The organism is Gordonia sp. CPCC 205333 (assembly GCF_048537885.1).
GTDB lineage: Bacteria > Actinomycetota > Actinomycetes > Mycobacteriales > Mycobacteriaceae > Gordonia.
Genome location: NZ_JBCLVI010000001.1, coordinates 1 through 57187 on the forward strand (window position 1 = coordinate 1; position 57187 = coordinate 57187).

A 57187-nucleotide genomic window follows, 5' to 3' on the forward strand; every position below is an offset into this window, starting at 1 on the left:
GCACACCCGCGAACACCGTCGCCGCAACACCCAACACGATCAGCAGAACTATCTGCACACGCTTTAGAACACCAAGAGGCGGCATCGCGGGTTTGTCCTCCTTCGGTGAGTAGTTGGCTGCGGGCGTTCTGTGCGACAACTGTTCCAGCTGTCGGCGACCGTCTGGGGCAAGATGAACTGAGTTCAGTAAGAAGTTAGTTGACTGGGCGCCACATTGCCAAGCGAGGGGGTCTGCACGGAGAAGGGCGCAGAGCGCATCGGACCGGCTCAGTACCCAACGGCGCCGTCGATCCGTTGGCGGATAATGTCGGCGTGCCCGAGATGTCGGGCGTACTCCTCGATGAGGTGAGTGAGTACCCAGCGGAGATTGACAGGCTGGCCGTGGCGTTTGCCGGGTAGTGCGGAATCCAGATCGGTGATCGCGGCTAGGCGGACCACTGCCGCATCCGCTTCGACGCTCCACCTCATCACATCAGCCAAGGCCGTCTCAGCGGTCGCACCGTTGATGTCTGCGTCGGGATCAGTCGGATCGGCATACGGCAACGGCGTGGACCGATCACCCAAGGCAACCCGGATTGACCAGGACGCCTCGACCTGGGCGAGGTGCCGGGCCAGGCCGGCGAGGCTGAGCGTCGACGGAGCCGATGACCGCGTAACCAGATCGTCTGCTGTGAGGCCACCGACTTTCACAGCGAATGTCTTGCGGTAGAACGCGAGCCAGCCGTCGAGGGACTCGCGGTCGGTCGCGAGCATCGGCAGCCGCGGACGGTCTTCAGCGGAGAACTCGGGGGTGCGCACGTGCCTAACTCTAGGGGAGTGATGGCGTCATGACAGTGCGTGACAGCACGCGACAGCCCTGTGAAAGCCGCTCTCCCTAGCGTCTAGCTCAAGTTCGACTACCGCTAGGAGAGACCCTATGACTACCACCTCAGCCGAGGCGTCGGCACCCTCACGCACCTATACCTCCCTCGCCGCCGCGTGGATTCCGCTCGCGGCCCTATGCCTCGCGTTCTTCGTCGAGATGGTCGACAACACGCTGTTGTCGATCGCGTTGCCGACGATCGGCCGCGACTTAGGCGGCGGCACAACCGCTTTGCAGTGGGTGACCGGAATCTACTCACTGACTTTCGGCGGTCTGCTCTTGACGGCGGGATCGATTGCCGACAGATTCGGACGCCGTCGAGTCCTGATGGTGGGGCTCACCGCGTTCGGCGCATTGAGCCTGCTCGTGATCGCCGTGAACAGCACCGGTGAACTCATCGCCTTGCGCGCCGCGCTCGGTATTGCTGCCGCGGCGATGGCCCCGATCACGAACTCGCTGGTATTCCGTCTCTTCGACGACGAGAAGCTTCGGATGCGCGCGATGACCATCATGATCATCGTCGGCATGGCCGGGTTCGTCCTCGGGCCACTGCTCGGCGGCACCGCGCTGGCTCACGTGCGCTGGGAATGGCTGTTGGTCATTAACGCGCCAATCGCGTTGATCGCCGGCATTGGTGTCTGGCTGGGCGTCGACGCCGACCGTTCCGACGGATTGACGAAAGACGCACTCGACGTCCCCGGCGCTCTGCTCAGCATCGTCACCATCGGTCTCGCATGCTGGTCGCTGACTAGCGGAGTCGAACACGGCTGGTTGTCCGCTGCCACTATCGCCGCCATCGTCGGCGCTATCGCCGCCGGCATCGCATTCGTCTGGCACGAACGTCGAAGTGCCGCACCGATGCTCGATATTCGCCTGTTCTCCAACGGCACGGTTCGTGGCGCGGCAATCGCCCAGATGGGCACGGCGATCGCGATGGCGAGCGTGATGTTCGGGCTCATCCTGCACTTCCAGTACGCCTACGGCTGGAGCCCGGTCAAAGCCGGACTCGCCAACCTGCCGATCATTGTCACGATGCTCGCGGCAACTCCGCTCTCGGAATGGCTTGCGGCGCGGTTCGGTCATCGCATCGCCTGCCTGATCGGCGCACTTTGCCTAACCGGTTCGCTTGGTGGCCTCGCCTGGGGTGTCGAACACGGGTACCTCGCCATCGCGATATCGATGGTCGTGATGACGATCGGACTCCGCACGGTGATGACCATCTGTGCCATCGCACTGGTCGGCGCGATGCCTGCGAATCGCACCTCGATCGGCGCGGCACTCAACGACACCGCACAAGAAGTCGGCACCAGCGTCGGCACCGCGATCGTCGGGACGCTTATCGCGGTCCTGGTTACCACCCAACTGCCAACCGGTGTCTGGAGCAGTGCGTTAGTCGAGTCGTTCTTCCATGGCGAACGGATCACCTACGGTGTGCTGGCGGTAGTCGTCGGTCTGATCGCCGCGGTCGGCGCACTCACTCTGACCGATTCGCGTTCCACGCAGGAGTAGCACGGCCATTCGCTGACGAGATAGCCTGGGAGCCATGCACTTTCGTGCCCGCATTCCGACGACGGCTGACACCGCGGAGTTCTACGACCGCTACGGTGCCTGGGCGATCGTCACTCCCGACGACGTGCGGGCGATCCTCGACGGCTTCGACGCACCGTGGTGGATCGCCGGCGGTTGGGCGATCGATGCCTTTACCGGATCGAGCCGGGGCCATGACGACATCGACGTGTGCATCTTCCGCGATAACACCGACGACTTCCGCCGAGCCTTAGATGATCGTTATCACCTCTGGTCGGTAGGTCCGTTGGGTCTACGGCCACTGACCGACGAGACTCCACTTCACCCCGACGCCGATCAGATCTGGATACGTGAGAACGCGCGATCGCCCTGGCTCCTCGACATCTTGGTCACCCGTGAAAGAGACGGTCGCGGCACCCGATGGACCGCCGCCGACGGCCTGCGCTATCTCGCGCCCGAATACGTCCTCTCTTTCAAGGCAAAGTACCTCCGGGACAAAGATATTGACGACTTCGATCGCGCATGGCCGTTGCTCGCCCCCGATGCCCGGCGGGTGTTACACGACTACCTCTCGGCGAATCATCCCGGCCACGACTGGCTTTCGCGTCAAATGACTGACGGCAGCTGACTAGTCAACCGTTCGACGGCGGCTTCGTCCCGGCGGTAATGCGACCACTGTCCGATCTTGGTGCAATGCACCAGACCCGCTCGCTGCAACACTGCCAGGTACTGCGAGACGGTGGACTGCGACGCACCCAACCGGGCCTGAATGTGCTTGAGGCACACGCCAACTTCTTCAGCGGGACGCAACTGCGGCGGAAATGACTCGGGTTCACGGAGCCAACCGAGGATCGTCAACCGCTGTGGATGGGCAACGGCCTTGAGCGCGGCCACCAGCCAGTCGTCGTCAGTCACGAAACCAGACTATCGCATCATCGCAATTATGTGATAAACAGATTCATCGTAAAATCACGATCTATAGATGGGTAGGGTCATGAACGCGAATAGGGCAGCTTTGGTCGTGGGAGCACGTGGGGTCATCGGGAGCAATCTCGTCGACTATCTGGCGGCCACCGGCGAGTGGGAGGTCGTCGGGCTGTCCAGGCGAGGGGGCGCTGACGAGCCGAGGGTGAGGCACCTCAAAGCTGACCTATTCGACGTCGAGTCCACCCGCTCGGCGGTGGCCCGGGCATCGACCGCGACCCACGTGTTCTATGCCGCCTACCAGGACCGCCCGACGTGGTCTGAACTCGTCGAACCCAATATGACCATGCTGCGCAGCATCCTCGATTCACTCGATCTGCTGCCCGGCCTTCGGCATGTGAGCCTCATGCAGGGCTACAAGGTTTACGGCGCACATCTGGGGCCGTTCTCGACGCCGGCGAAGGAAAGCGACCCACCGCATATGCCGCCCGAATTCAATGTCGATCAGCAGCAATTGCTTGAACAACGTCAGTCCGGCCAGGCGTGGACGTGGTCGGCACTACGACCGTCGGTGGTCGCCGGCATCGGCTTGGGCAATCCGATGAACCTCGCGATGGTATTGGCCATCTACGCGTCGATCAGCAAAGAACTCGGTGTGCCACTCAGGTTTCCGGGTAGTCGCGGCGCGTACACAAGCCTGATTGAGATGACCGACGCCACACTCCTGGCGCAAGCGACCGAGTGGGCTGCCACGACACCCGACGCCGCTAACCAGGCATACAACATCACCAACGGTGACATGTTCCGGTGGAGTCGTATGTGGGCATCGGTCGCCGCGTACTTCGACCTTCCGGTTGCCGACCCGCTGCCGATGTCACTCACCGATGTTATGGCCGACAAGGCGCCTGTGTGGGATGCGATGGTCGCTAAGTACGGGTTGAAGCCAACGCCATACGAGGACGTCTCGTCCTGGCTATTCGGCGACTTCGTCTTCTCGTGGGACTACGACGTTATCGCCGATACGTCAAAATCGCGTCGCGCAGGCTTCCATAGCTACGTGGATACCGAGGGGATGTTCACCAGAATCTTCCAAGATCTGCGAGATCAACGGCTGATTCCATAAGGAAACCCGCATGTCAGCGAGGTGAGTCACTTCACACTAACAATAATGAAAACCATTACCAATAACTGTTACGCTCTCCGCTGTGTCATCGACCCCGCGCTCCTGCCTCAAGCCTCTCGCCGCAGTTCTTGTCGTCGCGTTTGCGATCGCGGGGTGTGGGTCCGCGCAGCGATCAGGCACTCCCGATCGATTCGTCGTGATCGACGCCGAAGAGCTCGGTGGGCTCAATCCTCTTATGGGACATGGTGATAGCGGCGAGTCGAAGATCTACGAGAGCCTGTATCGCGTAACCGAGGGACAAGACGATCGCATCCCTGACGCCACCCCTGTTTTAGCGCAAGGGCCACCGGTTCCGGTCAACGGCGACCTCTCGCACTGGCGGGTGAAAACTCGTCCGGGCATCCACTTTTCCGACGGCACACCATTCGGTCCGAGAGACGTTGCCGCCACCTACAACGCCGTTATCGACAAGCGGTTCGCAGCACCGATCGCCGCGAATTTCGACTTCATCAAATCTGCGGAAGTCATCGGGCCCAATACCGTCGACTTTCATCTGACCGGTGCTTATGGTGATGTCGCGCACCGCCTATTCCTGTCGATCGCGCCGGCGGCGTCGCTCGCCAAGGCTGAGCCAGCTGACCAATCGCGGCTCAATGATCATCCCATCGGAACCGGGCCGTACGCGCTCACCGAACTGCGCCCGGATCAGATGGTGCTGACCGCCAGGCCCGGCTACTGGGGTAGTGCACCCGGCATTCGGACTTTCGTCGTGCGACGCACCGACGATGACAAAGCGCGCGCCGCGCAATTGGTCGGCAATGCCGATGGAACTCGCTTACCACCGGAGCTCGCGAAAGCGGTCGCCAAAGATGGATACCGGGTGATCACCGCTAAGACCGACGATTGGCTCGGCGTCACGCTGCCGCAGGCAGATCCGGTGGCAGGGGATCTCGCGATCCGACGCGCGCTGAACCTCGGCGTGGATCGCGACGCGATGGTGCGCGACATCCTCAAAGGTGAAGGGCAGCCGGTGTCCACGCTGGTCACCGCCCAATACGGAGACGCATACGACTCGGCGCAGGATTTCTCGAACCTGCCCGAGCAAGCCAACCGTGAACTTGACTCGGCCGGTTGGCAATTGGGCCCCGACGGCATTCGTGCCAAGGATGGCCGACGGGCACGATTCGATCTCGCCTACTACCCGACAGACCTGTTACGCCGGGATATCGCGATGGCCACGGTCGCCGATGCGAAACGGCTCGGAATCGAGATCAATCCGGTCGCCGTGGAGAAGTCCACCATGACCGAGGACTACATCACCAAGACCGCCTTCCTACTTGGCGGCGGAGGTCAGCCCTACACATTGGATACGCAGCTGTACCCGAAATTCCATTCCAAGTACGCACCCGCGGGTGTCGGATCCAAGTGGGACAACGCATCTCGCTACGTCAATCACACTATGGACCGAATTCTCGACGAGGCCCGCACCGAGACGGATGTGCGCGAACGTGATGCGCTATACCGGGAATTCCAGGCTGAATACCACCGCAACCCGCCAATGTTGGCTCTAGTCAATGAGAATCATGTCTACGTCATGCGGGACAACGGCTGGCGGCCGGGACCGACCGCGCTGGAACCGCATACACATGGGGTGGCTTGGGGGCCGTGGTACTCACTGCCACGGTGGACTCGGTGAGTCATCGCGCCCGACAACTCGTCGCGATGAGTGGTCGGCGCGCGGTCTTCGGAGCGGTGTTGGTCGTTGTCGTGTCGCTGGGTACCTTCGCCTTGGCCGGAATGAGTCCGTTCGACCCGCTCGACGCGTATCTCGGCAATTCCGGCGACGGCTATTCCGAGGCGCAGCGCGCCGACCTTCGGCAGACCCTTGGGTTAGATCAGGGCTGGTTCTCCGCGTGGACGCACTGGTTGTCCGGCGCATTCACCGGTGACCTCGGCTTCTCCCGTGCCTATCACCAATCGGTCGCCGATGTACTAGCCGACAGGTTCGGCTGGACCCTGCTGCTCGGCGTTTCAGGCGCTCTCGTCGCCGTGATAGTCGGAGCAAGTCTCGGTGTCGTCGCGGGCCTGCGTCCGGCTAGCGTCGCTGATCGCCTGGTCACGATATTCGCCTCAGTGCTGCAAGCGGTTCCACCGTTCATCGTCGCGCTGGGCAGCGTCCTGGTGTTCGCGGTGACTCTGCGGATTGTCCCGACGTCGGGTTTGACAGATCCGGGCGGCGCGATCACCGCTGAGTCGACTCTGCGCCATCTCGTACTCCCCGCCCTCGTGTTGGGTATCTCCCAAACACCTTGGCTCGCGTTGGGTTTGCGGCAGGCGATTGTGGTGGCGGGGGGTTCCGACGCGATCCGCGGTGCCCGGTCCAGAGGCATTCCTGAGCGGATGATCGACCTGCGTCACATCGTGCCAATGGGCCTCGCGCCCTTCTTCGCGCTCGTTGGGGCCCGGCTGCCCGAGCTGGTGGTCGGGGCGGCAGTGGTGGAAACCGTGTTCAGCTGGCCAGGCCTTGGCGAAGCAACCGTGACCGCCGTACGCGCGCAAGACTTTCCGCTGCTGGCTGTCATTACCGTGCTCACGGTCGCGGTAGTCGTCGTCGGCAATCTGGCAGCCGACGTTGGTGCCGCGATTATCGATCCGAGAATCGAGGCCGACGGATGACCGCACGCGTGGCGTCGCTCGCTACGCTCGCCCTGCTGTTGTGCTACGCCGCTTTCGGTCCGTTGTTGGCGCCCTCGTCCGCAGCAGATGTCGACTTCTCCGCGACCGGAATTGGTCCCGGCGCAGCGCACTGGTTCGGCACGGATTCGTCGGGGCGTGACCTATTCGCGATGGTGGCCCAGGGCATGCGAGTCTCATTGGCCATCGCCTTCGCGACGGCACTGCTGTCGACGGCGTTCGGTCTCGCGGTCGGACTCGCGGCGGGCACGCTCGGCGGTTGGTGGGACCGGATCGGAATGCGTGTCGCCGACGTGATGACCGCGATTCCGAGTTTGCTGCTGTCGCTGCTGATCGTCGCGATGTTCCGGGGCTCGGTCGTCGCGATAGTGGTGTCGTTGGTATTGACGCATTGGACGACGGTCGCCAGGGTCGTTCGTAGCGACGTCTTGCCTCTGCGGAATGCCGAATACGTTGAGGCTGCACGACTTTCCGGGTTGCCCCGGCGACGCGTTATCAGCATCCACCTCTTGCCGCCGGCAACTGCGCAGGCAGCGATCGGCGGTGCGCTGTTGGTGGCGCACGCCATCTGGCACGAGTCGACGCTGTCTTTCCTCGGCGTCGGGTTGCCGCCGCATGAGGCATCGCTGGGAACCCTGCTCTCCGATGCCCAGGAATCGTTGCTGCTTGGTCAATGGTGGCTCCTGGTGTTCCCGGCAGGTGCGATCGTCGCCTGCACTCTCGCACTCACTGTGATCGCGCATTCCGTTGGGAGGCAACGGCGATGACCTTGTCAGTCCGTGATCTTTCCGTTCAGATCCCACTCCCCAATGGCGGCGTGGTGGACGCTGTCACGCGGGTATCCCTTGTGGCACAACCTAGTCGGATCCACTACCTCGTCGGTGGATCCGGATCGGGCAAATCAACCCTGCTCGACGCGATCACCGGACTGCTGCCCGCCGACGCGATTATCTCCGGGCAGATCGCAACCGACGAGACTGGGTGCGGGCTCGGTCACACCATCGGCGTTGTGCCACAGTCGCCGGCCACCAGCTTCACTCCGGTCCGACGGCTCGGGTCTCAATTGTCCGAGGCGGTGAAATGCTTGGGCGGCAAGCGAACTCCGGAGGAGCTTCTGGCGATGGTCGATCTGGACGCCCACGCGCTGCGACGCTATCCGCACGAGTTGTCGGGGGGAATGGCTCAGCGGGCCGCGATCGCCGCCGCTCTGGCCGGTAACCCGCCGATCCTCCTGGCTGACGAACCAACGGCATCGCTAGACGCCCAGCGCTCACTCGAGGTGCTGACGATGTTGACGACACTCGCGGCAACGGGACGCGTTGTCGTAGTGGCAACGCATGATATCGCCGCGGTACGCGCGGCGACCGTTGGCGGCAACGCCGACGTATCGGTGATGTTCGCCTCCCGGGTGGTGGAGAGCGGGCCGATGCGGCGGGTGCTCACGACGCCTGAGCACTCGTACACCGGGGAGCTATTGGCGGCGAGCGAGTACCGATTCGGAGCGGCGCGATGATCGCTGCGCGCGACCTCAGCGTCTCGGTCGACGGCCGGAAACTTCTGAGCGGCGTTGATCTCTCGGTTGCGCCCGGCGAGATGGTCGGATTGATCGGCCCGTCGGGATCGGGGAAGACCACCCTCGGTCGCGTTCTGGTCGGCCTGGGCCTGCCTGACGCCGGGACCGTTGAAATCGATGGTGCACCGTTGCCGCACCGCCCGGACGGTCGCATCACGATGCTGTTTCAGTCGCCACGCCGATCCTTCGACCCTCGGCTGCGGATACGAGCCGCTGTGCAGGTGTGTGCGAATAAGACTCTCGCAGAATCTGATTGGGATCGTCTGTGCGATCTCGCCGATCTTCCTGTCGAACTGTTGGACCGGCTTCCAGGGCAGGTATCACAAGGGCAGTTGCAACGTGCGTCGCTTGCCCGCGCATTGGCGTCGAATCCGAATTACCTGGTCTGCGACGAGCCGACTTCGGCGCTAGACCCGCTGGCCGCCTCCGCGGTGATGATTGCTCTACGCCGCACAGCTGACCGGGGCACCGGAGTACTCGTCGCCGCGCACGACGTCCCCCTACTCGTCGCCACCTGCGACCGTGTTCTCGAAATCCACAATGGCACCCTAGTGAAGAAAGAGGCATCCACATCGTGACCCGCCCCGGACCACGTCTGCACATTCTCGCTCGACGCGACCTCGACGACTTGGAGCTAAGTCCGTCCGAGGCCATCGGCCTCGTGGAGGATGGCTACCTCGCGTATGCGCAGGGGAAGTCAGCCAATCCGCCCAAACTCATGGTTCCAATGCCTGCTCGCGATTCGGTCGCGTATTCGATGCTCGGCTATGACGGCTCACTTCAGCAAGCGGCATTCAAAACCAGCTACCGGCAAGGCAGCACCTCATCGGAGCGGTACTACACAACGATCACCCTCTACGACGACGCGACTGGGATGCCACATGTCCTGATGGATTGCCAACGCGTAGGTGCCACTCGAACTCCCGCGAGTAGCGCCCTGCTCGCACGCACCTGTGCCCGGCCCGGGGCGCGCACGGCGTTGATGGTCGGCACCGGAATCCAAGGGGTTCGGACCCTGCCGTATCTACTCGCCGCGGTGCCGACCATTGAGCGGCTTCGCCTGTTTGGAACTCACCCCGGCGGAATCGCCGACTCAATTGCCTTGGTGAGTAAGAACTTTCCAGGCTGCGAGGTCGAATTGGTTGATGACGTCGAGCGAGCGGCGGCCGACGCCGACATCGTCGTCGCGGCGTCCGGGCGTGCCGCCCACCCCAAGATTCGCCTCGGCTGGCTACCTTTGGGTGGGTTACTGATCTCAGTCGCGAGCAAAGGGGTCGCCGAGGGCACCCTCGCGGATGCTGACTACACGGTCGCGACCAATGCCGCGCAGGTAGAAGTCACCGGGCAACGAATGGCCGGCCCCGATGGCGCATTCCGAATCGATGCCGAACTGCCAGATATCCTGTTGGGCAGATCGGTTGGTCGTCGCGCCGAGGATGACCGGGTCTTTGCTTTCAGTAGCGGAATGATCATCACCGACATTCCGGTCGCGCACGCCCTGGCTACTCGTGCGATTGCTGCGGGCCGCGGGTCGGAGGTGGCGCTGTGGTCATGACATTGCCTGCCGTCGAACGGGATTGGGCTCGAGCGGCTCGTGACTCATCGGCTCTGCTCGACGTCGCACGGGCAGTGGGCGGTGGACCGTTTCACGTGATTCATCCGCCGACCTTCGCCGAGAACCTGAATCGACTCATGGCTGCACTCGACGCTGAAAACGTAAACGGCACAATCTATTACGGTAAGAAGGCCAACAAGGCGGCTGCTTGGGTATCCGAATGTGCCCGTCCGGCAGCGGGAGTCGATGTCGCCAGCGTGCCCGAACTCGTCGCCGCATTGGCGGGCGGCGTGCGCGGGGTCGACATCGGCGTGACCGGCGCGGCCAAATCCGACGACCTGCTATGGCTGTCGGCACGTCACGACTGTCTTATCGCCCTCGACGAGTACACCGAGTTGTACCGGCTCAACGATATTGCCGAGCGAGGTGACCTGAGTCCGCGAGTGCTGTTGCGTATACGCCCGCCGTCGGCCCCGGCCAGCCGCTTCGGATTCGACCCCGCTAGCGTCGGCGACGTCGTCGCCAAGTGTGTCGATCTTCGAGTTAACTTGTGCGGCTTCTCCTTTCACCTGGACGGCTACGAACCGGGACCGCGCGCGGCGCTGGCTGCCGAGCTCATCAATCGGTGCCTGCATGCTCGGACGCTTGGTCATCGCGCCGATCGGATCAGTATCGGCGGCGGAATCGCCTGTGCCTACGTCGAAGAATCCGACTGGGTAAGTTTCGACGAAGCACGCACCGATTCCTGGTTCCACGGCGGACGCAATCCCGAGCGCACCTATCCGTATTTCCAGGCGCCGACCGGCGCGAATATGGTCACCAGAATCTTGCGGCACGAGACCTCCGGAATCCCCCTCGCGGCGAGGCTACGTGACGCCGCAGTGGCGCTATTGATCGAACCTGGTCGGGCGTTGGTCGACGGGGCCGGCTTCAGTGTCTTCCCAGTGCTCGGCTGTAAAGACAGCCCAACCGTCGGAACCACTCCGGCCCATCTGATCACCACGGTCGCGGGCCTGTCGATGAGTATGTCCGAGCAGTGGAAGGGCAGCGAATTCCTGCCCGATCCGATTCTCGTGACCTCGGGTGATACAAACGGTCGTGCCGACGGGCCGGTATACACCGCCATCGGCGGATCGAGCTGCATGGAATACGACGTTCTCACCTGGCGCACGGTTCCGATGCCTACTAGGCCCCGGTACGGAGATCTCCTGATCTACTCCAATACCGCTGGCTATCAGATGGATAAGAACGAGAGCGAATTCCATCAACTGCCCTTGCCGCCCAAGATCGTGTGGACCGGTACGTCCTGGCATTTCGACGGTGGGTCTCTGCGATGACCATCGTCAGCCGCACCTCCGATCTGATCGGCGATACCCCGCTTTACGAATTGGCTCGAACGGGTACTGGGACGAGGCTGTTGCTCAAACTTGACCACCTCAATCCCACCGGCTCGTGCAAAGTACGAATGGCCCGTCAGATCATCGACGAAGCCGAACAAGCGGGTCACCTAAAGGCGGGCGGTGAAATCATCGAGCCGACGTCGGGCAACACCGGTTGCGGCCTCGCGCTGATCGCTCTGGAGCGTGGGTACCGGTTTACCGCTGTTGTCGATCATCATGCGGCACAAGATAAATTACGAATGCTCGCGGCTCTGGGTGCGGAGTTGGTCTTCGTCGACTCGCCACCGGGTGGCGGTGTCGCATCGGTGCGCAGGCGGGCGGTGGCGAGTCGACTGGCAACCGAGCGCGACGCCTTTCACCCGGATCAGCACAATCACAGCGGCAACGGAAACGGGTACTCGAGCCTCGCCGGGGAATTGCTCGATGAACTAGGTGGCGTCGATGTCCTCGTCGCAGCCATCGGGACCGGCGGTTCGCTATGCGGAACCGTCAGAGCGCTTCGTGCGCACGGCGCCCGGACCAGATCGGTTGCCGTGGAACCCGCGGGTTCAATCATCTTCGACGGTGCCCCCGACGTCTACCACCAAACCGGGGCCGGGAGCCCAGCGGGATTTCCGGTGGGCCGCAACGTCGTTCACGAACTGATCGACGAGTCTCATCAAGTCGCCGACGCGGACGCCTTCGCGTGCGCACGGGTACTTGCTCGCCGCAACGGCATGCTCGTCGGGGGAACGACAGGTGGGGCGGTACACGTCGCCCTGCGTCGACTGCTCGACTATCCGTCGGGCAGCACGGTTGTGGTGTTATGCAACGACACTGGCGAGAAATACCTCGAGTCTGTGTTCAACGTCGACTGGTTACGTGCTCGCGACGTATACGACGAACCGGCCCACCGCCGCGTCGACCGCTGGTTGTCGGCGTATGCCGATTCGGTTCAGGTCGCCCAACGAGATCTTCGGCGGCGGGCGAGCGCATGAGCATCACATCTCGACGAGTCGACGTCGGCGGCTACCGAGAACTGACGTTGCTGGCGGGACCGATCGCCGGCGTTCAGCTCGCTCAAGTAGCACTGACGACGGTCGACCTAGCGATGCTTGGACTACTGGGCGTCACCGCGGTCGCTGCCGGCGGCCTGGCGATCCTGCTGTACAACCAGGTGCGGACGATGTGCGTCGGCATGGTTACCGGCGTGGGCAATCTCGTCGCGGCGGCCGCGGGGCGCGGCGAACAACGCACGGGCAGTACGGATCTCGATGTGGATGCGCAACAGGAGATCCGGTCGCTACTTCGGTCAGCGCTGCTCGTGGCGACGCTCACCGCCACCGCGGGTGCGACGCTATTAGTCGGTATCGCCCTGCTGCTGCCGCTGCTCGGCCAGCGCGCCGAGGTGGTTTCGCTCGCGCGCGCGATGCTGTTCGCCCTCGCGGGCGGACTGTTCCCGATGGTGTGGCTTAACGTGTTGCGCCAGTTCGCCGTTGGCCTGCGCCGACCCGGCTCGCTGCTGACGGTTACGTTGGTCTCGATCGGAGTCAATGCAGCACTCAACGCCGCGTTTATTTACGGATGGTTTGCGATACCCCGCCTCGGGGTGGCCGGGGTGGGGTTGGCGACCTCGCTGGTTCAGGTCTTCACTCTCGCGGCATTCGTGTCGACGCTCCGGCATGATCGGGTCCTCCGATCACTGGTGTCGCTCGCTGCCTGGCGGGCCGATCCAAAGGTGGTGCGCCACATCATCAGACACGGCACACCCATTTGCCTCACCTACGGTTCAGAGGCCGCGATCACGTCCATTGCCACGTTGATGATGGGCGGCTTCGGACCGGCGATGCTTGCTGCGTCGAATGTCGTGAACCAACTGGCGTACATCGTCTATCAGTGCAATATCGGGTTGTCGCAAGGAGCTTCGATCTTGCTTAGCCGCGCACTCGCTCGCGGTGAGAAGGATGCGCCGCCGATGATCGCGCGGCGGGTAGTGATTCTGTCGTGGACTCTGATGACGGCCGTGTCGACCTTCTACCTGGTGGCCCCGGCGCTGGCACTCTGGCCGTTTCTCGGCGCCCACGCCGACGCCGCGGTGATTGCCATGGCGTCGAGCCTGCTCATTTTTGCTGTCGCTCAGCAATTCTGTAAGGGCACTCAAAATATCTTTGTCGGGCTGCTTCGCGGCCTCGGCGATACCAAGTCCGGGCTCCGCGGCACCCTGATCGGCTATTGGGGTATCGGAATACCGCTGATGGCATTGTGCGCCTATGGATTTGGCTGGGAGGGTTGGGGTGTGTGGGCCGGATTATGTGCGGGATTCGGTACGACTGCCGTGATTCTCGGTCGTAAGTTCTTCCGTAGCTGGAATAGCGAGGGCGATGGCGCCGGCAACTAGATAGCCCGCTGCCAATGCCCATGATCCGGGCTGCGACGAACTCGTCTGCGTGCTGTAGAAGACGCAGAATATGCCCGCGCAATTGTTGAGAGCGTGCAGAGCGATCGCCGTACTCGGGCGGTAGGACGACATCTCCATTGCCTTCCACACCAGCAGGGAGAACCCGACGGCGAATCCGGCGAACGCCAGGATGGGGATATGTGTCTGGACGCTGCCCGGAGTCCAGAACAGCGGCAGGTGCCACGCGAACCACGCGATCCCCGCGATGACCGATCCTGACCAGCGGCCGAGCCGGCTAACCAGCCACGGCTGCAGGACGCCCCGCCACCCGACTTCCTCCTGACCGCCGCCGATTATCAGCATGAGCAGTAGATAGGGCACGACTAGCCACAGACTTGGTGCGGCTGACACCTCTTCGTTCGTACCTTGTTGTACGACTGCGGCAAGTGCGACGATCAGTAGCACGATCCCGCTGAACCCCAGCAATGCCAACTTCTGCCGCGGTAGCCGGATGGCGGAGCGCAGGATCATCGCGATCTTTCGCGCGCCTACACGATGGGCGACCAGGGCTAGAATCACCGCGACGAATGGTCCGATATCGCCGAGAACGCCGAATAGGGCGGGGAGTGTCTCATCGCCGAAGTGTTCGCTGACGACTATCGCCGATATCCACCAGAGCCAACTCCACGAGAAGGCAAGCACGACGTACCGAATGACGAAGCCACGAGTCTGAGGGATCTCCACGCGTCGAAGTATTTCCGTGGCGTCGGCGCATTGACATCACCCCGGAGTACTGAACCTGTGCGGATTAGTCACCCCGTGGTCGGGGTGTCTTCTCGCCTCGACCCCGGCTGACTCGAGCGGTGTGCGTGCGCAGGATATCGGTGGTAACACGCTGAAAGGTGGTGATAGCCGCGAGTTCGGAAGCGGAGAAGGTGGCCATAAGTTCAGCCATATCGTCGCCCAGTGGACCGAAAATGGCAGCCAGGTGCCGGTTCAGATCGGGATCATCGACTAGTGAGACAAGTACGCGACGTCGGTCATTCGGATCGGGGGAGCGTTCGGCATAACCACGTTCGGCAAGTCGGTCAACGAGTCCGGTCACCGCTCCCGAGGTCAGTCCGGTCTGTCGACTGATCTCCGACGCGGGTGCCGGTCCAGTGCGGCGCAGTATGTCGATGGTCTTGCGCTCCACCGCGCTGAGCCCAAGCGATCGCCCGACCGCATCGTGGAAAACCACGATGGCCGTGATGAACTCACGGCCGAGGAGCTCGCCGTCGCTTGGCGTCTGTTCTGTCATTCTCTGAGAATACTTCCTATTCATTAACTTAGTCTCTAAGATACTTTGATGCTGAATAAACTGAAATCGGCGCCGGTAGCACTCTTCCTGCTCGCTCCGCTGGTTGGCGAATTCTTTCTGGGCGACTTCCCGGTCGTGCTAATGCCGCTGATCCTCGTACTCGCACCGTGGTATGGAGCAGGCGCGTTGTTGATTCGCGAGATCGCTCGACGGCGGGGCGGCGGGTGGCCCGCGATCGTATTGCTGGCGCTGGCTTGGGCGATTGCGGGGGAGGGGCTATTGGGCCAATCGCTGTTCAACCCGGACTACGCAGATCAGAACTTGCTGAGCAAGGCCTATATCGCACAGTTCGGCATGGGAGCGGTGTGGACCGCTTTTGTGCTCGGAATCCACGTGGTGTGGAGTATCTGCCTGCCGATCGCAATCGTCGAGTTGGGTATGACGCGACCGCATCGCGCGATGCTTGGGCGACGATCGGCCGCCCTTTGCGTACTCCTGCTTGTCGTCGGGGCCGTCATCACCTGGAACACGGCGTATCGCGCCTGGGGGGAGTTCGCCGCGTCGACATATCAACTCTTTGGTGCCGGAGTCGCCGTCCTAGTCCTGGTGGCGGTCGCGCTGGTATTGCCAAGGCGACGACGCGATCGAGTTGCCAAGGCGCCATCGGAGCGACTTGTCCTCAGCCTTGCACTGGTGGGTGGCGGAGCATTCGTGGCCGCGGTGTGGCTTCCGTCCGAGTTGTCACTGATCATCATGTCAATCGCCGCAATCGGCGCGCTCGGTCTCGCGACCGTATGGTCACGTGCCGTCTGGACCGGTAGGCAGACGTTGGCATTGATCGCCGCTCTATTGCTGACTTATGGCTGGACCGCACCGATTCGGATGTGGGGAACCCAGACGGTCGATCATCTGCTGGCCACCGTGAGTGCGGTGCTGTATCTCGGTGCCGAACTTTTGCTAGTGCGAGCCCTTGGGCGCCGAGTGCGGTCGCGGTCAATGTCAGCCGAAGAGACCGCGGTGGTCGCGCGCCCAGTCTCGATAGCTGCGCGCGGGTCTGCCGAGGACGGTCTCGACGGTGAGCGTTAATTCGACGCCGTACTCCATCGCGAACTCGAATGAGCGCAGCAGTGAATCGATAGCCGCCGCCGGTATGCCGACATCGGCCATCCTCGTGCGGACGTCGTCGGCGGGTAGCTCACGAACGGTGAGGTCGACGTCAAGCAGTCGTGCTAGGACCTGGAGTTGCTGGCGAGGTGAGACATGTTGGGGCCCAGTCAAATTCAGCGTATCCGAGGTTAGCTCGCTGCCAGTCAGAAGTGCGGTGGCCACATCGGCGACATCGCGTTCGTCAATGGGTGCGGTAGGCGCGTCGAGATAGGGCCCCTCGGCGACGCGGTCGGTTTTGATCGTGGGAGCCCACCAATGAGCGGTGTTCAATGCGAACGGCACAGGTCGCAGAATGTAGCGGCGACCCGAGAAGTCGACAGTCCCGTCCTCTAACGCTCGGTGGTAAGCGCCGGTCGGGCTGAGTGTGTCAGCCGCTGACGCGGTCGACACCTGTACGAGACGCTCGATACCCGCGGTGCGTGCCTTGGCCATGAGTTCGGCCAGCCGGACGATCGGGGAGTTTCCGAGCGCTGGCGCCACGAGAAGAATCGAGCGACAGCCGGAGAGCAACTGATCAGCCGGCGCGGCGGAATCTACTACCTCGACCTCATCGGGAAGCCCGGCGTCGGCGGGCGTTCTACTGGTGGCGCGAACAGTCCTACCTGCGCCGAGCAACTGATCGACAACGCGGCGCCCCACCGCTCCGGTCGCGCCGGTGACTAAGAACATGTCGCCATTGTGCCGCAACCGGCCCAAGTCCTGTCGGATACGAGGCCGCACCTCGTGTTCCCGCACGCGTGGTGGGTATTGGCAGTCGTCGCCGCTGTTGGGGCGATCGCGGCTCTCGGAATGTCCCCGAAGCAGGAGGGGCCTTCGTCGGCGGAGCAGGAATCGGATAAAAGCGGCGCGACCACGGGATAAATCAGCGGTCATTGGCACCCGCTACTGTGATCGCGTGACCGATATCGCGCCGGTACTCGTCCCCGGCGACACATGCTGGCGGATCGCGCCCGCTGCGCGGATGGCCGTGATCGTCGATGCCGCTGACTACTTTGCCCACGCCAAATCCGCACTGCGCCAAGCCGAGCGTCGCGCGATGCTAATCGGTTGGGACTTCGACCGTCGTATCCATTTGGACCCACGCGAGCCCGAGGATGGTGTCCCAGATGAACTGGGCGCGTTCATCGGCTGGTTGCGGCGGGAGAAACCCGACCTTGAGATCTATATCCTCAAGTGGAGTGTCGAGGCACTCGCGGGCATCACCAGGGGGTCGCTGCCCTATTTCGTGCAGAACATCTTGAGCGGCAAGCGAATTCATCTGCACGCCGACGACGCTCACCCGCTGGGGTCGGCCCATCATCAGAAGATCGTCGTCATCGACGACGAATTCGCCTTCTGTGGCGGAATCGACATGACTCTGAACCGATGGGACACCTCAGACCATCTGCCCGACAATGACTTTCGCACCGGACCGGATGGCGAGCAGCACGATCCGTGGCATGACGTCACCGTAGCGCTCGACAGCGAAGCCGCTCACATAGTCGCCGACGTGGCGCGCGCCCGATGGGAGTCCGCGACCGGTGAGCGGCTGGAACCGTTGTCGGGCAACAGAGCCGCGATTTGGCCGGTCGGCCTCACGCCTACGTTCACCGGTCCTGACGTCGGAATTGCCCGCACCATTCCCGAATACGGCGAACGGGCGGAGATCTACGAGATCCGAAATTTACATCTGGCCGCAATCGCGGCGGCACAACGCACCCTATACATCGAGAGTCAGTATCTGGCATCGCAACATATGGCCGACGCTCTCGCGACACGTCTCGCCGAACCCGACGGACCGGAAATAGTTGTCGTGTTGCCGAGGCACGCCGACAGCGACGTCGAGCGCAAGGTGATGGACGGCGCCCGTCAGTCGTTGCTCAGCAAGCTATGGGAATCGGACCGCCACAACAGATTCCGCGCCTATTACCCGGTGACGGCGGTCGGCGGGCCGATCTACGTTCACGCCAAGGTACTCATCGTCGACGACACGCTCCTGCGGATCGGGTCGTCGAATCTGAATAACCGATCGATGGGCTTCGACAGCGAATGCGATGTCGCGGTTGAGGCAGATCCGAATTCGGTTGCTGATCAAGAGCTTCGACGGACCATAACGTCGGTCCGGACGCGCCTGCTGGCCGAACACCTGGATATCGACCCCGACGTCCTCGACGAGACCATCGCGTCGTCCTCGATGATCGCGGCGATAGATTCGTTGTTGACCGATGCCAAGTCGCTACGGGTGTTCACTCCGGAAACCGTCGCAGACGAAGGCTCGGCGTTGGCGCACTCCGAACTCTTCGACCCGACCGATGCCCGAGCCACCCGGTTGGAGCGGATCATGCGGGGATTCCTACGGCGTTGACGGACTGGCTTACCCCAGTGGCTCTACCCGCGCCGACGCCCGCACGTCGTCGCCGACGACGAACCACGCATCAAGCCCGCCCTCGCTGGCAGTTGATGCCAGCGTGAGGTGGTCGGCTAGCACCAGTGGCTTCGCGTATTCGACGATGGTCCGGTACGGGACGACCTGTTCGCCCATCAACTCTTCCACCGCGCCCAGATACGCCGCGTTATTGACATGACCGAGCCAGTCCAAATCAATTGTCCGCAAAGGATAATCGCGTACTTCGACCTCGTCGGCCGCGGTTTTTGCCAATGCGGGCTTCCACCGCAGGCGATGTTCGGTAGTGGTCGCGAGCATCGGTTCGAGAAAGGCGTCGCTCATGCGTGACGGCAGTCCGGACTCCACGTCGAAGTGGATGAGAAATGCTTCAGTCTCGATCAGCCCGCCATCACTGCCTTCGATGCGCACCCGCATGTTGCACCACCGATTCGACGTTGCCGCGCACCATCTTTGCAGCACCACGTCGGCGCCGAACTCGATTGGGGCGATCACGTCGATCACATTGCGGCGCACCACCCAACCCTGATGGACATCACCGCCCGGGGTGTGGCCGAGATGTTCGTAGCCGATGTCCTGAATATAACGGGCGACGGCATCGAGCCGCAGTCGGCGATGCTGATCGGTGTCGGCGAGTCGAACCGGCCACGACGCGCGGTACGGTCCGTACCCCCGCTCGACGCTGAGCTCGGTCGGCTCGGGGATATCCGGCAGCGGGGTGGCAATGACCATGGACCCCATCGTGCCCTACCTCCCTGTCCACCCAGCGGCCAGCACATGAGAAGCTACTTGACGTTGTTGCACCGGCAATCCGCCAACGATAAGGACACTTGATGCGTTCACGTCACACGTTTAGCCGCCACCTGAGCGCCGGAGTACTGGCTGCCCTCGCCGTCGGCGGGCTCACCGTAGCAGCGCAGCCGGCGTCGGCAACACCGGGCGTGATCAGTGTCGACTCGGCTGTCTATGCCACTCCCGGCGGTCACGGAAACTTCCGCTGGCGCTACGCCGCTGGTGCCGGCCACGAATGCCGTATCACGCCGACCGGCCGCTCGCTCGCGGTGGAATGCGATGCCCGGCCCAGCGCCGTTCGCCTCTTCGGTCGCCATGTCACCGCAACCACCTACGACAATCCGTGGGCCTCGGCGAAACGCATCAAACCCAATCACCAGATCTCCGTCGAGGGCGTCACCTGCGTCGTCGGTTACCGCGCGAGCGTCACCTGCAACACACGCTCGGCCAAGTTCACCATCGTGGACGGCGTCGTCAAACACTGACCGCCTACGCTGGGATCTATGTCGATAAGTCCAACGGTTCCAGTTGTCGCAGCAGGCCTCGTCGGAGGATATGCCGCCGCGCGTTATACCGGCCGACGCGAACTCGGCGGTGTCATCCTCGCCGCGGCCGGTGCCTACAACACGCGCGAATGGGTCAAACAGGGGCCGGGCGTCGCAGCCGGACTCCTCGCCGGGTATCTCGGTGCGTTTGGTCTGTCGCATCCGCTCGCCAAGAAGATCGGTGCGTGGCCGTCGGTTGCCGTGGTGACCGCGACCGCGTCGGCTGCGACCTTTGCCGTCACCTCGCAGAACATCAATCGCCCGCCGAACGCCTGATCCAAGGAGAATCGTGACCGTCCCAGCTGACTTCCCCGCGCTAATCGCCACCGAGAACGACGGCACCATTGATCTCGCGCTCGGCCGACTGGCAGCGACTGATCTGCCTGACGGCGATATCACCATCGCCGTGGAGTTCTCGGGCGTCAATTACAAAGATGCACTTGCGATTACGCCACGCGGGGGAGTGGTTCGCAAATACCCAATCGTTCCCGGAATCGATATCGCGGGCACCGTCGTCGAGTCACGCGACCCAGCCTTTGCCGCAGGTGACCGGGTCGTAGCACACGGCGGTCCCGTTGGCACTGCCGCGCACGGCGGCTATGCGGCAGTCGCGCGCGTACCAGCCGGGCAGGTGGTGAAGCTTGAAGCCCTGACCACGCGCGAGGCGGCAGCCATCGGCACCGCGGGATTCACCTCGGCGATGAGCGTCGCGGCACTTCTCGACCACGGTCTAAGTGCCGACGACGGCCCGATTGTCGTCACCGGCGCCACCGGAGGAGTCGGCAGCGTCGCTGTCGACCTTCTCGCCGGTCTCGGCTTCGACGTCCACGCCTCGACCGGAAAGTCCGACGCCGCAACACTTCTCACCGATCTCGGAGCCGCGACCATCATCGGACGCCTTCCTGAGGATCCCGATGCCAAGCCTCGTCCGCTCGGCAAATCGAAGTGGGCCGCCGCGGTGGACTGTGTCGGCGGCGCAACCCTCGCCGACGTCATCAGCACCATCAACTACGGCGGAGCAGTCGCCGCGAGTGGGTTGACCGGTGGGCCGCAACTGAATACGACAGTTCTCCCGTTCATCCTGCGGGGGGTGTCGTTGCTTGGCATCGACTCGGTATCGATCAAAGCTGAAGTCCGCCGAGCCATCTGGGCACGGCTGGAATCCGATCTGCGTCCCAAGCGGCTGGAGAAGCTCATCGTTGATGTCGACGTCAAAGATGTTGCCGATTCACTGGCGTCAATTGGCAAGGGCGGCAACACCGGCCGCACGGTAGTGCGAGTCGACGGAGGCTTCGAGTAACAGCTACTCGGCTGGGATTTCTTCCGGGCGATAGTTCGGTAGCCTGCTTGCCGGGAATATTGCGGTCGCACTGATCGCGCCGAGGATCAAGAGGCCGAGCTTCAGGGTGCGCAAGCGGACGTCCTCGTTCACCTCGACGGCGGCATTGATCTGCGCGGGCGTCGCGTCGGTCTGTTCTTCGAGCGTGGTCCGCAGATTGTCATTGCTGACGAAGTTCACGTTGTCCAGATTCACTTGCGCGACAAGAGAATCGGGCAACTCGGGATGAGCGACGACGGACGAGGCGACGGTGAAGCCGAGAATCGTCACCAACATAGCGCCGGCCACTGCGGTGCCGACGGCTGATGCCAGGTTCTGCGTCGTACCGCGTACCGATCCGACGTCGCCGGCCAGCTTCTTCGGTGCCGAGGTCACCAGGACGTTGAACACGAGCGTGACTAGCGCACCCTGCCCGAGGCCGAAGACAATGAGGCCGCCAACGGTCGCTGTCGTCTCCCAGTTGTTGTTGACCACGAACGAAAGCCACACCAGCGCGACGGTTGTCAGGACGAATGAGAACACCCCGATTGCCCGCGGGCTGTACCGCTTGTAGAACTTCACCACCAGCATCGCGGTCACGAATACGGTGAGGTTGAACGGAATCATGGCCAGTGAGGTGTCAAAGGCCGACCGTCCCTGAACGATCTGAATATAGAGCGGCACAGTGAAATTCAGCGCGGCCTCCAATGAGACCACGATGAACATGGCGTAGACGGCGGCACGCTCCCGGGAACTGCCCAGGACGGACAGGTCCACCAGCGGCACCTGCCCGGCCTTCATCCGTCGTCGAGTCCAGATGAAAAAGGACTGGCCGAGCATTACACCGATGAGGATCATCACCGGAGCGGGGGAGATGCCCTGAATATCGAACGGGGCGTTCGGATCTGCGAAGAACACACCCCATCCGTTGAGATTGTTGAAGCCGAGGGTGAGCAGTACGACACCGGCACCGATCAGAATCGCGGCCACGACGTCGATTTCGATATCGGGATTGCCCTTGTCTGATCGCAGGGTGAAGCTGAACGCGAAAACAATGATCGCAATCGCCAACACGATGCCGAACACCGGGCGCCAGCCGACCGCAGTACCCAAGGCGCCGCCTACGAAGAACGCAGTCATCCCGGAGACGGCACGGGCCGAGCCAAGCGATCCGACCGCCGTCGCCTGCTGTTCGCCCGAATAGTTCTCTGCGATCAGCGCGACCAGCGCCGGCACGATGATGGCTGCCGACGCACCGGCCAAGCCCTGGCCCGCGATCGCCCAGCCGACCGAGGGCGACACGATCATCAGCACTGACGAACACGCGAAGGTGACTACGACGAAGCGGAAGATGGTTACCCACCCGATCCGTTGTCCGAGTTTGCCGCCGAGCATCACCAGCGCGGCGACGGCGAGGCCGTACATGACGATGGTCGTGCTGACGGTGGTTGGTGCGACGCCGAAGTCGTCGACCATGCCGCCGATCGAAACCGGAAGTGCCGCAACGTTGAACGACATCAGGATTTGCCCGAAGAACAGGCAGACCATCGGGAGCCAGGAGCGTCGATCGGTGTGCGCAGCAGCGGAAGCCGTCATTGTGCACACCCTAGCGGTCTAGATCGGTCGGCGCGCTCGATCGCTCGGCAGAATCAACCAGGCCGCCACACTCGCGGCGACTAGAAACGCCGCACCGACGGCGAGTCCCATCCGATAGCCGTCGGCGGCGACGGTGTAGTGCGCGGCAATCGTGACCAGGACGGCCAGGCCAATGGTGCCGCCCAGCTGGCGCGAACTGTTGAGGACTCCCGACGCCACACCGGCGTCGGCAGGCGAGACTCCGGCGGTCCCGACTGTGCCGACCAGGACCATTGAACCGCCGATACCCGTTGCGGCAAGGAGTGAGGGCAACAGAATGCCCGTCCAGAACGAGAACTCGTCGGGTAGTCGGGCGAATAACGCGAGGCCGGCCGCTCCTAGCAGGCCCAGCATGGCGATCGTGTTGCGCGACCCCAGTTTTGGTGCCAGTTTCGACGACAGAATGATTCCGGCGAAGACGAAGGCGCAGAACGGTAGGAAGAGGACGCCGGTCAGTCGGGGGCTGACATTCCACACCGTCTGGATGTACAGCGAGCAGAAGTAGAAGGCGGCCAATTGGCCAGCAGCGAGCATGAAGCCAAAGACGTTGGCGCCCAGGATACTTCGAGTAGCGAGAACGCGAATGGGCATCAGCGGATGTTGGCCGGTGCGTTCGGCGACGACGAAACCCGCGAGTAGGGCCACGGCGACCGCGATTCCGGTGATGGTCCGCCACGACCCCCAGCCGTATTCACCGGTTGCGGTCACCGCGAATACCAGCGCCGCCACTCCGACGGTGACCAGTACGCCGCCGAGCAGGTCGACGCGTGCGGACGACCGGTGCCGGTCGGTGTTGATGCCACGCAGCGAGGCGGCCAGCGCGCCGAGGACGATCGGAACATTGACGAACATCACTGCGCGCCAGTCGAACCAGTCGGTCAACAGTCCGCTGGCCACCACGCCGACGGCGCCGCCGGCTGCGCCGGCTCCACCCCAGATGCCCATCGCCCGTTTGTGTATGGCTTGATCACCGATTGTGGCGACCAGCGCCAGAGCTGCGGGGGCGAGCACCGCCGCGGCCAATCCTTGTACCGCGCGTGCGCCCACGAGCTGCCACGGCGCGGTGGCGAATCCACCCGCCACGCTGGCGATACCGAAGATTGCGAGCCCGCCGAAGACCACTGTCCGCCGTCCCCACACATCGCCGAGCCGACCGCCGACCAGCATGAAGCCGGCGAAGCTGAGCAGGTAGGCGTTGACCACCCATTGCAGTCCGGCGGCACTGAAACGAGCTCGGTCGAAATCGCCGGTAGCGCGATATTGACCAGTGACATATCCAGCCCAACGGTGAATTGAAGTAGGAATACCGTGGTCAGCAGCGCGCCGTGGCGCGCCTGAGTGGTAGCCGGGGTTGTGATCGTCACTTGGACTCCCTGATTCATACATGTACGAATTAGTACGCGTACGAGAATGTACGCTACGGCGAGTGCGATGCCAAGAGCAGTGAGCAATGCGAGAGGATGGATAGATGCCGCCCGCCCGATCCCTGCAACGAGACGACATCGTCGAGACTGCGATCACGATCCTGGAACGTGATGGCGTCGAGGGCCTGAGTATGCGACGCCTCGCGATCGAACTCGATTCCAAGCCGATGACGCTTTATCACTACGTACCGAATAAGTCGGCGCTGCTGTCCCTGGCGCTATCCGAAATCGCCGCCCGTATTCCGTGGGTCACCCCGACTGGTAACCCGCGTGATCGGATGGTCATCATCGCGATGGATATGTTCGATAAGCTCCGGGAAATTCCGTGGATTGTGTCGATTCTGAGTCAAGGCACCAACGTCGGCACGCCGGCCCTCGCGTTGGCCGACGAATTCTTCACCGCCGCAGCGGAATTGGGCGTCAACGAGCAGGACACCCTCGATTTGTGGCGAGCCGTTTGGTACCTCGTTGTCTCGGAGCTCCAGTGGCTCGACACCTTGGCGCATCGTAACGCCGACGATCAGTCGTGGCACGAGAAAATGGACCCCGTTCAGGTGGCCCATCTGCCGCGAGTCGCCGCGATCATTCCGCGCTGGCGAGAGTTGTCGGCCGGATTCGACATCCGGCGCGCCATCGAGGCTCAGATCGACGGTGTCATCGCACGGGCACAGCGGTAGGACAGTCTGCTGGAGCTAGATGAGGGCCGAGATGGTCATCGCGAGCGGATATAGCAGGCGCTCGCCGGTTTATCAGGTCCGGGCGAAACGAAGAAACGCGCGCGGCCCTGTTGACCCAGCTGTCCGGAGCGTGGTCGGAGATTACGGGTCAACCGGTGGCTCAACTGATTTTCGGGCTCATCGACGTCGACCCGACCCCGGCGATGGCGGCAGGCTTGATCCTCCCGGCTCCCGGGGCATGAAGCGCAGTGGGCGCTCGAGAACGCCGGCGCACTCGAGAAGCTCAGACAGGACTAGACGGTGCTCGAGATATGCGCAGCGCCGGGCCGATGATTTCCCTGGCGTCGCGCGGTCTACCTCGGTATGAAAACTTCCACCGAAGAGATGTGGCGCGTGGTCGCGGCCGAACGGTCGCGTTTGGTCGCCGACCTCGCCGCCGTCGGGTCCGACGCCTGGCGGACTCCCTCGCTCTGCCCGGGCTGGACCGTGCACGATGTTCTCGCGCATCTCGTCGATTCGGCGAAGACCACGCGAATTAGCTTCGTGAGCAGACTGATTGCCGCGCGCTTCGACTTCGACGTTGACAACGAACGAGGCATTCGGCGTGAGCGTCGGGACGATCCGGCCCAGACGTTGGACGCACTGCGCGAGGTCATCAGCCTCACCCACACGCCGCCGGCCGCACCCGCTACACGGCTCGTCGAGGCGTTCGTCCACGGCGAGGATATCCGTCGTCCGTTGGGTATCGCCGCGAATTGTCCGCCCGACGCTGTCGTGCAAGCACTCGCCTATCAGGTGAAGACCAAGGTGGCGATGGGCGGTGGTCGTGAACGCGTCGTCGGGCGGAAGTTGATCGCGACCGACGCCGACTTCGAGTGCGGTGACGGCGAGGAGATGCGCGGGTCCGCGATCGACCTGCTGGTGTGGGTTTCGGGACGTCGAAATGCGGATGATCGCCGCTGAACCAATACCCTTGGACACATGGCGCACCCGCCGAACCCTCCCGCCCGTGTCCCCTCCGCCCGTGTCCCCTATGAATTCGCCCGCAGTTGGTTACTCGTCTCGGCGCATAAACCCGAGTTGTTCGCCAAGTCGTCTGCCAGCCCCGCCGACGCCGTCATCATCGACCTTGAAGATGCTGTCGCGCCGGAGGCTAAAGATCGCGCCCGCTCGGGTGTTGCGCAATGGCTACGCGATGGTGCGCTGAGTGCTTGGGTCCGAATCAACGACGCCACCACCAAGTACTGGGCCGACGATCTCGTCGCGCTGCGCGGCTTGCCTGGCGTTGAGGGGATTGTGTTGGCCAAAGTCGAAGACGCCGAACAGGTCGACGCGACCGCGGAGCGGATGTCGGCGGGTGTCCCGATCGTCGCCCTCGTCGAATCCGCGGTGGGAATCGAGTCGGCTCTAGATATCGCGCGGTGCGCCCGAACGTCGCGAATCGCTTTCGGCAGCGGCGACTTTCGCCGCGACACCGGGATGGCCGACGACTCGGTGGCGATGGCGTATCCGCGCAGTCGGCTCACCGTGGTGAGTCGAGCCGCGGGTCTGCCCCCGCCGATCGACGGGCCGACACGCGTCGCCGACCAGAAGACTTTGCTCGCGCAGACCGCCGATGCCGCCGCCGTCGGGATGACCGGCCGACTCTGTTTGCGGATCGAACAGACCGCGGTGGTCAACGCTCACCTCTCCCCGACATCTGACGATATCGAGGAGGCGAAGGAAACCATCCGCAGATGTGCGACCATCCGTGATCCGTCCGATGTGCCGCGGCTGGCTCAGGCGCGCAAAGTGTTGGAGTTGGCGAGGGTGTACGGCGCGGTCTAGAGCGACTGTCGTGAAACCGATGAGAACACGTTCTATTCGACGTAGGGTGCGAAGATGAGCCGTATCGGAGATTTCGACAGCACCGACATCGTCGGCTGGGTTGGCGTCGCCCCGGAGTTGGGTACCGCGATGGCGGGCTTCACCGACGCCGTCTACAACCGCAGCCGATTGCCGCTTCGGGTCCGCGAAGCCGCCCGAATGGCAATCGCCCTCGCCAACGAATGCGCGGTCTGTCAGCAGACGCGTGACTCGAAGGGGGCGGAGCACGGCATCGATGATGACTTCTACGACCATGTCCTGCAATGGGATTCGTGGGAGGGATTCAGCGGGCAGGAGCGTATCGCAGCGGAATTCGGGCATCGGTTCGCTACTGATCACACCGGGCTGCGCGACGACGAAGACTTCTGGGATCGTGCACATGACGAACTGTCGGACGAATTGATCGCTGACCTGGCGCTGTCCTGTGCGATGTGGCTCGGGTCGGGGCGAGTGTTCCGCGTGCTCGATATTGGGCAGACCTGCAAACTTACGCTATAGATCTGGGCCGTCGGCCCATGTCGTTCGTCCGAATGCCTTTCCGGCCCTCAGCCACGCTGTACCGCTAGCGTCGTGGTAGTAGATCTGAGCCAGAGGGACGACGATGAACGATTCAACGCGCGATGTTGTACGCAGGCTAGCCGCATACGGTGCCATTACACGAGCTACCGGTTTCGACGACGTCGTCTCCATCGACGGCGATGAGATAGCGCATGACGACGGCGGCGGAAACTGGATCCGGCTGCGAAAAGACGGCGATCGCCTCACCGTGTGGGGATACGACCGCGACGATGATGACTCGGAAGTCGACGAGACGACACTGGTGGCACGATTCGGCGCCCGAAGTGGGTACGGGGTCGGGGCCAACTATGTGGGTTTTCTCGCCGACGAGGTGCCGCCCGCGGACTCGTCCAGCCCACGGCTGGTTGTCGACAACTGGCGGTCCGACCAGACCACCGAGGTAGAACTCGCCGATTGGCTCGAGCAGCACCTCATCGAGGTGGACTCAGACCAAGAGGTCGATCGAGACCTGCTCAAGGTGATCGTCGACGATCCGTTTTCGCCGGCCAATGGCCTGCGACAGTTGGTGAACGACATCGACCCGACTAAGGCTGGCGATGTCGACTCCTTCCTCGCCTCGATGCAGGGATGGTTGTTGCGGTGATCTGATTACCTGGGAGGTAATCGACCCAGAGTCCAAGTGCCCCTTACGGTCTAAGCATCCGCTCATCAAGGAGGCGCTGATGCTCAGACCGCCAGCACAACACCGATTTCTGTGGCTCGCTGTACACGCGGACAAGGTCGGGTCCAATGCGTATATCGTCTACGCGTTGTTTGTCGCGCCGCCGATCCTCGCCCTGGTCGACTACCCAGCGGTCACCCTCGCCGTATGGCTAAGTTTGATCTTCGGTGCCATCGCTTTGGCGATTCTAGGCATTTGTATGGCTGTTGGTCTGGGCCTGGCGGCGCGCAGTCTGGATCAACTCGACTTCGACTGGTACCGAAGCCATTTCGAGTCCGATGACCTATCGTGACGGTGGTGAGCATTGGCCAGCCCGACGTTGGCGTACTCGTCCGTGAATGGCGGACGAGGCGGCGGTTGAGCCAGCTCGAGCTCGGGCTCCGAGCTGACGTCTCCGCGAAACATGTGAGCTTCATCGAGACCGGCCGGTCTCGACCAACCCGAGAAATGTTGCTGAATCTCAGTGAGCACCTTGATATTCCGTTGCGAGAGCGAAATGAGATCCTGCTCGCAGGGGGTTTTGCGCCGGCCTATCCCGAGCACGCGATGACCGATATTCCAATGGCTGCGGTTGCCTCCGCGATTGCCCGGATACTCGCGGCGCATCGGCCGAATCCGGCCGTCGTGGTGGATCGGCACTGGACAATGGTCGACGCCAACCCGGCTATTGCCCTGCTTACCGAGGGGTGCGCGGCAGACTTGCTGGAGCCACCGATCAACGTTCTCCGACTCGCGCTGCATCCCGAGGGGATGGCTCCACGGATAGCCAACCTCGCCCAACTACGTGGACCTCTCCTCGACCGACTGCAACATCAGATCGCGGTCACCGGAGATGCGATCCTGATCCGGCTAGCCGCCGAACTTGAGGGATACGCCACCGGGCCGGGCGATTGCGAGTCGCGTTCGGAACTACTCGTGCCGGTCCACATCGACACTGCCGCAGGACAACTCAATCTGATGTCCATGACGACAATTTTCGGCGCGCCGCGCGATGTCACCGTCGCAGACCTCGCCATTGAGTCGTTCTATCCGGCTGACGAGAGGACGAAGGACCTGTTGGCGCGACACGATGCCCGATGATTCGGGTCAGCGCGGTCGTTCTCCGGAATTCGTCCGGCGCGGTGCTGACGGTCCGAAAACGCGGTACCCAGCGATTCATGTTTCCGGGCGGAAAGCCCGAATCTGGCGAGACTGCGCTTGAGACCGCGATTCGAGAATGCGGTGAGGAACTGTGTCTGCAGCTCGATGCTCCTGACCTCGCCTTGTTGGGTGTCTTTCGGGCGGCAGCCGCCAATGAACCGGGACTCGACGTCGAGGCAACGGTTTTCACGTGTGCGGGCGTCGTCGAGTCGCGTCCGGGGACGATCACGCCGGCAGCTGAGATTGCCGAACTGCGGTGGCAATCGCTCGGCGACGCGCCGCTTCCTGATGACCTGGCCCCATTGCTCGCGAAATGCGTCTTTCCGCTGCTGACTTAGTCACTCGCACTCCCCGGTTGTCATCTGCAAGCCCGTGTACTAGCGTTCTTTATGAATTCGTCATATGAAATGCGATTCGTACCGGGTTGATAGGGGCCCCGTGTGAGAAGTGTTGATGCCGTGTCGTCCTCGCGTCGGTGGTGGACACGACGCACTGCGGCAATTGTGTTGGGGCTACTCATTATGGGAATAGTTGGTCTGGGCGTCGTGGCCGCGGTGGAGAACCATTCGCCGGCACAAGCGGGTACGGTTGCGCCGCCGCCGGTATTGCCAGATACGCCGGCGATACCGATCAGCGTGTGGCTGCTGGCCGGTGCGGCTGCCATCCTCCTTACCAGCCCGAGAGCAGTGCGGGCTTTCGCGATCGAACGGATCCATCGGCCCGGCGGTAGAGTCGGACAGGTGACTGAGCGGTCGGCGGCTGACTACCTCACAGTCGAGGAATTGAAGGCGATAGTCCCCGAACTCACTGACGACGATGCGAAAGCCACCATCGAACCGCTGAATAGGGCGATGAAAGACGGCGAGATCAATACGCCGCTGCGGCAGGCGGCGTTCCTTTCTCAACTCGCGGTCGAATCAGACCGGTGGCGGACTACCGAAGAGTATGCGAACGGCGATGCATACGAAGGCAGGGGCGATCTCGGTAACGAATGGCCAGGTGATGGTCCTCGTTTCAAAGGGAGGGGGTATATCCAGGTAACCGGCCGCGAGAACTACACGCAGATGAGTGGTGATCTCGGCGTGGACTTCGTGAGTGATCCTGAACTGGCGGCCGATCCCAAATACGCCTATCCGGTGTCTGTTTGGTACTGGAACAGCCGTGGTATCAATTCAGCCGCGGACGGTGGCGACATCGACTTGGTATCGCAGTTGGTCAACGGTGGCGAATACGGCAAAGCGCATAACATCGACGAACGAGTGGCGTATTTCGACCGCGGAAAGCGTGTGCTCTGCATGCAGTCATGAGATCAGTTGCGGGGGAAGCTAATACCTGCCAGCTCTTCTGACGATGACCACATTCGTGAAGCACTAGCATTGTCCCGCAACGGTTTCCACAACTTCTGTCGACCGGGTGGGCCGCCGGCATTTCCCGGCCAGCGAGGCCCGATGAAGTTGTCATCGCCAGATCCTCCGGTGGATGCGGCTACCAGTGCGGGCAGGCTGGCGCTGGCCACGGTGCCCACCACAATTCCGCGAGCGGAGAGCCATCGGATCATCCGGACATCGCGGGTGTCAGTCGAGCGGCCAACCTCCGGCCGAGCCGCGAGCAGATTGGACGGGGCGACGCCGGGGTGTGAGATATTGCTGGTGATTCCCCAATCGTTGGCGCGGCTGCGGCGATCGAGCTCGAGACCGAATAGCCCGCACGCGATCTTTGATTGCCGATACGACTTCATCCCGTCGTAGGACCGCTGCCAGTTCAGATCGTCCCAATTGATTGTGCCGCTGCGTGCGGCGATGCTCGTTTGCGTGACTATCCGCGCGTGACCGGCACGCAGCAGCGGAAGCAGATGGGCGGTGAGCGCGAAATGGCCCAAATGATTTGTCCCGAACTGCAATTCGAAACCGTCAGCGGTCGTCTGTCGATGTGGCGGGGTCATTACGCCCGCGTTGTTGATCAGGTAGTGCACTGGTGAGCCTTCGGTGCGCATGTACTCGCCGAAGGCAGCGACGGTCGCCAACGACGACAGGTCGAGCTCGCGCAGTTCGAGTTTGGCCGCGGGGTGAATGCCGGTGATGGTGGCGACGGCTACCTGTCCCTTGCGTGGGTTTCGCACCGGCATGATGACACGAGCCCCGGCACCGGCAAGTGATGCCGCGATATTGAGCCCGATGCCGTCGCTGGCGCCGGTCACCACCGCCAGCTTTCCGGTGAGGTTTCCGAGGGGTACGTCGTAGTGGGTTCGTCTCATGTCCACGACTCTTCACGAAGTTGCCAGTGCTATCCACGGACTGACGATCCGTGGATAGGTAGGCGGGGTCTGGGAGACAATGCTGACATGATTGATCGTGCCGGGCTTGCCGAGTTCCTTCGTGGACGCCGGGCGGTGTTGCAGCCGGAGGACGTCGGGCTTCCACGCGGGCAGCGCAGGCGAACCTCAGGTTTGCGGAGGGAAGAGGTTGCCGCCCTTTGTCATATGTCGACCGACTATTACGCGCGCTTGGAGCGTCAACGCGGTCCGCATCCCTCCGAACAGATGGTTGCGGCGATGGCGCAGGGCCTGCATCTCACGCGCGATGAACGTGATCATCTCTTCCTGCTTGCCGGGCATCAGCCGCCGACGCGGGCCCGAGATAGTGAGTTCATCAGTCCGGGAATGATGCGCATCTTCGACCGGCTGACCGACGACACCGCAGCCGAGATCGTGACCGAACTCGGTGAGACGTTGCGTCAGTCTCCGCTTGGTGTCGCGTTGGTCGGCGATCTCCTGCGGCACACCGGCCTGTCGCGAAGCATGGGCTACCGATGGTTCACCGACCCCGACTGCCGCGCGCTCTATCCACCAGATGACCACAACTTCTACTCCCGGATGTATGTCTCCGGGCTGCGGCGAGTCCTCACCCTGCGCGGCCCAGAATCTTCGGCCGCCGCACTCGCTGAATCGCTGAGGTCATCCAGCGACGAATTCTCCGAATTGTGGAAGGCGCACGAGGTTGGTGTAATGCCAAGGCAGATAAAGACATTCGTGCACCCCACCGTCGGATCGCTACAATTGAACTGCCAAATCTTGCTCGACCCGGAGCAGTCGAACTCGCTGCTGGTCTATACCGCCGCGCCGGGGAGCGAGAGTTACGAGAAGTTGCAACTGCTCTCAGTGGTCAGCGACCCTCGTTGAGGGTGCGTTCATAGTTGGCTCGTGATGCCGAATTCGCAATGGCGACAAGTTGATTGGGTACGGATCGGCGCAGCACCACATCCCGCAGGCGTTGCGGCAGAATGCCGGTGAGGGCGACCAGCGGACCAACCGAGGCCGGAACCCAGACCTGAAACCGGCGTCGACCGACCGCGTCGATCACAGCGTCGGCAATATCTGAGGGCTCCAGACGGCGGACCGATCCGGCCGATGTCCCAACTGCCAGTTCGGTTTCCACGACGGTCGGCATCACCACGGTCAGGATTACGCCGCTGCCACGTAGCTCCTCGCGAACCCCGGTGAGATAACCAAGCACGCCGTGTTTGGAAGCGGCATAGGTGGATTCGCCGGGAGGTGCGAGCCGCGATGCGGCCGATGCGATCGTGATGATCTGACCGCGACCACGTGCCCGCATTGCCGGGGCGGCCAACCGAACGCCCCGGATCACGCCGAGCAGGTTGACGGCGATCACCTTCTCGGCGGTCTCCGCGGGCTCGGCGTCGAATGGGCCGACCCACATGACTCCTGCGTTGTTGACCAAGACATCGATTGGCCCGAGGTCGGCCGCGACCGTGGCGAGGAAAGTCTTAAATGACTCTTCGTCGGTCACATCCAACGGATATTGCCGAACCGCGCCGACGGGTGTCAGAGGACCCAGTGACGCTTCCACGCCGATATCCCCGATCGCGACGCGCGCGCCGCGAGCGGCCAATTCCGTCGAAATCGCCTGTCCGATACCGCGCGCTCCGCCGGTCACCGCGACTACGGCGCCGGCGATGGGCGGCCTCGACCTGCTTCTCCGTGGAATACGCACAGGTCCATCTTTGATGCCGAAGCGGTGGCGACGCAAACGGGGTCGCCGCAAAGGCGGTAATGACAATCGTTATCATTAAGGAATGAGCCTTTCACACGCCGCCCTGCCCGTGACAGTCCTATCTGGTTTCCTCGGCGCGGGTAAGACGACGATGCTCAATCACATCCTGGCCAACCGCGAGGGGCTGCGGGTCGCAGTCATCGTCAACGATATGAGTGAAGTCAACATCGACGCCTCGCTCGTTGACCTCGGCGGATTCGACCGGACCGAGGAGAAATTGGTCGAACTCACCAACGGGTGTATCTGCTGTACCTTGCGCGAGGACTTGCATGAGGCGGTGGGAAGTATTGCCGCCCAGACCGATTCCGACGGCAACCGGCGCTTTGACTACCTCGTCATCGAATCAACTGGTATCTCGGAGCCGATGCCGGTCGCCGCAACTTTCGATTGGGAATTCGATGACGGTACACGGCGTTTGGGTGACGTCGCGCGTCTGGACACCATGGTCACCCTCGTGGATTGCTCCACCTTTTTGTCCGAGGTGGTCCGGGGAGAAGGACTTGCCGAACGTGACCTCGCGGCAGGTGACGGGGATCAGCGCTCGATCTCGGACCTTCTCGTTGATCAGGTCGAGTTCGCCGACGTCGTGGTGCTGACAAAGACCGATCTCGTCTCCGCCGCGGTGCGTGGGGCGGTCCAGGCGATGGTGCGTCGGCTCAATCCGCGTGCACGGCTCGTCGATGTTGTGCGAGGTGACATTCGGATCGCGGAGGTCATCGGGACGGGCCGGTTCGATCATGAAGCCGCCGCGTCTATCGCTGGCTGGGATGACGAAGTGCTCGGCAGTGGGCATATTCCGGAGACCGAGGAGTATTCGATCTCGTCGGTTACCTATCGCAGTGATCGCCCATTTCACGCTAGACGACTTAGTGATTCCCTCGCCGAGCTTGGAACGGTGTTGCGCAGCAAGGGATTCTGCTGGATCGCGAGCCGGCCGGAGTTCGCAGCGGTGTGGTCACAGGCCGGGCCGAACCTGACTATCGAGCCGGCCGCGTATTGGACACAGCTGACCGGTGCGCCGATGCAGGAGTTGGTCTTCATTGGTGTGCGGCTTAACCATGATCGGGTGCGCGACTTGCTCGATGCGGCCACTTTGACCGACAGTGAAGTTGCGGCGGGACCGGCGCAGTGGGTGAAGTTCGACGATCCGCTGCCGAGATGGACTGTGTCGCATCAGCATTGAGGTCGTGGTCGCGGGTCTCGATACACCTCGTCGCTAGCGCTCCTCGGCACTCGACCAGCGGAGTTGTTGCGGGTCTCGATCGTCTCGACCAGCGGGGTTGTTGCGGGGGTCTCGATCGATTCGACCAGCCATTATCCGTTGGTCGAGTGCCCGGCGAGGCGCTAGCCGAGTTGGGTGTATCGAGATCCGGCGACCCCGAATTCTCGTGTGGTCACACGACATTGGGTCCACTTGCAATATGGGCCCTATTTTGACGGCGGTGCGGTGATGGGTTTCACGAGTTCGGTGAAGTCGCCCTCCCACCGGACCCCTTCGATGGTCAATGTGGCATCGGAGAGCTCGTCCCATTTTCTGTCGAACTGCCACGCCACCTTGCCTTCGAAGCCCGGCGAAAGGCCCTCGTGGGGCAGCACATCCGAGGCGGGTGCCCGCTCGTTCCCGACTGTGAAATACGCCCGCTCCCTATTCAACTTATATGCGGATTCGGACTGGTTACGAAGAGTCGCGACAATGTAGGACTGGTCCATGTAGTTCTCGTCCCCTCCGTATGTCAGCCAGGCGAGAGAGACGGTAACTCCTGGCGCCACCTCTCGTGGCTCTTTGCTGAGTGCGGGCAACACGCTCCCAGATTCGCCGGACCCATCGGTCCTCGTATCGTCGTTGTTGCCGCAAGATGCGATGGATACACACATTGCCAGCACGATCCCCAACAGTATGGCCCTACGTGCCATGTTGTACCTCCCCGCCGATCTTCTCTCTCGCCTACTGCGAATACACAATCAAGATGCACCTACGGCGCAATCACAACAGCCCACGTGACTTCAACGTCAGGTAGTGGTCCGCCAGCGCTGGTGGCAGCTTCTCCGGTACCGCGTCGATCACATCAACGCCGAGCCGTCCGACGGCGCTGGCCATCCGCTCACGCTGTTCGATGGATCGTGCCGCCGCCGCTGCGTCAAAAGTTGACTTGGTATCACCGCGTTCGGCGACCATCGCCGGCAACGCTGGATCGGAAACTGATCCGATGACAACTCGGTACCGCTGTGCCAGCACTGCGAGGGTTGGCAGCAGCGACTCTTCGATCGCGGCCGGTTCCAACGGGGTAAGCAGCACCAGCAATGCTCGCTGTTTGCTCAACCGCGCCACCTCGGCGCCGAGCAGCGGCCAATCCGCTTCCAGTAGAGTCGGTTCCAGTGAGGACATCGCATTCACCAGATTGCTCAGCAGGTCGATGCCCTTGGTGGAAGTCACCCGGCGATGAATCCGGCGATCGCCGGCGATCAAGTCAACTCGGTCGCCAGCATGTGCGGCCAACGCCGCCAGTAGCAGTGCCGCGTCCATCGCCGAATCGAGGCGGGGGACGTCTTCGACGCGGCCCGCCGACGTCCGCGAGGTATCAAGCACGATCATGATGTGCCGGTCCTTCTCGGGCTGCCACGTCCGCACGACCGTTGACCGACGTCGGGCGGTCGCCCGCCAGTCGATGCTGCGTACGTCATCGCCTTCGACGTAGTCGCGCAGCGAATCGAATTCGGTGCCCTGACCGCGGATACGCACCGCGGAACGGCCGTCAAGCTGCCGAAGCCGCGCCAGTCGAGAAGGTAGATGTTTACGCGAATCAAAGGGAGGCAGCGCCCGCACCTGTCCCGGAACGAACTGAGAGCGTTGCCGGCCAGCGATGCCGAGGGGTCCGCGCCGACGCACCGTCACCCGGATTGCTAGTCGATCACCACGCCTGGTCGGTAGCAGATCGGTTGTCACCGAACGCCGTTCGCCGCCGGGGATGCGAAGCCGATGGCGCACCGAGGTCGCACCCGCCGACGGTTGCCAGGCGTCGCGTAGTTCGCCCCGAAAGACCCGGGTGCCGATATTGGTAACAAACAGCGTCGACGTTGTGGAGTCGCCCAGCCGGATCGGATCCGACGCCGAACGTCCGATCATCAGTACCGTCGTCCGTCCGGCGCACAGAACGTCGATGAACACCACCGCGAGGCAGAGTAGGAACCACCCGACCACGACGTAGTACTCCGGGTGCACAATCGTCGGAATCGCCCCTACCGCAACGAGTCCGAGCAATCGGCCGGTGACGTACATCAGCGCGGTACGGGCACGGAGTTAATGGCGGCGTCGAGAACGGTCGAGACCGCGACTCCCTCCAACTCAGCTTCTGGACGAAGCGAAAGACGATGCGCCAGAGTCGATTGTGCCAGCGCCTTGACGTCGTCGGGTGTGACAAAGGTGCGTCCGTTGAGCCAGGCCCACGCCCGACTGGTGGCCATCAGGGCGGTTGCGCCACGGGGGCTCACGCCAAGTGCGAGCGAAGGCGATACCCGGGTCGCCCGGGCGATGTCGACGATGTAGGCGAGGACAGCGGGTGCGATCGACACCTGGCGTACCGCAGTGGCACCAGCCACGATATCGGCTCCCGACGCCACCGGACGCACACCAGCGCCGGCGAGATCGCGAGGATCGAAACCGGCAGCATGTCTCGCCAATACGGTGATCTCGTCATCGCGGGGCGGCAGCGGCAGGGTGACCTTTAAAAGGAAACGGTCGAGTTGCGCCTCGGGCAGTGGGTAGGTGCCTTCATATTCCACCGGGTTCTGCGTGGCGGCAACAAGAAACGGTGCGGGCAATGGCCGCGGAATTCCGTCGACTGATACCTGTCGCTCCTCCATTGCCTCCAGCAGTGATGCCTGCGTCTTCGGCGGTGTCCGGTTAATCTCGTCGGCGAGGAGGAGATTGGTGAACACCGGACCCGGCCGGAAGGTGAACTCCGATGTCGCGTTGTCGTATACGAGTGACCCGGTGACGTCGCCGGGCATCAGATCCGGCGTGAACTGAACGCGTTTGGTGTCCACGGCAAGTGCCGCCGCCATACTGCGGACCAGCAGGGTCTTGGCGACGCCGGGTACGCCTTCGAGCAGAATGTGTCCGCGGCAAAGCAGCGAGATCAGGATGCCGGCGACAGCGGCATCTTGTCCGACAACGGTTTTGGCGACCTCGGCGCGAACTCGGGTCAATGCGTCGCGTGCCGTTTCGGGAGTCGACGGCGGCTGTGCGGGAGGTGCTTCTTTGGACAGATCAGTCATAGCGTCGGTGAACTTCCTCTTCGATACGTGACAGGTCATTGGCGAACTGGAGCAACTGGTCCTCGGTGGTGGGCAGCGGTCCATCGAGCAGGGCAATCAAATATCCGCGATCGGAACCCGAAGCAGTTGCGGCGGAGTCGATTACGTCGCCGAGTTCTGACTGCGCGGGCAGGCCGAGAGATTTGGTGATGCGCCGGATCGTATGGTCGCGGAGTCGAGACGCCGCACGCGCGGCATCGCCCGCCCGGTGGTATAGGCGTCCGCGCGCTTGGGTGGTCTCGATAGCCTTGACGACCGCGGGTAGCGGCTCGACGACGAGTTTGCCGAATCGTCTTCCGCGCCAGAACATTGCGGCGAGTAGCGCGACGAATGACAGTGCGATTAGTGGGCCGATGGCGCGTGGAATATCTGACGGGCCCGTCGACTGGCTGGGTGGGATGTCCTTATCCGACGGGATGTACCAGAGCAAGCGGTCGTGCCCACCGAGCATCCGGACTGCGACGCCTGCGTTGTCCAGGCGCGTGATCTGTGCGTTCGTGAACTGTTCCCCGCTCGCGACAACCACCTCGGGCAGCGGGCTGATCGCTTGGAGCACAAGCACATTCGATGCGCCGGTGCCATCGGCATCCGGCGACGTCTTGAAACACGACGTCGTCGGCGTATACGGCACGGTCGGCGTATACGCCGACGGGCTGGCGGTCATCATGTCCGACGCCGCGATGCCGAACACATCGCAACCGGCGCGCACGGAGGTCGTAATCGACGTTGAGCCCCAATCGGAGGTGACCGGCAGCGAAAGCGCTGACAGCGTCGACGCCTTCGGATCAAGCAACACCAATCGAGCGGCGCCGCGAACCTGCTCGCGAAGTTTGTCCGCGGTGTAGGTGCTGAGCGGGTCGGCTCCCGCGACCACAACCGTGGTATTCGCGTCGGGGCGATCCGCATCAAGCAATTGAGTCTGGCTACGCACGATTTCCACGTCAACCCCGTGCGATGCGATCACTCGGGCTAACGCTTGCGCTCCGCCGTTGCCGGGGTTTTTCGGATCGAGCGGCTCGGAATTCGCGTTGCCGACCTTATTCGCGGCCGAGGATATCGCCAACGCCAGCGCCCCGCCGAGGATAAGCAATACCACCACGCCCAGCGAGACGAACAGGAGGCGATGCCGCGACTTGCCGGGTGCCTGCGCAGGTACGGTCATCGAACGTTTTCCCGGATCGGCGGGAGGCTCGGTGCCGTCGGCGCGACGTCGTCGGACAGTCGCGGCTTGGTTGCCTTGAGCTTCTTGTCGAGTGCCTGCAGGCGGAGCGCATTGTCGTGTGTAGCCGGAACGTCCCCATAGGCGATGTCGTCGAAAACATCTGCGCTGCTCAATAATTCGTCAATCAACGCCGGGAACGAAGCGGTGAGCCGGAAGGCGATTTCGTGTGCGGTCAGCGAGGCCGCGCGAGTCAGTAGGGTACGTTCTACCGATTCCTGGGCGATCGCTCGCATACTGCAGATAACGCTGCGATAGAAGTCACCTTCGCTGAGCGCTTGCGCTGCGAGCTCTCGATGTTGTGCCGCAGTCAGTTTCGATTTGCCGAGCACTGCGCGATCGGCTGCTGACGGATCGTGGGCACGTCGGTTTCGACGCAGTCGGGTCACCAGATATACGGTGCCAGCAAGGAGTACCAGGGCGATCGCGATGGATACAACCAACGGAATGGGCCCGGCGTCACCGTCGAAAATATTGCTGAAAGCGTCGCCGAACCATCGTCCGATTGAATCGGTTATTCGGTCCCACCAGCTGGGCTCTGGGTTGTAAGCACCCTTGCGCAACTCGTCTTCCAGCCAACGTCGTGCTTCGTCATTGTTCGGATCGAGGCCAACGGCGAGATAGTGCGGGCCAATCATCGGTTGCCCTTCGGCGAGTCGGCCGATGCGGCGATCAACGTGATGTCGAAGCCCTCCAAGCGAATTCGGGTGTCGGTGTAGAGGAGGGTAACGGTCGTGGCGAGGAAGGGCAGGGTGATGAAGTCGGCAACGGCGCTCAGGATCGTCGAGGTCGCGAGCTTCGTTGTCGTGGCAGATGCGCCGCCGGCCACCTCCTCGGTGACACTGCCGACGAATTCGGCGGGCGAGGTGATCACCGACCCTGCGATCCCGATGATTAGCCCCACCAGCAGCAGAATGCCGAAGACTCGCCAAAAGACCGGCCGCACAAGGGCTACAGATCGACGCAATGAGTCAATCGGTCCGAGTTTTTCGAGAACGGTGATCGGCAGGGCGAAGGCGATGAATGTCGTTACGACGGTTAGCGCGACCACCGCGATAAGGATGACGAGCAGGCCGAGCACGGCCAGTGCGGAGGTCGACGCGGCTCCGGCGGTCGCGAAGATCGCAGTCACGAGCATGAGTGGCACCGTGATGATGACGAACTCGATAGCGCCGACGGCGAGGACCGCGGGTATCCGCGGCGCGAGACGTTCCCAACACCGACTAAGCGGCGGGTAACGGCCCTCGACGGCTCGACTGGTCGGATAGGCCAGTGCGCCGGTGAGAATCGAGGTGAGCACGACCGACGCCGCGATGCTGAGCGTGGTGATTCCCCCCAGCGCTGCCACGACGTTGTCGTCGTCGAGGCTGACGGCGTCCATCAAGACCGATCCCAGCAGCGTGATCAGCGCGCTGGCGACGGCGATGACAGCCGAAATGGCCGCAACGGCACGCAAGTTCGTCGTGATCGCTGTCAATGCACCGCCAAGGATGTCGCCAAGGCCCAGTGGCCGCAGCGGGATGATTCCGGGCTTGTGTGCGACGAGAGGATTGGCGTAGGTCGGTGGGGGCCGGTAGCCGTAGATCTCCGCGGGGTGAGCGAGTCCGTAGTCGACGGCGTCGGACACAGGGTCGACGGGCGCCCATCCCGGCGGGATACCCGATTCCAGCGGGTGCATAGCGGGTCCGGCGCTTGGCGCAATCCACGGTTGCACGGGGTTGGGATCGCCCTGGGCGGGCGGGTCAACGTCGGTCATGTCGGGTGCGCCCCCTCGTGGGTGAGTCGATCGCGAGCGCACATGCATGCCGCGACTGAATTTCTTGATTGTGAACCTATCAAAAACTACGGTCCCTGCTGCTAATCTCGCACTAGAACACGTTCTAGAAATGCGCGCCTCGAGTGCGCCCGACTGAAGAGGAATCCGCAGATGACAGTGGAACAAGAGACATTGACCGACAAGATGAGCGCGGCCGTCGATGCGTACGTCGAACGACTGACCGCCGGAAACGCGGAACGAATCGTCGAGCTCTACGCCGACGGCGCGACGGTCGAAGATCCGATCGGAACCGATGTGCGAACCACCCGCGAGCAACTGCTGGAGTTCTACACCATCATTCAGAACCTCGACGACCGCAAGGCGACGCTCAAGTGGAAGAAGGTGGCCGGCGACACCGCTGTCTTCGAGTTCACGCTTGTAACTCATACGGCGGGTATGGCATTCGAGATCACGCCGGTGGACATCATGGTGTTCAACGAGGAGGGAAAGATCGTGTCGATGCGCGCGGTGTGGGCCCAGGACGATCTGAAGGCGTTGTAGGGCCGTTATCGCCCAGTCGGCCGCAACACGATCTCCTCCGGATGTGCATCGGCCGGCGTAGTTATCGCATGAGCGACCGCCGCGGCGACCGTCGACGGCTTGAGAAATTGTTCTGGTGAGTAGTCGCGACCTTCAATTGCCACGATGTCTTGCTGCATCTCGGTATCGATCCGACCGGGGAAGACCGAGGTGACGCGCAACGTAGACTCCTCGAGTCGCAGAGCATCAGCGAGCGCCTTTAACCCGAATTTGCTTGCGGCATAAGGAGCCCAGCCGGCGTTCGCACGACGCCCGGCTCCCGAATTGATGAATACGACATGTCCTGACGCCTCGCGTAGTGCGGGCAGTAGCAGACGGGTAAGTTCTGCTGCCGCAACGAGATTCACTTCCAGGAGATACCGCCACTCATCGACGGGCGTCGTCTCGATCGGCTCGAGGCTGCTTGCGACACCGGCATTGTGCACCAGGACGTCAAGGCTGGCGATCGCTTCGGTGGCCGCCTCGACGTCGTCGTAGTCGGTCAGGTCGACGGCGAAGGTGCTTGCGCCGTCCAATTCGATTGCCAGCGAATCCAATTCGGCTGACGGGCGGCCACCGAGCAGAAGGTCGTGGGTTGGGGCCAGGGCGCGGGCGATCTCTGCGCCCAGGCCCCTGCTGGCTCCGGTGATAAGTGCGGTCGGCATGGCAGCAGCCTACCGTCGATCAGTATTCCTCAGCTCCGACGAGTGCTGCCTCCGGCTCGACGTCGGGCGCGGATGCGGCCTCGTTGCGAACCATGCTCACCGATCCGATGGCGACCACGCAGTACGCGGCGGCGAACCAGAACGGGGCGGCCGTCGAACCGAACCACTCGGCGAGGTAGGACACCAGTACCGCCGCTACTGCGGCGCCCATCCAGCGCAGGAAGCTGTACCCGGCGCTGGCGACCGATCGAGGTGTGTCGCCGGTAGCCATCGCCACGCTGGTGAACAGCGTGTTGAGTACACCCGATGGGATGCCGGAGGCGATTACGGCGAAGCCGATCAGCGGAACCGACCCTTCCAGGGTGCCGATCGCGGCGATAGCCATCACGATGCCGTAGGCGCCGATCGCTGCGATCACGCCGTTCTTCTGGCCGAGGCGTTCGGCGGCGCGGGGCGCGAGGAAGACGCCGGAGAGCGCGGTCAGCAAGCCCCAGCCGAAGAAGATCATGCCGGCGTAGATCGGGCGTAGATTCATCGCGAATGGTGACCATGCGATGACGGTGAACAATGCGCCGGTATAGAAGGCTGAGCCGATCGAGGTCATCAGCAGGGTGTGATTGCGCAGTGCCTTCAGCGGGTCGGTGATCTTCACCGGGGCTCGGGTATAGCGCGGTGCGTCTTTGGGAAGCATTGCGGCACAGAGAATCGCGCCGATGAGCATCAGGATCGCGGTACCGGCGAACGGAGCGCGCCAGGTCCACTCCCCCAATACCGCGCCCAATAGTGGGCCAATGGCGAGGCCAGCGCCGAGTGCCGCCTCATAGAGCAGGATGGCGCCGGATTGATGTCCTTTGGCGGCGCCGACAATAAATGCCAATGCGGTGGCCATGAACAACGCGTTACCCATACCCCACAGCACACGCAATGCGATGAGGGTGTTGATGTCACCGGCCAGTGAGCTGATTCCGGCCGCGACGACAATCAGCACCAAGCCTGACGTTAATGTGCGCTTCGGGCCGAACCGGGCAGCTGCCCAACCGGTGATCAGCATCGCGATCACCTGTACGCCCATATAGACACCGAACAGCAGGGTCAGTTTGCTCGGCGGCGCGTTCAGCGCCTCGGCGATTGATTTGAGGATAGGGTCGACCAACCCGATTCCCATGAACGCGATGACCGCCGCGAACGCGGTGATCCACACCGTGCGGGGTTGTTCGCGCATCACCGACATAAGAGACGGATGCGTATCGTGGCTACCTGCTGGACCGGACGCTGACGCCACTGCTTCGTCGCTGTTGAGCACGACTACCTTCTTTCAAACTTAGATCGGCTCGCTCAGAGCTCTTCGACCTTCTTGTGCAATTCCTTGAGGGCCCCGGTCGCGTTGGCGAGAGCGGCTCGATGGTCATCACTGAGTCCCGACAGGGCCGCGGTTACGGCGTCGTCGCGCTCGGCGCGGACCCGTTCCAGGACCTGATGCCCGCGTGCGGTGAGTTCGATCACGACCGCGCGCCGATCGGTGGGATCGGCGCGGCGGGTGACCAGTTCTGATCGGATCAGGCCGTCGACCAGGCTGGTCGCGGTAGGCATCCGAATCGATTCGCGCTCGGCCAGTTCGCCCATGCGCATCGCGCCGTGGTCGACGAGGGTCGCCAGGGCGGACGCCTGCGCTGCGGTGTACTCGGTGATGGGAGTGTGGCGTCGCAACGACAGATAGAGGCGAGTGAGCACGGGGCGCAGCTCGGCGGCGAGTTCAGCATTGTCAACGGACACCTAGTAAACCTAATACTTAGGTACTCGAAGTATCAACCAAGTGTGAGAGACCTAACCCCTACATGCGAGGGAGAATTAGAAGCGGCCGCCGGTTCCGATGCGGCCGGCCGTGCCGCTGCCGCCGAATGAGCCCGGCGAGCGACCACCGCTGCTGAAGCCGCCGCCGTAACTATTCGAGGCTCCGCGAAGGAAACTGTCCACCAGCACGCCGGCCAATACCGCTCCCGCTGTCGACGAGTTGGAGGACAGATTCGTCGACTCGGCCTGCTGCCACGACACGACGTCGGCTTGTGCGGCCATCAGTGCCTGATCGGCGAGGCTGCCGGACTGTCGGGCCAATTCGATGGCTCGCGTTACCCCGTCGGGGCTGCCGTCGGCCGAGCTCTGCTGAGCTTGTTCGAGTAACCGCTGCGCCTCCGACAGTCGAGTGCGCCCCGTCGCCTGGACCGCACCGCGCCTGGTGTTTACGAAATCGCTTGCCGCCGAGACCTTTGCCGACGCTGCAGTCAGTGATGCGGCCAATAACTCGGTGCGGCGGACGCGTTCGGAGGATCGCTGACGAGCTGACGCCAACGTCGAATCGAGCACCGCGTCGGCCTGGACCAGGGTGGTGAAAGATCCGAGTAGGTCGTTGACCGCGTTCGTTCGGGCCGACGTCACCGCGGACTGGGCTCCGGCAAGTGCTTCGGTGAGGTCGGCGGCGCCATCGCCACTCGCGGCCAACGCTTGAGCCTCGGAGATCTCGCCTTCGACTTCGGCGATCAGCGCTGGGAGCTGCGTGCGGGCCGCGCGAAGGTTGCCTTCGGCGTTGGTGATCGCATCGAGTAGGCGGTTCGCCTGGGCGAGCGCGCCCTCTGTCGATCGGATCGCGGCCACCGCCGGACCTTGATTTCCGACAGGTTGAGCGATGGCCTCGCGACCCTGGTCGGCACTGTCGTCGGCGAATTCCAATTGTTCGGCGGCGAGCTCGATGTTGTGAGCGATCGACACGAGGGCGTCGGCACCGTATTTGGCGGTGAGGTCGGCAAAGAGCGGTGCGGCCTGTTCCAATCGTGCCCGGCCCGCGACCAATTCGCGAGTGAGTTCGTCGAACCGGGTGTCGGCGTTGATCAGCAGATTGCGCATCTCGTCGAAGTTCGCAGCCTGTTCGTCGAGTGCTGCGTCGACGTCGGTACAGATGGTAATGATCTGCACCAGCATCGAGCGGCGTTCATCATCCGATTCTTCGATGGCGTCGTCGAGTCGCTGACGCAACGCGAAACAGGTGGCAAGACCGGTGCGGGCTTGGTCAACCGCAGTGCGGAAGGGGGTGGTGTCGACAGCACCGAACTCGCTCTCGGCCAATGCGAGTTCTTCGGCACTGGTGGCGACGGCGTTATCGGTGTCGGTGAGAACCTCTTTGGACCACGGATCCAGGACACTGAGGGGCTGGGCGGAGAGTTGATCGACGGTCAGTTCCTCATCCGCGTCGCGGAGTGCGTCTACGGCCGCGTCGTTCTTGCGGCGCCGATTACGCCGCGAGTACAACACGGCGCCACCGCCGCCGAGGATCGCCAAGCCGCCGATGGCTCCGCCGACGATCAGTCCGGTATGCGAGGGTTGCAGTTGAGCGGCGATGCCATCTGTCGTCGCGATGCCAGCCTGGGCCCAATTGCCTTGGCGCAGTTGAGGTTGCACATAGTCAGTACTGATCTTCCGTAAGGCGTCGACGTCGAGGCCGGTGATCTTGCCGGGGGCATTGAGGTAGTAGGCGCGCGCATCGGTCGCGACTGCCAGTAACACGTCGCTGTCGCCCAGGTCGCTGATCGACGCGGTCTGCTCGGCCCACTGCTGTGCGGACAGTGTCCCGAAGTCGTGCACATAGACCACCCACAACTGAACTTGTTCATCGTTGTAGAGAGTGTCGATCGCGGACTGGAGGTCGATGCGTTGAGCGGTGGTCAGGGCGTTTGCGGTGTCGAGAACCTGCTGGGGGAGTCGGGTGGGTTGTTCAGCATGCGCGGGCCCCGCACCCACGATGACCAGGGCCGCGAGAAACGCCAACACGGTTGCGGCGAACAATCGCCGTAGCGAAGAGAGAAACGGCAGACCCGTGCGCAAACCCATGTGGTCAATCTAGCGGTTGGGCTGTGCCCATTCACCCGTGCCGCGCTAACGATCAGAACTTTCTCAGTACCGCCCGCGCGGCGTTGTATCCGCTCATGCCATGAGCCCCGCCGCCGGGCGGCGTGGCCGACGAACACAGATAAACACCGTCCACCGGCGTCGCATACGGATTGGGTGATGCCACCGGACGCGCTAGCAGCTGTCTGAAATCGCTTGCACCACAGCCAATATCACCGCCAACGAGATTGGGATTGTAGCGACTGTAGTCGGCGGCGGTGGTGACCCGCGACGCCAGCACCACATCGCCGAAACCCGGTGCGCACCGCTCGATCTCGGCGGTCATGACATCGCCCATATCGACGTCGGAGCCATGCGGCACATGGCAGTACGCCCAGGCCACCTGCCGTCCGGTGGCCGCCCGCGTCGGATCGACGCGTGTCGGCTCGCCGCCCAGCAGCCACGGTCGAGTCGGATGCCGGCCCGCGGCGACGTCGGCTTCGGTTGCGGCAATCGCCGCGTATGAGGGCGCCAGATGAAATGTCGCGGTCCGCGCCAGGTCGGGGGAGTTCCACGGAATGGGCTCGGCGAGTAGATAGTCGATCTTGCAGACACCCGGCCCGTACCGGTATTTGCCCAGGCGTCGACGATATCGGGCCGGTAGGCGGTCCCCGAGAATTGTCGCCAGCGCGGTAGGGGAGGTGTCGAACAGTATTGCGGTAGACGCCGGGAGTTTCGCGAATGTCGTTACTTGCCAACCTGTTTCGATCTGACCGCCCAAGGCGACCAGTTGGCGCGCCAGCGCATTGGCAATCGCCTGGGATCCGCCACGCGCCACCGGCCAGCCGGCTCCCGACGCCGCAGCGGCGAGCAGTAGGCCCGGCGCCGCGGACGCGAGTGAACCAGTTGGCCGCATCCCGTGCGCCGCGACGGCCGCGAACACGGCGCGTGTGCGCGAATCGGCGAATGTCCGAGTCAGCAGATCCGTCGAACAGAGTGCACGAGGGCCGAACGAGAGCCACGCACCCGGATGGTCGGGAACCCGCAGAGGTTGGAGGACTTCGGCGATCAGTCGCGCGGGATCGCGACCGAGCGGTCCCAATACCCGGCGCCAGGAGGTGGCGTCATCGCCGAGATTATCCAGGGTCTGCTCCCACGATCGCTCGATGCTGAGCGCGTCGCCGTCATCGAAGACGTGGGCGAAGGAGACTTCAGGAGTCACCCACTGAAGACCCCAGTCGGTCAGCTCAGACCATGCGGGCGAAAGTCGGCCCAACGGGTGAACGGCGGCGCACACATCGTGGACGGTGCCGGATTCGAACAGCTCAGCCGAACGCAGGCCGCCACCGATCTGGTCGGCAGCTTCGATGACGAGTACCGACCAGCCCGCTTTCGCCAGGGTTACCGCGGCCGTCAGTCCGTTGGGACCCGAGCCGACGACGACCGCGGACGGCCGCCCGGTCAGCTGGCGTTTCGTTGATCGCGCCACTTACACAGCGCCTCGATCAAGGTCAGGTCGTAGTCGGGTCCGCCGACGCCGACCGTCAGCAGCGATACGCCTTCGTCGGCGAGGGCGTCGGCGCGCCGCAGCACATCATTGACGCTGTCGGTATGGACGCCCGCGCCAGTCGAACGCTCGATGGTGGCCGGGTCACGTTCGATCGCGGCGCAATGCTCGGCCAGGATCGCCGACTTGCGTCGGTATTCGTCCACGTCGAGGAAGGAATGCCAGATGGTGCCGTGTTTGGCGACCAGCTTCAAAGTCTTCTTCTCGCCCGCGCCGCCGATGAGTACCGGGATGTCGCGGGTAGGAGCCGGATTGAGTTTCGCCAACCTATTCTCGATCCGGGGCAGGGCCTCGGCGAGTTCGTTCAAACGTGAACCAGCAGTACCGAATTCGTAGCCGTACTGCTCGTAGTCCTTCTCAAACCATCCGGATCCGATACCGAGGATCAGTCGGCCGTCGCTGATGTGGTCGACGGTACGGGCCATATCGGCCAGCAACTCCGGGTTGCGGTAGGAGTTACACGTCACCAGCGCGCCGATCTCGACGCGAGTCGTCTGCTCGGCCCATGCGCCGAGCATGGTCCAGCATTCGTAATGCGCGCCGTCGGCATCACCGTAGAGGGGATAGAAGTGATCCCAGTTGAACGCGACGTCGACGCCGAGGTCCTCGGCACGGCGCACCGCGTCTCGGATCAGCGAATACTGCGGGGAATGCTGGGGTTGAAGTTGCACACCGATGCGAATGGGGAAGGCCATGACATCCAGTGTGCCGGGTAAACGTGAACTGTGCGACAACACCAACGTGCGTGCCGTTGTCAACGGGTTGCGATGTTCGAATCCGGCACCTGCTTGGGCCTTGTGTCGTGCGGGTGTGCGCGATAGTAAATTTTCTCACGCCAGTTCGGACTGGCAGTTGTTATGGGGTTCACAATTACAAGAGGTCGGGGATGTACCGACTGGCGCCAACAGCTGCAGGGCCTGGCGACTAGCCGAGCCAAAGCCGCTGCGGGAGAAGACCAATGACTAAACGGATTTCTGATGACGCTCGAGCGGGGATGCACGCATGCGGCCACCGGCATTTGAGCTCGTGGTTAGTCTCATGGGCATGCTGACCGCGTGGGCCGATGAGAGTGGATCACGCCCAGACTTGGACCCGGGCGTGTATCTGATGGCGGCGGCGCTCTGTGAAGAAGACGATGTCCTTGAGCTCCGTAAGACCATGGAGGGGCTACGGATTGGGGAACCCAAGGTCCATTGGCACGGGAGTCAGCATGAACGTCGCGTCGCACTGGTGCGCGCTGTGGCAGAGCTCCCGGTCACCAGCTTCGTGGTAGTCCACATCGAAGCTGGTGCCAACGACCGCCGGCACCGCCGCAAATGCATGGAGTTTCTGCTGCCGCATCTGGCGCACATGCCCTGTTCCACCATCACTCTGGAATCGCGGGCCAGCTCGATGACAGTGACATGTCGACGTTGCAGATGCTGCGAGCTCAGCGGGCGGTGGAGTCGACACTGCGAATTGAACACGCGGTTGGCCGTATCGAGCCAGCATTGTGGCCGCGGACATCGTCTGCGGCGCCGTCGTCCAAGACCGGGTAGGCAACACCGAATATTTGGATGCCCTAGGTCAGGCTGTCGAGCTGCACACCATCTGACCTTGGAAAGGCCGCGAGCCACAGGCCTCGTCGTCCGGCGAGTAATCCTGTGGCTCACTTCCAGACCCACCTCAATGGGCTGGCTATAGCCAAATAGTACGTTCCCGGTCGCGTCCACGCAATCGCGGACTGACCTGTTTGGGCCCTTGCGATGTTTCGGCTGGGTGGGCGGACTAGTTGGCTGTGAGGACTGGCTAGCGGTCGTCGGTGTCGGCGGAATTGGGGTACCACTGGGGCACAGCCGGTCATCAGTTCGCCGTCGAAGTCCCCAAAGTCTCGCGGCGGCGCGATGGGCCACGGTTGAGGAAGGACCCTCGGTATTCGGTTACTCGGACGTTCGCCGATGGAACGGTGGCTACCGTGGTCGCCCTATTGAAGGACGAGGCAATCAAACTTGGCCTCGGAACCAACCAATCCCTGTGCAACTACAGACTGCGGCTGCCGAGTCTGTCGTCCACCATGCTCGAGAAGCCGACGCCGCACACGAACTCCAGCCGGGGCTGCTCTTCAGAGCGTTCACAATTAATGACACCGACGTCGTGATCGCCGCAGGCAACGTCCTCGACCCTGTGGGATTCGACGGCGGAGACGCCGGTGGTCGAGTGTGATGACCGTCTCGACAGTCGCCGCCCCGGGTCATGCGTTCGTATTCCTCGGGTCTCCGATCAGTATTTCCGCGTGTACGATCCGTTTGCGTAGCGATGACCGAAGGAATCGCATTCATACTTGACGATCGTGAAACTGGCGGGAGCGGGTCGGAGGATGTTCGCGGTGCGGATCTTGCTGGTAGAGGATGACTCTGATGTCGCAGAAGAGTTGTCGACCGCGCTTCGGCGTCAGGGGGGCATCGTCTCGAGGGTGTCGGATGGACAGTCGGCGATCCGTGCTCATGGCGACGTCGACCTGATTCTTCTGGACCTGGGCCTGCCTGATCTCGATGGGCTCGAAGTGTGCCGACGTATTCGTCGGGTATCGACCGTGCCGATCATCGTGGTAAGCGCGAAGGTCGAGGAAATGGACCGGGTGCTCGCCCTCAAATCGGGAGCCGACGACTTTGTCAGCAAGCCGTACGGCTTCTGGGAACTCACCGCCCGCATCGAGTCCCTAATGCGAAGGGCCGGTACCGCGAGTACACCGCCTGTCGAGTCGAACAGCGCCGAGCGTCTCATCGAAGTGGGCCCAATCACCGTCGATCAACGGCAACGTCGGGTGCGTGTAGATGGTGCGGAAGTCGACCTGACGCGGATGGAATTCGACCTGCTGGTGGCTCTCCTCACCGATCCGGGAGCGGTATTCGACCGGGATCAGTTGGGGCGGGTGGTGTGGGGGTCCGACTGGGTCGGATCGTCTCGAGCCTTGGACGTTCACGTCAACGCACTGCGACGTAAACTGGGCAATGCTTCCTACATCGAGACCATTCGCGGCGTCGGATTTCGCGTCAAAGTAAGTGACTGACACGTGCGCAAGAGATATCTGATTGCCAACTTAAGTCTGGTTACCCTGATTATCGCGGTCCTCGGGATCCCATTCGCCATATTGACTGCTCAATATGAGTGGTCGGAGATGAAGAATGTCGGACAACTCGACCGCGCCTATTTGATCGCCCCGATTCTTCGACTCTCGAAGTCCGAGATGCCGCAAATGCCGACCATAGTTCGGGACTTCTCGTCGAATCACGGTGCCGCGGTGTCGGTATTCGACGACTCCGGCCACGTGGTGGTGAAGAGTGGACCCGACGCCGACAGATTCAGCGAAGAGACGAAATGGGCGGCACGTCGAGCGTTCGACGGAGAGAATGTAATCGAGCGGGGCAGCCTTCTACCCGATCCGGCCAAGCCGCTGGTCATCGCCCAGGAATGGCAGCTGGCAGATGGACATCACTACGCCTTCGTGATCGGAGTGCCGACCGCAGAGCTTCGCCGGACCATCGAACAGCGCTGGACCGTCCTCGGCCTGGCTACCGTATTCGCGCTGGCATGTACGGCAGCAATGGTGTGGGCCTTGTCGGTGTGGGCGCTTGGCCCGATTCGCCACGCGGAAACCGCGGTGCGCGCACTAGTCCGTGGGCAGGATGTGGAGCGGATATCGGTCCATCAGGGGCCTGTTGAACTGCGCACCCTGAACGCGCACGTGAATCGCCTCGCCGACACTGTCCACGCGCTGATCGAGCGGCAACGCTTTTTCCTTGCCGATGCCTCGCACCAACTGCGCAATCCCCTGGTGGCGCTCAGCCTTCGACTTGAGAATCTCGCCCCGCATATCGATGAAGCCGGCCAGGACAGTTATCGAAAGACGCTGGTAGATATTGATCGGCTTCGGGCGACTCTGTCCGAGATCATGGATATATCGATGGTGGTCAGCGAAGAGCAGAAGATCATCGAAATAGATCTTGCCTCGGTAGTAGAGGACCGAACGTCGAGCTGGATCGTCGTAGCCTGGGAACGGCATATCCGCATTCGCAAACCGAATGAGACAGGCCTCGTCGTCCTCACTCGGCCTGGTGCCCTGGAGCAGGCGCTGGATGTACTTCTCGACAATGCGATAAAGTTCAGCCCCTCGCATAGTGAGATCGTCGTCACAATCGATCCGGGTGACATATTTGTCGATATCCATGTTATTGACCTTGGGCCGGGAATGACCAGGGAAGACCGGGAGAAGGCGCAAACTCGGGGATGGCGACCGGAGTCGACCTACGGTGGAAGTGGCCTGGGACTCTCGATTGCCACGATGTTGGTGACGTCCTCCGGCGGTCAACTCGATCTACTGCCGGGCAAGGACGGAGTCGGCCTCGACGCGCGAATTCGCCTGGTCGTGCCGGCACAGGTAGTGCGATAGCCGACTGTCGCAGGGTGCGGGCGAGGCCATCGGCCCGCTGGCCGACAAGTAACTTATCAATTCCTTAACACTCTCTTGCCGATAGTCTGCCGCAACTTTGTCGCAGTGCTGTCGGCTTCTTTGCCATAGCTACCTTGTTTGGTCGTAGCGTTCTTCCTACGAAAGCAATCGTGGTTACACAAGGCGGGGAATCGCTCGCCGGAGTGCGACCGTCAATAGCCGACGTAATACCAGCGCCTCGCGATCCGTGCGCGCGTCCAGTCGTCGCATCGGTATCAGGAAGAGGGAATATTGTGAACGGAAGTAGTACGAGAACTATCGACAATAGAGTTGGCAAGGCACCCGGTATTGACCGCCCAACAATGCTCCTACTCGCCGTCGGAACAGGACTTTCGGTCGCGTGTCTGTATTACGCGCAGCCATTGTTGGAACTGATTCGTGGTGACCTTGGGCTGAGTACCTCCGGGGCAGGTTTGGTCGTCACCGCAACCCAGATCGGCTATGCGATCAGTCTGCTGTTCCTGGTTCCGCTCGGCGATCTATTCGAGCGGCGAATGCTCGTCACTTCCATGTGCATTTTGAGCGCGGTGGCGCTCGCGGTGATGGCGATCTCGCCCAACGCGGGGATCCTGTATACCGCCAGCGCGATCGTGGGCCTGTTCTCCACAACGGCCCAGATGCTGGTCGCGGTGGCAGCGGGTATGGCAGATCCGGAGACCCGCGGCAAAGTCGTCGGAACGGTGATGAGCGGACTCCTGCTCGGCATTCTGTTGGCCCGAACTGTTGCCGGTTACCTCGCCGAATTGGGTGGCTGGCGGACCGTGTTCTGGGTGGCGGCGGCCACGATGCTCATCCTCGCGGTGACACTGCGTAGCAGGCTGCCCCTACAACCGCCGAGCTCGGACCTGGGATACGGCGCGCTGCTCGTTTCGGTCGCCACTTTGTTCCGTGACGAGCGAGTCTTGCGCTTGCGGGCTCTATACGGCGGCTTGGCATTTGCGGGCTTCAGCGTTCTGTGGACTCCGATCGCGTTGATGCTCGCCGCATCGCCATACGAGTTCAGTGAGGGCACTATCGGCCTGTTTGGCCTGGCGGGAGTCGCCGGGGCGGTCGCAGCGTCGATGGCGGGCCGGCTCGCCGACCGCGGTGGCGCTCGGCTGGTGACCGGAATCTGCGGCGTCGTTTCCATCGTGATGTGGGTGCCAATGGGCTTCGGTAAGCATTCGTTGATCTTGCTGATCATCGGAATTATCGGCTTCGACCTGGCTTGCCAAGCGCTACACATCACCAACCAGAGCGAGATCTATCGCATCCGGCCAGAGGCGCGCAATCGCATTACCTCCGCATATATGACCTGCTATTTCACCGGCGGTGTCGTGGGATCAGCCCTGGCTTCGTTGGCCTACTCCACGCACGGCTGGGGTGGTGTCTCCATTCTCGGCGCTGCTATCGGTGGCTGCATTTGCCTTGTGTGGTTGCTCGATTTGCGCAGCAAAGAAGCTGTTACTCGCTAAACCCATCAATCGAATTGTGAGGAAGACATGCCACAAGCATGGAGTTTCACTAAGAATCCGGCGAAACCCGCGTGGATTGGCTTCTGGAACGACCGTCGAGACGATTTTCTGTCAGAATGCCTCACTGCTCGTCTGGCGTTACTCGCGGATCTTGCGACGCCTGAGGCGGTTCAGGATCGGGTACTGGCCGACATAGTTGAAATCAGTTTTGCCTCGGCGCACTGGCGCGAGCAGGGCTTCGACGCGCTGAAGTCGGTAGATTCAGAGCAGCTCAAAGCATCGTTTCGCCGAACCCTGCCGATAATGCGATATGAGGATTTCGTTCCGCTGCTGGACCGGGAAGCGCATACAAAAGGTGGTGTCCTCACTTGTAGCCCGGTCCTGCGGTGGCTTCGGACAAGTGGCACAACTGGTCGACCGAAACTCGTTCCCTACACACTGCATTGGTTGATCGCGTACCGGATGCCGGCGATTCGGGCGATGTGGGGAACCTACCTTCATCTCCACCCCGAATTGCTGGACGAGCCATATGCCACGCTCGATACGCAGACCGTCCGGGAGGCCGCGCGCGACTTTGTGCACGGCGTCGAGTACCAGGCGGTGAGCAATCGAAATCCACCGTTGAACGATGGTGATTGGAATCCGCCGTGGTACCACGCACCCTGGTTCGACGAGGATGTTCCGACCGAACACGAAGAACGGATGTACCACCGGGTTCGCCACCTGCTCGGCAAAGATCTACGGTATATCTCGGCGATCAACCCGAGCACCCTTATTTCATTCCACGGACTGATTTACCAGAACCGCGACCAGCTGGTAAGCGATCTATTCCACGGGACGTTACGCGGAAAGCCGTGGGGTGCACCCAACCCGCAGGAAGCGGTTCGGCTCGAAGGAATTCTGGCTGATCCCGACTTCAGCCTCACGCAGATCTGGCCAAGTCTGACGCTGTACAGCTGCTGGCTTTCCGGGAGTGCGGGCCTCTACCAGAGCAAACTCGACGGGATCATGCCCGGAGTGGACAAGCTGCCATTCATGAGTTGCGGAACAGAAGGCGTCACCGCGATCCCCGTCGATGCCACTCTGACGAGTCAACCGCTTTCGGTTAATCAGGCCTTCTATGAGTTTGTTCCCGCCGATATTCCGCTCGGCGAATTACTCGACGCCGGAGAGTCGGTAGAGACAAAGCTCCTCGACGAGCTTGAAGTGGGGCAGGACTATCACTTGATTATGTCCCAGGGAAACGGGTTGTACCGGTTGTGGACCGGCGATATATACCATGTGGAAAGAATGGTGAATGGTGTTCCTTGGGTCTACTTTGTTCGACGCGACGGTGTATTCCATTCATTTACCGGCGAGAAGCTAACCGAAGCGGACGTGACCCAGGCGTTGCGTCAGGGATTTGCTGGGATGGGCGTCGACCTGGGTCTTTACCTCTGCGGCCCGCAGTGGGCTGAGCCGCCGCACTATGTGGTTACCGCGGAGTCCGCTGCGCCTTCCCCGTCCGCCAGCGAACGACTTTCCGCATTGGTGGATAGGGCGCTGGCCGAGGTGAATATCGAATATGCGTCCAAGCGGGATAGTGCACGACTAGGGCCGATTCGGGTCCAGCTCGTACAGAATGCTGCGATCGCCGAATATGTGGAGAGTATGCGGACCGATGATGGCGCGGCGCAGTACAAATACAAGCCGTTCCAGCGCAACACGACATTTATGCAGCAGATATCGGCGGTAAAGACACTGTCGACGACTAAAGGGACGGAATATGCCTAAATCGACTTCACTTGCGGCGCTGAGTATCCGCAAGGGGATCATTCCCATTCATCGCGACGAGGTCACCCTGGATCTGCATGTGTGGCGGCCCGCCGAACCAACAGCGGCAGTCTTCTACTTTCACGGCCTACAAAGTCACGCGGGCTGGCTGTGGGAGACCGGGCAGCAGTTCGCCGAACGCGGTGTCGCACTATTTGTGCTTGACCGACGGGGCAGCGGCACAAGTGGCGGCGCACGGGGCGTGATACCCGACGCTGCTACCAGCATCGGCGACTATATCGCAGCACTATCCGAGGTCGAGCGCCTGATTGGCGAGGATGTACCGCTCGGACTCTTCGGCCATTGTCTGGGCGGCTCATTTCTCGCGGCATTGCTCAAATCCGGCGGACTGAGCACCCGATACGATGCCGCCATATTCTGCTCGACGTGGTTGGGCAAACTGCACGCCACTCTTTCTGCCGACCAGTTGAGAGCACTCGCGGTCGACGAGGGCCAGGAGCCGCGGGCCGTCGAACTGGCCGCCTCGGACTTCACCGCCAATACGCGGTACCGCACATTCATCGACGAAGACGACCTCGCGATCAGAGCTTTGACCGGACAGTCGAAGTCGGCACTATTGCAGTTGGAGTCGATCTATCTCGCTCCCGATACACCGGCCCTGACCGAAGGAATTCCGGCGGCGTTCATCTCTGGAACGTCTGATCCGATCATCGATCTAGACGATGCGCAGAACACGTTTATCCGATTGACCTTGGGCCAGGGGGAGATCGCGATGCTTCCGACCGATCGGCATTACCTGCTCTATACCAGCGTGCGAGACCGACTCATCTCGTGGACATCGGATTTCGTGTCGGCCGCCCGACCGCCCGAGTCGTTGATGAGCGTGCGTTGTGCCTGACACGGCGGTCCGGCGAGAGCCAGTGGTGAGCACGGCGCGGGTGCCGATGCTGCGGCCCTTCTCGCACGCGGCGCACGCTCGCGCTCACGCCGAGTCAGTTCTGATCCAATGCAACATCGGTGGTGCGGTCGGCTGGGGTGAAGGCGCACCACGACCGTATGTCACCGGGGAAACCAGCCAGTCGGCGAGCGAGGCATTGGCCGGTGCGGGCAGCAGGCTGCTGTTGGATCACCTGACCGATCTCTGGAAATCGGGTGCGTCATTCGAGGACGGGCCGAGATTCCTGATGGCGCTGGATATTCCGCGACTGCTGGGAGGACTCCACCGGGCCCCGGCCGCTGCGGCAGCCCTCGAGACCGCATTGCTGGACGCCTGGTGTCGACTCTTCGGCCACCCGTTGCGCGATGTCGTCGCTGCGGTGTCACCGTTGCTCGTCAACTCGACAGCGTTGATCGCGCCGCTGCCGACCCCGCGACCGGTGGCGCTGGTAGTCGACCTTGCCAATACCGAGCGCGACGCGATCTCTTCCTTGACGCCCGCGGCGGCCGCCAACCTTCGCCACGTCAAACTCAAAGCCTCGGCGTCGCCGTCGGATACTGCGGAGCGGGCTCGCGAACTTCGTACTCGGCTGGCGGCTCTGAGCGCTGGCGCGGTGACCTTGTCGGTCGACGCGAATGGTGCGTGGGATGGACCGCAGAGTCTGCTCGCGGCGGAACTACTCGGTGGCGTCGTGGATTGGCTCGAAGAGCCGACCGTGCCCAGAAGCTGGGGTGATCTGCGAACCATCCGTGAGCGGACCGGCATGGCGATCATGCTCGACGAGTCGGCGATCGACAGCGGGGATGTCGAGACCGCGGCCAATCTCGCGGCGGCGGATTCGATCAATATCCGAGTATCGAAATGCGGTGGCCTGCTCCCGGCTCTTCGCGTTGCGATGGCAGCGCGATCCTGCGGCCTTGGCCTTCAGGTTGGGGTGCAGGTGGCTGAAATAGGCCCGCTGTGGGT

The 57187-nt window shown here is 62.5% G+C and carries 58 protein-coding genes and 1 pseudogene (1 of these 59 cut by a window edge); 37 read left to right on the forward strand and 22 right to left on the reverse strand.

Annotation, left to right across the window (positions count from 1 at the left end):
- Positions 1-267 precede the first annotated feature (267 nt).
- Positions 268-798 carry a DinB family protein gene (locus AAFP29_RS00005; RefSeq protein ID WP_419215249.1) on the reverse strand — a complete coding sequence of 177 codons (531 nt, stop codon included), beginning with the start codon at positions 796-798 and terminating at the stop codon, positions 268-270.
- A gap of 118 nt (positions 799-916) precedes the next feature.
- Here AAFP29_RS00005 and AAFP29_RS00010 point away from each other — a divergent pair, with 118 nt between their 5' ends.
- Together AAFP29_RS00010 and AAFP29_RS00015 are read left to right on the forward strand one after the other, a co-directional pair.
- A complete protein-coding gene (locus AAFP29_RS00010) occupies positions 917-2371 on the forward strand; it encodes an MFS transporter (protein ID WP_419215250.1) in 1455 nt (484 codons plus the stop codon).
- Between the two features lie 34 nt (positions 2372-2405).
- Entirely contained in the window at positions 2406-3017 is a 612-nt protein-coding gene (locus AAFP29_RS00015; protein ID WP_419215251.1) for a nucleotidyltransferase domain-containing protein, read from the forward strand.
- On the opposite strand, the gene AAFP29_RS00020 is transcribed toward AAFP29_RS00015, so the two are convergent.
- Positions 2996-3304, reverse strand: coding sequence for an ArsR/SmtB family transcription factor (locus AAFP29_RS00020; protein ID WP_419215252.1), 309 nt, complete (start codon positions 3302-3304; stop codon positions 2996-2998). The genes AAFP29_RS00015 and AAFP29_RS00020 overlap by 22 nt on opposite strands.
- A gap of 67 nt (positions 3305-3371) precedes the next feature.
- On the opposite strand from AAFP29_RS00020, the gene AAFP29_RS00025 reads away from it, so the two are divergent.
- From AAFP29_RS00025 to AAFP29_RS00070, 10 genes are all read left to right on the forward strand, one after another.
- On the forward strand, positions 3372-4436 hold the full coding sequence (locus AAFP29_RS00025; protein ID WP_419215253.1) for an SDR family oxidoreductase: 1065 nt from the start codon (positions 3372-3374) through the stop codon (positions 4434-4436).
- Positions 4437-4518: 82 nt separating this feature from the next.
- A complete protein-coding gene (locus AAFP29_RS00030) occupies positions 4519-6132 on the forward strand; it encodes an ABC transporter substrate-binding protein (RefSeq protein WP_419215254.1) in 1614 nt (537 codons plus the stop codon).
- Positions 6129-7112 carry an ABC transporter permease gene (locus AAFP29_RS00035; RefSeq protein WP_419215255.1) on the forward strand — a complete coding sequence of 328 codons (984 nt, stop codon included), beginning with the start codon at positions 6129-6131 and terminating at the stop codon, positions 7110-7112. Before AAFP29_RS00030 ends, AAFP29_RS00035 begins: the two co-directional genes overlap by 4 nt.
- Entirely contained in the window at positions 7109-7897 is a 789-nt protein-coding gene (locus tag AAFP29_RS00040; protein WP_419215256.1) for an ABC transporter permease, read from the forward strand. Before AAFP29_RS00035 ends, AAFP29_RS00040 begins: the two co-directional genes overlap by 4 nt.
- Positions 7894-8643, forward strand: coding sequence for an ATP-binding cassette domain-containing protein (locus tag AAFP29_RS00045; RefSeq protein ID WP_419215257.1), 750 nt, complete (start codon positions 7894-7896; stop codon positions 8641-8643). Before AAFP29_RS00040 ends, AAFP29_RS00045 begins: the two co-directional genes overlap by 4 nt.
- Positions 8640-9281, forward strand: a complete 642-nt coding sequence (locus tag AAFP29_RS00050) for an ABC transporter ATP-binding protein (RefSeq protein ID WP_419215258.1) — start codon at positions 8640-8642, stop codon at positions 9279-9281. The genes AAFP29_RS00045 and AAFP29_RS00050 overlap by 4 nt, the downstream gene beginning before the upstream one ends.
- The gene (locus AAFP29_RS00055; protein WP_419215259.1) at positions 9278-10258 is read left to right on the forward strand and encodes an ornithine cyclodeaminase; all 981 of its coding nucleotides are present in this window, start codon (positions 9278-9280) and stop codon (positions 10256-10258) included. Before AAFP29_RS00050 ends, AAFP29_RS00055 begins: the two co-directional genes overlap by 4 nt.
- Positions 10255-11595 (forward strand): Y4yA family PLP-dependent enzyme, encoded by a 1341-nt coding sequence (locus AAFP29_RS00060; protein WP_419215260.1) that lies wholly within the window; start codon positions 10255-10257, stop codon positions 11593-11595. Before AAFP29_RS00055 ends, AAFP29_RS00060 begins: the two co-directional genes overlap by 4 nt.
- Positions 11592-12635, forward strand: a complete 1044-nt coding sequence (locus AAFP29_RS00065) for a PLP-dependent cysteine synthase family protein (RefSeq protein WP_419215261.1) — start codon at positions 11592-11594, stop codon at positions 12633-12635. The genes AAFP29_RS00060 and AAFP29_RS00065 overlap by 4 nt, the downstream gene beginning before the upstream one ends.
- Positions 12632-14035, forward strand: a complete 1404-nt coding sequence (locus tag AAFP29_RS00070; RefSeq protein WP_419215262.1) for an MATE family efflux transporter — start codon at positions 12632-12634, stop codon at positions 14033-14035. Before AAFP29_RS00065 ends, AAFP29_RS00070 begins: the two co-directional genes overlap by 4 nt.
- On the opposite strand, the gene AAFP29_RS00075 is transcribed toward AAFP29_RS00070, so the two are convergent.
- Both AAFP29_RS00075 and AAFP29_RS00080 read right to left on the reverse strand, forming a co-directional pair.
- On the reverse strand, positions 13946-14779 hold the full coding sequence (locus tag AAFP29_RS00075) for a CPBP family intramembrane glutamic endopeptidase (RefSeq protein WP_419215263.1): 834 nt from the start codon (positions 14777-14779) through the stop codon (positions 13946-13948). The two genes, AAFP29_RS00070 and AAFP29_RS00075, sit on opposite strands and share 90 nt — an antisense overlap.
- Positions 14780-14843: 64 nt before the next feature.
- Positions 14844-15335 carry a MarR family winged helix-turn-helix transcriptional regulator gene (locus tag AAFP29_RS00080; RefSeq protein ID WP_419215264.1) on the reverse strand — a complete coding sequence of 164 codons (492 nt, stop codon included), beginning with the start codon at positions 15333-15335 and terminating at the stop codon, positions 14844-14846.
- A 48-nt stretch (positions 15336-15383) separates the two neighbouring features.
- Between AAFP29_RS00080 and AAFP29_RS00085 the strand changes: the two genes are divergently transcribed.
- Positions 15384-16421, forward strand: a complete 1038-nt coding sequence (locus AAFP29_RS00085; protein WP_419215265.1) for a hypothetical protein — start codon at positions 15384-15386, stop codon at positions 16419-16421.
- On the opposite strand, the gene AAFP29_RS00090 is transcribed toward AAFP29_RS00085, so the two are convergent.
- Positions 16335-17171 carry an SDR family oxidoreductase gene (locus AAFP29_RS00090; RefSeq protein ID WP_419215266.1) on the reverse strand — a complete coding sequence of 279 codons (837 nt, stop codon included), beginning with the start codon at positions 17169-17171 and terminating at the stop codon, positions 16335-16337. The genes AAFP29_RS00085 and AAFP29_RS00090 overlap by 87 nt on opposite strands.
- Positions 17172-17397: 226 nt before the next feature.
- Here AAFP29_RS00090 and AAFP29_RS00095 point away from each other — a divergent pair, with 226 nt between their 5' ends.
- Positions 17398-18846: a phospholipase D-like domain-containing protein gene (locus tag AAFP29_RS00095; protein ID WP_419215267.1), complete on the forward strand. Its 1449-nt coding sequence runs from the start codon at positions 17398-17400 to the stop codon at positions 18844-18846.
- A 9-nt stretch (positions 18847-18855) separates the two neighbouring features.
- Here the strand turns inward: AAFP29_RS00095 and AAFP29_RS00100 are convergent, their stop codons facing one another.
- Positions 18856-19617 carry an acyl-[acyl-carrier-protein] thioesterase gene (locus AAFP29_RS00100; RefSeq protein ID WP_419215268.1) on the reverse strand — a complete coding sequence of 254 codons (762 nt, stop codon included), beginning with the start codon at positions 19615-19617 and terminating at the stop codon, positions 18856-18858.
- 101 nt (positions 19618-19718) lie between these two features.
- On the opposite strand from AAFP29_RS00100, the gene AAFP29_RS00105 reads away from it, so the two are divergent.
- From AAFP29_RS00105 to AAFP29_RS00115, 3 genes are read left to right on the forward strand one after another with little or no spacing between them, the layout of a single operon-like run.
- A complete protein-coding gene (locus AAFP29_RS00105; RefSeq protein ID WP_419215269.1) occupies positions 19719-20162 on the forward strand; it encodes a hypothetical protein in 444 nt (147 codons plus the stop codon).
- A gap of 18 nt (positions 20163-20180) precedes the next feature.
- Positions 20181-20498 carry a hypothetical protein gene (locus tag AAFP29_RS00110; protein WP_419215270.1) on the forward strand — a complete coding sequence of 106 codons (318 nt, stop codon included), beginning with the start codon at positions 20181-20183 and terminating at the stop codon, positions 20496-20498.
- Positions 20499-20511: 13 nt separating this feature from the next.
- Positions 20512-21522, forward strand: coding sequence for an acryloyl-CoA reductase (locus AAFP29_RS00115; RefSeq protein ID WP_419215271.1), 1011 nt, complete (start codon positions 20512-20514; stop codon positions 21520-21522).
- Positions 21523-21525: 3 nt separating this feature from the next.
- Here the strand turns inward: AAFP29_RS00115 and AAFP29_RS00120 are convergent, their stop codons facing one another.
- Together AAFP29_RS00120 and AAFP29_RS00125 are read right to left on the reverse strand one after the other, a co-directional pair.
- Entirely contained in the window at positions 21526-23136 is a 1611-nt protein-coding gene (locus AAFP29_RS00120) for an MFS transporter (RefSeq protein WP_419215272.1), read from the reverse strand.
- 18 nt (positions 23137-23154) lie between these two features.
- Positions 23155-24557 (reverse strand): annotated as a pseudogene (locus AAFP29_RS00125) (MFS transporter).
- 86 nt (positions 24558-24643) lie between these two features.
- On the opposite strand from AAFP29_RS00125, the gene AAFP29_RS00130 reads away from it, so the two are divergent.
- The 9 genes from AAFP29_RS00130 to AAFP29_RS00170 all read left to right on the forward strand — a co-directional run bounded on the left by AAFP29_RS00130 (position 24644) and on the right by AAFP29_RS00170 (position 30829).
- On the forward strand, positions 24644-25276 hold the full coding sequence (locus tag AAFP29_RS00130; protein WP_419215274.1) for a TetR/AcrR family transcriptional regulator: 633 nt from the start codon (positions 24644-24646) through the stop codon (positions 25274-25276).
- Between the two features lie 363 nt (positions 25277-25639).
- Positions 25640-26239: a maleylpyruvate isomerase family mycothiol-dependent enzyme gene (locus tag AAFP29_RS00135; RefSeq protein WP_419215275.1), complete on the forward strand. Its 600-nt coding sequence runs from the start codon at positions 25640-25642 to the stop codon at positions 26237-26239.
- A gap of 18 nt (positions 26240-26257) precedes the next feature.
- Entirely contained in the window at positions 26258-27103 is an 846-nt protein-coding gene (locus AAFP29_RS00140; protein WP_419215276.1) for an HpcH/HpaI aldolase/citrate lyase family protein, read from the forward strand.
- A gap of 54 nt (positions 27104-27157) precedes the next feature.
- A complete protein-coding gene (locus AAFP29_RS00145) occupies positions 27158-27640 on the forward strand; it encodes a carboxymuconolactone decarboxylase family protein (RefSeq protein WP_419215277.1) in 483 nt (160 codons plus the stop codon).
- Positions 27641-27743: 103 nt separating this feature from the next.
- Positions 27744-28304, forward strand: coding sequence for a hypothetical protein (locus tag AAFP29_RS00150; RefSeq protein ID WP_419215278.1), 561 nt, complete (start codon positions 27744-27746; stop codon positions 28302-28304).
- Between the two features lie 79 nt (positions 28305-28383).
- Positions 28384-28674, forward strand: a complete 291-nt coding sequence (locus tag AAFP29_RS00155; protein ID WP_419215279.1) for a hypothetical protein — start codon at positions 28384-28386, stop codon at positions 28672-28674.
- 2 nt (positions 28675-28676) lie between these two features.
- Positions 28677-29462, forward strand: a complete 786-nt coding sequence (locus tag AAFP29_RS00160) for a helix-turn-helix domain-containing protein (RefSeq protein WP_419216302.1) — start codon at positions 28677-28679, stop codon at positions 29460-29462.
- Entirely contained in the window at positions 29459-29860 is a 402-nt protein-coding gene (locus tag AAFP29_RS00165; RefSeq protein WP_419215280.1) for an NUDIX hydrolase, read from the forward strand. Before AAFP29_RS00160 ends, AAFP29_RS00165 begins: the two co-directional genes overlap by 4 nt.
- Positions 29861-29980: 120 nt before the next feature.
- Positions 29981-30829: a glycoside hydrolase family 19 protein gene (locus AAFP29_RS00170; RefSeq protein ID WP_419215281.1), complete on the forward strand. Its 849-nt coding sequence runs from the start codon at positions 29981-29983 to the stop codon at positions 30827-30829.
- A 2-nt stretch (positions 30830-30831) separates the two neighbouring features.
- Here AAFP29_RS00170 and AAFP29_RS00175 read toward each other — a convergent pair whose 3' ends face one another.
- A complete protein-coding gene (locus tag AAFP29_RS00175; protein WP_419215282.1) occupies positions 30832-31776 on the reverse strand; it encodes an SDR family oxidoreductase in 945 nt (314 codons plus the stop codon).
- Positions 31777-31863: 87 nt separating this feature from the next.
- On the opposite strand from AAFP29_RS00175, the gene AAFP29_RS00180 reads away from it, so the two are divergent.
- Entirely contained in the window at positions 31864-32700 is an 837-nt protein-coding gene (locus AAFP29_RS00180) for a helix-turn-helix transcriptional regulator (protein ID WP_419215283.1), read from the forward strand.
- Here the strand turns inward: AAFP29_RS00180 and AAFP29_RS00185 are convergent.
- Positions 32684-33532, reverse strand: a complete 849-nt coding sequence (locus tag AAFP29_RS00185) for an SDR family oxidoreductase (protein WP_419215284.1) — start codon at positions 33530-33532, stop codon at positions 32684-32686. The genes AAFP29_RS00180 and AAFP29_RS00185 overlap by 17 nt on opposite strands.
- Positions 33533-33614: 82 nt before the next feature.
- On the opposite strand from AAFP29_RS00185, the gene AAFP29_RS00190 reads away from it, so the two are divergent.
- Positions 33615-34775, forward strand: coding sequence for a GTP-binding protein (locus AAFP29_RS00190; protein ID WP_419215285.1), 1161 nt, complete (start codon positions 33615-33617; stop codon positions 34773-34775).
- A 245-nt stretch (positions 34776-35020) separates the two neighbouring features.
- Here AAFP29_RS00190 and AAFP29_RS00195 read toward each other — a convergent pair whose 3' ends face one another.
- The 6 genes from AAFP29_RS00195 to AAFP29_RS00220 all read right to left on the reverse strand — a co-directional run bounded on the left by AAFP29_RS00195 (position 35021) and on the right by AAFP29_RS00220 (position 40881).
- Positions 35021-35506, reverse strand: coding sequence for a hypothetical protein (locus AAFP29_RS00195; protein ID WP_419215286.1), 486 nt, complete (start codon positions 35504-35506; stop codon positions 35021-35023).
- A gap of 70 nt (positions 35507-35576) precedes the next feature.
- Complete coding sequence (locus tag AAFP29_RS00200) at positions 35577-36869, reverse strand: DUF58 domain-containing protein (protein ID WP_419215287.1); 1293 nt, start codon at positions 36867-36869, stop codon at positions 35577-35579.
- Entirely contained in the window at positions 36869-37867 is a 999-nt protein-coding gene (locus AAFP29_RS00205) for an AAA family ATPase (RefSeq protein WP_419215288.1), read from the reverse strand. The genes AAFP29_RS00200 and AAFP29_RS00205 overlap by 1 nt, the downstream gene beginning before the upstream one ends.
- Positions 37860-39068 (reverse strand): DUF4350 domain-containing protein, encoded by a 1209-nt coding sequence (locus tag AAFP29_RS00210; protein WP_419215289.1) that lies wholly within the window; start codon positions 39066-39068, stop codon positions 37860-37862. Before AAFP29_RS00210 ends, AAFP29_RS00205 begins: the two co-directional genes overlap by 8 nt.
- Positions 39065-39763 (reverse strand): DUF4129 domain-containing protein, encoded by a 699-nt coding sequence (locus AAFP29_RS00215; RefSeq protein ID WP_419215290.1) that lies wholly within the window; start codon positions 39761-39763, stop codon positions 39065-39067. Before AAFP29_RS00215 ends, AAFP29_RS00210 begins: the two co-directional genes overlap by 4 nt.
- On the reverse strand, positions 39760-40881 hold the full coding sequence (locus tag AAFP29_RS00220) for a hypothetical protein (RefSeq protein WP_419215291.1): 1122 nt from the start codon (positions 40879-40881) through the stop codon (positions 39760-39762). Before AAFP29_RS00220 ends, AAFP29_RS00215 begins: the two co-directional genes overlap by 4 nt.
- Positions 40882-41052: 171 nt before the next feature.
- On the opposite strand from AAFP29_RS00220, the gene AAFP29_RS00225 reads away from it, so the two are divergent.
- Positions 41053-41442, forward strand: coding sequence for a nuclear transport factor 2 family protein (locus tag AAFP29_RS00225; RefSeq protein WP_419215292.1), 390 nt, complete (start codon positions 41053-41055; stop codon positions 41440-41442).
- Between the two features lie 5 nt (positions 41443-41447).
- Here the strand turns inward: AAFP29_RS00225 and AAFP29_RS00230 are convergent, their stop codons facing one another.
- The 6 genes from AAFP29_RS00230 to AAFP29_RS00255 all read right to left on the reverse strand — a co-directional run bounded on the left by AAFP29_RS00230 (position 41448) and on the right by AAFP29_RS00255 (position 48263).
- Positions 41448-42125: an SDR family oxidoreductase gene (locus AAFP29_RS00230; RefSeq protein WP_419215293.1), complete on the reverse strand. Its 678-nt coding sequence runs from the start codon at positions 42123-42125 to the stop codon at positions 41448-41450.
- A gap of 19 nt (positions 42126-42144) precedes the next feature.
- The gene (locus AAFP29_RS00235) at positions 42145-43356 is read right to left on the reverse strand and encodes an MFS transporter (RefSeq protein ID WP_419216304.1); all 1212 of its coding nucleotides are present in this window, start codon (positions 43354-43356) and stop codon (positions 42145-42147) included.
- A 104-nt stretch (positions 43357-43460) separates the two neighbouring features.
- A complete protein-coding gene (locus tag AAFP29_RS00240) occupies positions 43461-43898 on the reverse strand; it encodes a MarR family winged helix-turn-helix transcriptional regulator (protein WP_419215294.1) in 438 nt (145 codons plus the stop codon).
- A 75-nt stretch (positions 43899-43973) separates the two neighbouring features.
- On the reverse strand, positions 43974-46004 hold the full coding sequence (locus AAFP29_RS00245; protein ID WP_419215295.1) for a TPM domain-containing protein: 2031 nt from the start codon (positions 46002-46004) through the stop codon (positions 43974-43976).
- A 52-nt stretch (positions 46005-46056) separates the two neighbouring features.
- Positions 46057-47490 carry a phytoene desaturase family protein gene (locus tag AAFP29_RS00250; RefSeq protein WP_419215296.1) on the reverse strand — a complete coding sequence of 478 codons (1434 nt, stop codon included), beginning with the start codon at positions 47488-47490 and terminating at the stop codon, positions 46057-46059.
- Positions 47463-48263 (reverse strand): LLM class F420-dependent oxidoreductase, encoded by an 801-nt coding sequence (locus AAFP29_RS00255; RefSeq protein WP_419215297.1) that lies wholly within the window; start codon positions 48261-48263, stop codon positions 47463-47465. Before AAFP29_RS00255 ends, AAFP29_RS00250 begins: the two co-directional genes overlap by 28 nt.
- A 621-nt stretch (positions 48264-48884) precedes the next feature.
- Here AAFP29_RS00255 and AAFP29_RS00260 point away from each other — a divergent pair.
- The 8 genes from AAFP29_RS00260 to AAFP29_RS00295 form a co-directional block, all read left to right on the forward strand.
- Entirely contained in the window at positions 48885-49106 is a 222-nt protein-coding gene (locus AAFP29_RS00260; RefSeq protein WP_419215298.1) for a hypothetical protein, read from the forward strand.
- Positions 49107-49581: 475 nt separating this feature from the next.
- A complete protein-coding gene (locus AAFP29_RS00265) occupies positions 49582-49770 on the forward strand; it encodes a hypothetical protein (RefSeq protein WP_419215299.1) in 189 nt (62 codons plus the stop codon).
- A gap of 127 nt (positions 49771-49897) precedes the next feature.
- Positions 49898-50617, forward strand: coding sequence for a response regulator transcription factor (locus AAFP29_RS00270; RefSeq protein WP_419215300.1), 720 nt, complete (start codon positions 49898-49900; stop codon positions 50615-50617).
- A gap of 3 nt (positions 50618-50620) precedes the next feature.
- The gene (locus AAFP29_RS00275; protein WP_419215301.1) at positions 50621-51997 is read left to right on the forward strand and encodes a sensor histidine kinase; all 1377 of its coding nucleotides are present in this window, start codon (positions 50621-50623) and stop codon (positions 51995-51997) included.
- A 293-nt stretch (positions 51998-52290) separates the two neighbouring features.
- Positions 52291-53511, forward strand: coding sequence for an MFS transporter (locus AAFP29_RS00280; protein ID WP_419215302.1), 1221 nt, complete (start codon positions 52291-52293; stop codon positions 53509-53511).
- 27 nt (positions 53512-53538) lie between these two features.
- The gene (locus tag AAFP29_RS00285) at positions 53539-55284 is read left to right on the forward strand and encodes a GH3 family domain-containing protein (protein ID WP_419215303.1); all 1746 of its coding nucleotides are present in this window, start codon (positions 53539-53541) and stop codon (positions 55282-55284) included.
- Positions 55277-56182, forward strand: coding sequence for an alpha/beta hydrolase (locus AAFP29_RS00290; protein ID WP_419215304.1), 906 nt, complete (start codon positions 55277-55279; stop codon positions 56180-56182). Before AAFP29_RS00285 ends, AAFP29_RS00290 begins: the two co-directional genes overlap by 8 nt.
- Positions 56175-57187 carry the 5' portion of an enolase C-terminal domain-like protein gene (locus AAFP29_RS00295; RefSeq protein ID WP_419215305.1) on the forward strand. It continues 202 nt past the right edge of the window, so 1013 of the gene's 1215 nt are visible here — the first part of the coding sequence; the start codon lies at positions 56175-56177; the stop codon falls past the right edge of the window. Before AAFP29_RS00290 ends, AAFP29_RS00295 begins: the two co-directional genes overlap by 8 nt.

Coding starts and splice junctions, on each gene's coding strand:
- AAFP29_RS00010 (WP_419215250.1), top strand. CDS start 917: ATGACTACCACCTCAGCCGAGGCGTCGGCACCCTCACGCACCTATACC.
- AAFP29_RS00015 (WP_419215251.1), top strand. CDS start 2,406: ATGCACTTTCGTGCCCGCATTCCGACGACGGCTGACACCGCGGAGTTC.
- AAFP29_RS00025 (WP_419215253.1), top strand. CDS start 3,372: ATGGGTAGGGTCATGAACGCGAATAGGGCAGCTTTGGTCGTGGGAGCA.
- AAFP29_RS00040 (WP_419215256.1), top strand. CDS start 7,109: ATGACCGCACGCGTGGCGTCGCTCGCTACGCTCGCCCTGCTGTTGTGC.
- AAFP29_RS00045 (WP_419215257.1), top strand. CDS start 7,894: ATGACCTTGTCAGTCCGTGATCTTTCCGTTCAGATCCCACTCCCCAAT.
- AAFP29_RS00050 (WP_419215258.1), top strand. CDS start 8,640: ATGATCGCTGCGCGCGACCTCAGCGTCTCGGTCGACGGCCGGAAACTT.
- AAFP29_RS00060 (WP_419215260.1), top strand. CDS start 10,255: ATGACATTGCCTGCCGTCGAACGGGATTGGGCTCGAGCGGCTCGTGAC.
- AAFP29_RS00065 (WP_419215261.1), top strand. CDS start 11,592: ATGACCATCGTCAGCCGCACCTCCGATCTGATCGGCGATACCCCGCTT.
- AAFP29_RS00070 (WP_419215262.1), top strand. CDS start 12,632: ATGAGCATCACATCTCGACGAGTCGACGTCGGCGGCTACCGAGAACTG.
- AAFP29_RS00080 (WP_419215264.1), bottom strand. CDS start 15,335: ATGACAGAACAGACGCCAAGCGACGGCGAGCTCCTCGGCCGTGAGTTC.
- AAFP29_RS00085 (WP_419215265.1), top strand. CDS start 15,384: ATGCTGAATAAACTGAAATCGGCGCCGGTAGCACTCTTCCTGCTCGCT.
- AAFP29_RS00090 (WP_419215266.1), bottom strand. CDS start 17,171: ATGTTCTTAGTCACCGGCGCGACCGGAGCGGTGGGGCGCCGCGTTGTC.
- AAFP29_RS00100 (WP_419215268.1), bottom strand. CDS start 19,617: ATGGTCATTGCCACCCCGCTGCCGGATATCCCCGAGCCGACCGAGCTC.
- AAFP29_RS00105 (WP_419215269.1), top strand. CDS start 19,719: ATGCGTTCACGTCACACGTTTAGCCGCCACCTGAGCGCCGGAGTACTG.
- AAFP29_RS00110 (WP_419215270.1), top strand. CDS start 20,181: ATGTCGATAAGTCCAACGGTTCCAGTTGTCGCAGCAGGCCTCGTCGGA.
- AAFP29_RS00120 (WP_419215272.1), bottom strand. CDS start 23,136: ATGACGGCTTCCGCTGCTGCGCACACCGATCGACGCTCCTGGCTCCCG.
- AAFP29_RS00130 (WP_419215274.1), top strand. CDS start 24,644: ATGCCGCCCGCCCGATCCCTGCAACGAGACGACATCGTCGAGACTGCG.
- AAFP29_RS00135 (WP_419215275.1), top strand. CDS start 25,640: ATGAAAACTTCCACCGAAGAGATGTGGCGCGTGGTCGCGGCCGAACGG.
- AAFP29_RS00140 (WP_419215276.1), top strand. CDS start 26,258: ATGGCGCACCCGCCGAACCCTCCCGCCCGTGTCCCCTCCGCCCGTGTC.
- AAFP29_RS00145 (WP_419215277.1), top strand. CDS start 27,158: ATGAGCCGTATCGGAGATTTCGACAGCACCGACATCGTCGGCTGGGTT.
- AAFP29_RS00150 (WP_419215278.1), top strand. CDS start 27,744: ATGAACGATTCAACGCGCGATGTTGTACGCAGGCTAGCCGCATACGGT.
- AAFP29_RS00155 (WP_419215279.1), top strand. CDS start 28,384: ATGCTCAGACCGCCAGCACAACACCGATTTCTGTGGCTCGCTGTACAC.
- AAFP29_RS00165 (WP_419215280.1), top strand. CDS start 29,459: ATGATTCGGGTCAGCGCGGTCGTTCTCCGGAATTCGTCCGGCGCGGTG.
- AAFP29_RS00175 (WP_419215282.1), bottom strand. CDS start 31,776: ATGAGACGAACCCACTACGACGTACCCCTCGGAAACCTCACCGGAAAG.
- AAFP29_RS00180 (WP_419215283.1), top strand. CDS start 31,864: ATGATTGATCGTGCCGGGCTTGCCGAGTTCCTTCGTGGACGCCGGGCG.
- AAFP29_RS00190 (WP_419215285.1), top strand. CDS start 33,615: ATGAGCCTTTCACACGCCGCCCTGCCCGTGACAGTCCTATCTGGTTTC.
- AAFP29_RS00195 (WP_419215286.1), bottom strand. CDS start 35,506: ATGGCACGTAGGGCCATACTGTTGGGGATCGTGCTGGCAATGTGTGTA.
- AAFP29_RS00200 (WP_419215287.1), bottom strand. CDS start 36,869: ATGTACGTCACCGGCCGATTGCTCGGACTCGTTGCGGTAGGGGCGATT.
- AAFP29_RS00205 (WP_419215288.1), bottom strand. CDS start 37,867: ATGACTGATCTGTCCAAAGAAGCACCTCCCGCACAGCCGCCGTCGACT.
- AAFP29_RS00210 (WP_419215289.1), bottom strand. CDS start 39,068: ATGACCGTACCTGCGCAGGCACCCGGCAAGTCGCGGCATCGCCTCCTG.
- AAFP29_RS00215 (WP_419215290.1), bottom strand. CDS start 39,763: ATGATTGGCCCGCACTATCTCGCCGTTGGCCTCGATCCGAACAATGAC.
- AAFP29_RS00220 (WP_419215291.1), bottom strand. CDS start 40,881: ATGACCGACGTTGACCCGCCCGCCCAGGGCGATCCCAACCCCGTGCAA.
- AAFP29_RS00225 (WP_419215292.1), top strand. CDS start 41,053: ATGACAGTGGAACAAGAGACATTGACCGACAAGATGAGCGCGGCCGTC.
- AAFP29_RS00230 (WP_419215293.1), bottom strand. CDS start 42,125: ATGCCGACCGCACTTATCACCGGAGCCAGCAGGGGCCTGGGCGCAGAG.
- AAFP29_RS00235 (WP_419216304.1), bottom strand. CDS start 43,356: ATGTCGGTGATGCGCGAACAACCCCGCACGGTGTGGATCACCGCGTTC.
- AAFP29_RS00245 (WP_419215295.1), bottom strand. CDS start 46,004: ATGGGTTTGCGCACGGGTCTGCCGTTTCTCTCTTCGCTACGGCGATTG.
- AAFP29_RS00255 (WP_419215297.1), bottom strand. CDS start 48,263: ATGGCCTTCCCCATTCGCATCGGTGTGCAACTTCAACCCCAGCATTCC.
- AAFP29_RS00260 (WP_419215298.1), top strand. CDS start 48,885: ATGCATGGAGTTTCTGCTGCCGCATCTGGCGCACATGCCCTGTTCCAC.
- AAFP29_RS00285 (WP_419215303.1), top strand. CDS start 53,539: ATGCCACAAGCATGGAGTTTCACTAAGAATCCGGCGAAACCCGCGTGG.
- AAFP29_RS00290 (WP_419215304.1), top strand. CDS start 55,277: ATGCCTAAATCGACTTCACTTGCGGCGCTGAGTATCCGCAAGGGGATC.